The organism is Gaiella sp. (genome assembly GCF_057140465.1).
This window is the reverse complement of the sequence record NZ_DBNHWK010000011.1, coordinates 1-55,936: the sequence shown is the minus strand read 5'-3', so window position 1 is coordinate 55,936 and position 55,936 is coordinate 1. Positions and strand designations below refer to the sequence as shown.

General features: G+C 72.8%; 58 protein-coding genes and 1 pseudogene (1 of these 59 cut by a window edge). 36 read left to right on the top strand and 23 right to left on the bottom strand.

Features of this window, described 5'->3' with window-relative positions; genetic code table 11:
* The 3 genes from AC162C_RS01225 to greA all read right to left on the bottom strand — a co-directional run.
* Window positions 1–543: the 5' portion of an aspartate aminotransferase family protein gene (locus tag AC162C_RS01225; protein WP_484095957.1), read on the bottom strand. The gene continues 810 nt to the left of window position 1, outside the view; only the first 543 of its 1,353 coding nucleotides appear in the window; the start codon lies at window positions 541–543; the stop codon falls past the left edge of the window.
* Window positions 540–1,319, bottom strand: coding sequence for an SDR family NAD(P)-dependent oxidoreductase (locus AC162C_RS01220; protein ID WP_484095956.1), 780 nt, complete (start codon window positions 1,317–1,319; stop codon window positions 540–542). The genes AC162C_RS01225 and AC162C_RS01220 overlap by 4 nt, the downstream gene beginning before the upstream one ends.
* A gap of 74 nt (window positions 1,320–1,393) precedes the next feature.
* Entirely contained in the window at window positions 1,394–1,846 is a 453-nt protein-coding gene (greA, locus tag AC162C_RS01215; protein WP_484095955.1) for a transcription elongation factor GreA, read from the bottom strand.
* An 80-nt stretch (window positions 1,847–1,926) separates the two neighbouring features.
* Here greA and AC162C_RS01210 point away from each other — a divergent pair, with 80 nt between their 5' ends.
* The 7 genes from AC162C_RS01210 to AC162C_RS01180 all read left to right on the top strand — a co-directional run bounded on the left by AC162C_RS01210 (window position 1,927) and on the right by AC162C_RS01180 (window position 5,198).
* Window positions 1,927–2,148: a hypothetical protein gene (locus AC162C_RS01210; RefSeq protein WP_484095954.1), complete on the top strand. Its 222-nt coding sequence runs from the start codon at window positions 1,927–1,929 to the stop codon at window positions 2,146–2,148.
* 19 nt (window positions 2,149–2,167) lie between these two features.
* On the top strand, window positions 2,168–2,458 hold the full coding sequence (locus AC162C_RS01205) for a hypothetical protein (protein ID WP_462972897.1): 291 nt from the start codon (window positions 2,168–2,170) through the stop codon (window positions 2,456–2,458).
* Between the two features lie 113 nt (window positions 2,459–2,571).
* Entirely contained in the window at window positions 2,572–4,044 is a 1,473-nt protein-coding gene (locus tag AC162C_RS01200) for an ammonium transporter (protein WP_484095953.1), read from the top strand.
* A 15-nt stretch (window positions 4,045–4,059) separates the two neighbouring features.
* A complete protein-coding gene (locus AC162C_RS01195; RefSeq protein ID WP_484095952.1) occupies window positions 4,060–4,299 on the top strand; it encodes a hypothetical protein in 240 nt (79 codons plus the stop codon).
* 9 nt (window positions 4,300–4,308) lie between these two features.
* A complete protein-coding gene (locus AC162C_RS01190) occupies window positions 4,309–4,461 on the top strand; it encodes a hypothetical protein (RefSeq protein ID WP_484095951.1) in 153 nt (50 codons plus the stop codon).
* An 8-nt stretch (window positions 4,462–4,469) separates the two neighbouring features.
* Window positions 4,470–4,706 (top strand): hypothetical protein, encoded by a 237-nt coding sequence (locus AC162C_RS01185; RefSeq protein ID WP_462972893.1) that lies wholly within the window; start codon window positions 4,470–4,472, stop codon window positions 4,704–4,706.
* Window positions 4,707–4,796: 90 nt separating this feature from the next.
* On the top strand, window positions 4,797–5,198 hold the full coding sequence (locus AC162C_RS01180) for a universal stress protein (protein ID WP_484095950.1): 402 nt from the start codon (window positions 4,797–4,799) through the stop codon (window positions 5,196–5,198).
* 95 nt (window positions 5,199–5,293) lie between these two features.
* On the opposite strand, the gene AC162C_RS01175 is transcribed toward AC162C_RS01180, so the two are convergent.
* From AC162C_RS01175 to AC162C_RS01155, 5 genes are all read right to left on the bottom strand, one after another.
* Window positions 5,294–6,961 (bottom strand): formate--tetrahydrofolate ligase, encoded by a 1,668-nt coding sequence (locus AC162C_RS01175; protein WP_484095949.1) that lies wholly within the window; start codon window positions 6,959–6,961, stop codon window positions 5,294–5,296.
* Between the two features lie 63 nt (window positions 6,962–7,024).
* Entirely contained in the window at window positions 7,025–8,212 is a 1,188-nt protein-coding gene (locus AC162C_RS01170; protein WP_484095961.1) for an FAD-dependent oxidoreductase, read from the bottom strand.
* Window positions 8,213–8,235: 23 nt separating this feature from the next.
* On the bottom strand, window positions 8,236–8,847 hold the full coding sequence (locus AC162C_RS01165) for a hypothetical protein (RefSeq protein ID WP_484095948.1): 612 nt from the start codon (window positions 8,845–8,847) through the stop codon (window positions 8,236–8,238).
* 70 nt (window positions 8,848–8,917) lie between these two features.
* A complete protein-coding gene (locus AC162C_RS01160) occupies window positions 8,918–11,575 on the bottom strand; it encodes a 2Fe-2S iron-sulfur cluster-binding protein (RefSeq protein ID WP_484095947.1) in 2,658 nt (885 codons plus the stop codon).
* On the bottom strand, window positions 11,572–11,838 hold the full coding sequence (locus tag AC162C_RS01155) for a sarcosine oxidase subunit delta (protein ID WP_462972888.1): 267 nt from the start codon (window positions 11,836–11,838) through the stop codon (window positions 11,572–11,574). Before AC162C_RS01155 ends, AC162C_RS01160 begins: the two co-directional genes overlap by 4 nt.
* A 49-nt stretch (window positions 11,839–11,887) precedes the next feature.
* Here AC162C_RS01155 and AC162C_RS01150 point away from each other — a divergent pair, with 49 nt between their 5' ends.
* Window positions 11,888–12,670 carry an IclR family transcriptional regulator gene (locus AC162C_RS01150; RefSeq protein WP_484095946.1) on the top strand — a complete coding sequence of 261 codons (783 nt, stop codon included), beginning with the start codon at window positions 11,888–11,890 and terminating at the stop codon, window positions 12,668–12,670.
* 122 nt (window positions 12,671–12,792) lie between these two features.
* Here the strand turns inward: AC162C_RS01150 and AC162C_RS01145 are convergent, their stop codons facing one another.
* Complete coding sequence (locus AC162C_RS01145; RefSeq protein WP_484095945.1) at window positions 12,793–13,461, bottom strand: GntR family transcriptional regulator; 669 nt, start codon at window positions 13,459–13,461, stop codon at window positions 12,793–12,795.
* Window positions 13,462–13,519: 58 nt separating this feature from the next.
* Between AC162C_RS01145 and AC162C_RS01140 the strand changes: the two genes are divergently transcribed.
* The 6 genes and pseudogenes from AC162C_RS01140 (at window position 13,520) to AC162C_RS01115 (ending at window position 22,687) form a co-directional block, all read left to right on the top strand.
* On the top strand, window positions 13,520–16,036 hold the full coding sequence (locus AC162C_RS01140; protein ID WP_484095944.1) for a GcvT family protein: 2,517 nt from the start codon (window positions 13,520–13,522) through the stop codon (window positions 16,034–16,036).
* Entirely contained in the window at window positions 16,036–16,803 is a 768-nt protein-coding gene (locus tag AC162C_RS01135) for an electron transfer flavoprotein subunit beta/FixA family protein (RefSeq protein WP_484095943.1), read from the top strand. The genes AC162C_RS01140 and AC162C_RS01135 overlap by 1 nt, the downstream gene beginning before the upstream one ends.
* 61 nt (window positions 16,804–16,864) lie before the next feature.
* Complete coding sequence (locus AC162C_RS01130) at window positions 16,865–17,833, top strand: electron transfer flavoprotein subunit alpha/FixB family protein (RefSeq protein WP_484095942.1); 969 nt, start codon at window positions 16,865–16,867, stop codon at window positions 17,831–17,833.
* A 28-nt stretch (window positions 17,834–17,861) separates the two neighbouring features.
* A complete protein-coding gene (locus tag AC162C_RS01125) occupies window positions 17,862–19,838 on the top strand; it encodes a (Fe-S)-binding protein (protein ID WP_484095941.1) in 1,977 nt (658 codons plus the stop codon).
* 79 nt (window positions 19,839–19,917) lie between these two features.
* Complete coding sequence (locus tag AC162C_RS01120; RefSeq protein ID WP_484095940.1) at window positions 19,918–21,162, top strand: NAD(P)/FAD-dependent oxidoreductase; 1,245 nt, start codon at window positions 19,918–19,920, stop codon at window positions 21,160–21,162.
* A gap of 14 nt (window positions 21,163–21,176) precedes the next feature.
* Window positions 21,177–22,687, top strand: a pseudogene (locus AC162C_RS01115) (trimethylamine methyltransferase family protein).
* A gap of 17 nt (window positions 22,688–22,704) precedes the next feature.
* On the opposite strand, the gene AC162C_RS01110 reads toward AC162C_RS01115, so the two are convergent.
* Window positions 22,705–23,448, bottom strand: a complete 744-nt coding sequence (locus AC162C_RS01110) for an IclR family transcriptional regulator (RefSeq protein ID WP_484095939.1) — start codon at window positions 23,446–23,448, stop codon at window positions 22,705–22,707.
* A 70-nt stretch (window positions 23,449–23,518) separates the two neighbouring features.
* On the opposite strand from AC162C_RS01110, the gene AC162C_RS01105 reads away from it, so the two are divergent.
* The 9 genes from AC162C_RS01105 to AC162C_RS01065 all read left to right on the top strand — a co-directional run bounded on the left by AC162C_RS01105 (window position 23,519) and on the right by AC162C_RS01065 (window position 32,805).
* Complete coding sequence (locus tag AC162C_RS01105) at window positions 23,519–24,217, top strand: corrinoid protein (RefSeq protein WP_484095938.1); 699 nt, start codon at window positions 23,519–23,521, stop codon at window positions 24,215–24,217.
* A complete protein-coding gene (locus AC162C_RS01100) occupies window positions 24,195–24,845 on the top strand; it encodes a DUF1638 domain-containing protein (RefSeq protein ID WP_484095937.1) in 651 nt (216 codons plus the stop codon). The genes AC162C_RS01105 and AC162C_RS01100 overlap by 23 nt, the downstream gene beginning before the upstream one ends.
* The gene (locus tag AC162C_RS01095) at window positions 24,838–25,137 is read left to right on the top strand and encodes a virulence factor (protein WP_484095936.1); all 300 of its coding nucleotides are present in this window, start codon (window positions 24,838–24,840) and stop codon (window positions 25,135–25,137) included. Before AC162C_RS01100 ends, AC162C_RS01095 begins: the two co-directional genes overlap by 8 nt.
* Before the next feature lie 154 nt (window positions 25,138–25,291).
* A complete protein-coding gene (locus AC162C_RS01090; RefSeq protein WP_484095935.1) occupies window positions 25,292–26,200 on the top strand; it encodes a methyltetrahydrofolate cobalamin methyltransferase in 909 nt (302 codons plus the stop codon).
* Between the two features lie 23 nt (window positions 26,201–26,223).
* Window positions 26,224–28,203, top strand: a complete 1,980-nt coding sequence (locus AC162C_RS01085) for an ASKHA domain-containing protein (RefSeq protein ID WP_484095960.1) — start codon at window positions 26,224–26,226, stop codon at window positions 28,201–28,203.
* Window positions 28,200–29,741 (top strand): trimethylamine methyltransferase family protein, encoded by a 1,542-nt coding sequence (locus AC162C_RS01080; protein WP_484095934.1) that lies wholly within the window; start codon window positions 28,200–28,202, stop codon window positions 29,739–29,741. Before AC162C_RS01085 ends, AC162C_RS01080 begins: the two co-directional genes overlap by 4 nt.
* Window positions 29,696–30,598, top strand: coding sequence for a methylenetetrahydrofolate reductase (locus AC162C_RS01075; protein WP_484095933.1), 903 nt, complete (start codon window positions 29,696–29,698; stop codon window positions 30,596–30,598). Before AC162C_RS01080 ends, AC162C_RS01075 begins: the two co-directional genes overlap by 46 nt.
* Entirely contained in the window at window positions 30,595–32,280 is a 1,686-nt protein-coding gene (betA, locus tag AC162C_RS01070; RefSeq protein ID WP_484095932.1) for a choline dehydrogenase, read from the top strand. Before AC162C_RS01075 ends, betA begins: the two co-directional genes overlap by 4 nt.
* A gap of 162 nt (window positions 32,281–32,442) precedes the next feature.
* Complete coding sequence (locus tag AC162C_RS01065) at window positions 32,443–32,805, top strand: DsrE family protein (RefSeq protein ID WP_484095931.1); 363 nt, start codon at window positions 32,443–32,445, stop codon at window positions 32,803–32,805.
* Between the two features lie 21 nt (window positions 32,806–32,826).
* Here AC162C_RS01065 and AC162C_RS01060 read toward each other — a convergent pair whose 3' ends face one another.
* The 6 genes from AC162C_RS01060 to AC162C_RS01035 all read right to left on the bottom strand — a co-directional run bounded on the left by AC162C_RS01060 (window position 32,827) and on the right by AC162C_RS01035 (window position 40,003).
* A complete protein-coding gene (locus AC162C_RS01060) occupies window positions 32,827–33,618 on the bottom strand; it encodes a xanthine dehydrogenase family protein molybdopterin-binding subunit (RefSeq protein WP_484095959.1) in 792 nt (263 codons plus the stop codon).
* A gap of 21 nt (window positions 33,619–33,639) precedes the next feature.
* Complete coding sequence (locus AC162C_RS01055; protein ID WP_484095930.1) at window positions 33,640–35,016, bottom strand: FMN-binding glutamate synthase family protein; 1,377 nt, start codon at window positions 35,014–35,016, stop codon at window positions 33,640–33,642.
* Window positions 35,016–35,735: a hypothetical protein gene (locus AC162C_RS01050; RefSeq protein WP_484095929.1), complete on the bottom strand. Its 720-nt coding sequence runs from the start codon at window positions 35,733–35,735 to the stop codon at window positions 35,016–35,018. The genes AC162C_RS01055 and AC162C_RS01050 overlap by 1 nt, the downstream gene beginning before the upstream one ends.
* Window positions 35,732–36,640 (bottom strand): class II glutamine amidotransferase domain-containing protein, encoded by a 909-nt coding sequence (locus AC162C_RS01045; protein ID WP_484095928.1) that lies wholly within the window; start codon window positions 36,638–36,640, stop codon window positions 35,732–35,734. The genes AC162C_RS01050 and AC162C_RS01045 overlap by 4 nt, the downstream gene beginning before the upstream one ends.
* 170 nt (window positions 36,641–36,810) lie before the next feature.
* Entirely contained in the window at window positions 36,811–38,190 is a 1,380-nt protein-coding gene (gene glnT, locus AC162C_RS01040) for a type III glutamate--ammonia ligase (protein WP_484095927.1), read from the bottom strand.
* Window positions 38,191–38,326: 136 nt separating this feature from the next.
* Window positions 38,327–40,003 carry a GAF domain-containing protein gene (locus AC162C_RS01035; protein ID WP_484095926.1) on the bottom strand — a complete coding sequence of 559 codons (1,677 nt, stop codon included), beginning with the start codon at window positions 40,001–40,003 and terminating at the stop codon, window positions 38,327–38,329.
* Between the two features lie 60 nt (window positions 40,004–40,063).
* On the opposite strand from AC162C_RS01035, the gene AC162C_RS01030 reads away from it, so the two are divergent.
* Genes AC162C_RS01030 through AC162C_RS01020 form a run of 3 tightly spaced genes read left to right on the top strand, consistent with a single transcriptional unit; the run spans window position 40,064 to window position 41,640 of the window.
* Window positions 40,064–41,047: a zinc-dependent alcohol dehydrogenase family protein gene (locus AC162C_RS01030; protein WP_484095925.1), complete on the top strand. Its 984-nt coding sequence runs from the start codon at window positions 40,064–40,066 to the stop codon at window positions 41,045–41,047.
* A 43-nt stretch (window positions 41,048–41,090) separates the two neighbouring features.
* The gene (locus AC162C_RS01025; RefSeq protein ID WP_462972861.1) at window positions 41,091–41,441 is read left to right on the top strand and encodes an ArsR/SmtB family transcription factor; all 351 of its coding nucleotides are present in this window, start codon (window positions 41,091–41,093) and stop codon (window positions 41,439–41,441) included.
* Window positions 41,442–41,493: 52 nt separating this feature from the next.
* A complete protein-coding gene (locus AC162C_RS01020; RefSeq protein ID WP_484095924.1) occupies window positions 41,494–41,640 on the top strand; it encodes an aquaporin in 147 nt (48 codons plus the stop codon).
* A 159-nt stretch (window positions 41,641–41,799) separates the two neighbouring features.
* Here AC162C_RS01020 and AC162C_RS01015 read toward each other — a convergent pair whose 3' ends face one another.
* Genes AC162C_RS01015 through AC162C_RS01005 form a run of 3 tightly spaced genes read right to left on the bottom strand, consistent with a single transcriptional unit; the run spans window position 41,800 to window position 43,977 of the window.
* Window positions 41,800–43,116, bottom strand: coding sequence for a copper resistance CopC/CopD family protein (locus AC162C_RS01015; RefSeq protein WP_484095923.1), 1,317 nt, complete (start codon window positions 43,114–43,116; stop codon window positions 41,800–41,802).
* On the bottom strand, window positions 43,113–43,700 hold the full coding sequence (locus AC162C_RS01010; RefSeq protein ID WP_484095922.1) for a hypothetical protein: 588 nt from the start codon (window positions 43,698–43,700) through the stop codon (window positions 43,113–43,115). The genes AC162C_RS01015 and AC162C_RS01010 overlap by 4 nt, the downstream gene beginning before the upstream one ends.
* Window positions 43,681–43,977 (bottom strand): hypothetical protein, encoded by a 297-nt coding sequence (locus tag AC162C_RS01005; RefSeq protein ID WP_462972857.1) that lies wholly within the window; start codon window positions 43,975–43,977, stop codon window positions 43,681–43,683. The genes AC162C_RS01010 and AC162C_RS01005 overlap by 20 nt, the downstream gene beginning before the upstream one ends.
* Before the next feature lie 155 nt (window positions 43,978–44,132).
* On the opposite strand from AC162C_RS01005, the gene AC162C_RS01000 reads away from it, so the two are divergent.
* On the top strand, window positions 44,133–44,561 hold the full coding sequence (locus tag AC162C_RS01000) for a cytochrome P460 family protein (RefSeq protein WP_484095921.1): 429 nt from the start codon (window positions 44,133–44,135) through the stop codon (window positions 44,559–44,561).
* Between the two features lie 49 nt (window positions 44,562–44,610).
* Here AC162C_RS01000 and AC162C_RS00995 read toward each other — a convergent pair whose 3' ends face one another.
* Both AC162C_RS00995 and AC162C_RS00990 read right to left on the bottom strand, forming a co-directional pair.
* Window positions 44,611–45,741, bottom strand: coding sequence for a CapA family protein (locus AC162C_RS00995; RefSeq protein ID WP_484095920.1), 1,131 nt, complete (start codon window positions 45,739–45,741; stop codon window positions 44,611–44,613).
* A gap of 5 nt (window positions 45,742–45,746) precedes the next feature.
* On the bottom strand, window positions 45,747–46,433 hold the full coding sequence (locus AC162C_RS00990) for a zinc metallopeptidase (RefSeq protein WP_462972854.1): 687 nt from the start codon (window positions 46,431–46,433) through the stop codon (window positions 45,747–45,749).
* A 66-nt stretch (window positions 46,434–46,499) separates the two neighbouring features.
* Between AC162C_RS00990 and kynU the strand changes: the two genes are divergently transcribed.
* The 7 genes from kynU (at window position 46,500) to AC162C_RS00955 (ending at window position 54,325) form a co-directional block, all read left to right on the top strand.
* Window positions 46,500–47,780: a kynureninase gene (gene kynU, locus AC162C_RS00985; protein WP_484095919.1), complete on the top strand. Its 1,281-nt coding sequence runs from the start codon at window positions 46,500–46,502 to the stop codon at window positions 47,778–47,780.
* Between the two features lie 4 nt (window positions 47,781–47,784).
* Window positions 47,785–49,161 (top strand): glycogen synthase, encoded by a 1,377-nt coding sequence (locus AC162C_RS00980; RefSeq protein WP_484095918.1) that lies wholly within the window; start codon window positions 47,785–47,787, stop codon window positions 49,159–49,161.
* Between the two features lie 65 nt (window positions 49,162–49,226).
* Window positions 49,227–50,462, top strand: a complete 1,236-nt coding sequence (gene glgC / locus AC162C_RS00975) for a glucose-1-phosphate adenylyltransferase (RefSeq protein ID WP_484095917.1) — start codon at window positions 49,227–49,229, stop codon at window positions 50,460–50,462.
* Between the two features lie 11 nt (window positions 50,463–50,473).
* Window positions 50,474–50,833, top strand: a complete 360-nt coding sequence (locus tag AC162C_RS00970; RefSeq protein WP_462972850.1) for a cupin domain-containing protein — start codon at window positions 50,474–50,476, stop codon at window positions 50,831–50,833.
* The gene (locus AC162C_RS00965) at window positions 50,823–52,463 is read left to right on the top strand and encodes an amidohydrolase (protein WP_484095916.1); all 1,641 of its coding nucleotides are present in this window, start codon (window positions 50,823–50,825) and stop codon (window positions 52,461–52,463) included. Before AC162C_RS00970 ends, AC162C_RS00965 begins: the two co-directional genes overlap by 11 nt.
* A 130-nt stretch (window positions 52,464–52,593) precedes the next feature.
* A complete protein-coding gene (locus tag AC162C_RS00960; protein WP_484095915.1) occupies window positions 52,594–53,904 on the top strand; it encodes an MFS transporter in 1,311 nt (436 codons plus the stop codon).
* 10 nt (window positions 53,905–53,914) lie between these two features.
* Window positions 53,915–54,325, top strand: coding sequence for a cyclic nucleotide-binding domain-containing protein (locus tag AC162C_RS00955; RefSeq protein ID WP_484095914.1), 411 nt, complete (start codon window positions 53,915–53,917; stop codon window positions 54,323–54,325).
* A gap of 99 nt (window positions 54,326–54,424) precedes the next feature.
* On the opposite strand, the gene AC162C_RS00950 is transcribed toward AC162C_RS00955, so the two are convergent.
* The gene (locus tag AC162C_RS00950) at window positions 54,425–54,724 is read right to left on the bottom strand and encodes a hypothetical protein (RefSeq protein WP_484095913.1); all 300 of its coding nucleotides are present in this window, start codon (window positions 54,722–54,724) and stop codon (window positions 54,425–54,427) included.
* A 363-nt stretch (window positions 54,725–55,087) separates the two neighbouring features.
* Here AC162C_RS00950 and AC162C_RS00945 point away from each other — a divergent pair, with 363 nt between their 5' ends.
* Window positions 55,088–55,210: a hypothetical protein gene (locus AC162C_RS00945; protein WP_484095912.1), complete on the top strand. Its 123-nt coding sequence runs from the start codon at window positions 55,088–55,090 to the stop codon at window positions 55,208–55,210.
* 69 nt (window positions 55,211–55,279) lie between these two features.
* A complete protein-coding gene (locus AC162C_RS00940) occupies window positions 55,280–55,633 on the top strand; it encodes a hypothetical protein (RefSeq protein WP_484095911.1) in 354 nt (117 codons plus the stop codon).
* Window positions 55,634–55,741: 108 nt separating this feature from the next.
* Here AC162C_RS00940 and AC162C_RS00935 read toward each other — a convergent pair.
* Window positions 55,742–55,936 (bottom strand): hypothetical protein (locus AC162C_RS00935; protein WP_484095910.1); only part of this gene is annotated, 195 nt, incomplete at its 5' end.

Below are 55,936 nucleotides of genomic sequence, written 5' to 3'. Positions count from 1 at the left end.
GCGTCGCGGCACGACCTCGCCCTCGACGAGCGTGGCGAACGTCTCGTCGACCGTGCCGTGGTAGCACCAGTTGAAGACGAGCACCTTCGGGCGCCCCGTCACGTGGCGCGCGAGGCGGATCACGAACCGGTTGGCGTCGGTGGCGGTGAGCGCGAACTGCCACTGCGGGAGGCCGAACCTGCGGGCGAGCTCCTCGCCGACCCACACGGCGTCCTCGGACGGGAGCATCAGCGTGATCCCTCGGGTCGCCTGCTCGGCGAGGGCGCGGAGCGTCGGCGACGGGCCGTGCCCGGTCATCGAGCCGGTGTCCCCGAGGCAGAAGTCGACGTACTCGTGGCCGTCGACGTCGACGAAGCGGCTCCCGTACGCCTCGGCGACGAAGACCGGGAAGCCTCCCGGCCACTTCGACATCCACTGCATCGGCACGCCGCCGACGAGGTGGCTGCGGGCCTGCTCGGCGAGGTCCCGCGAGCGGGGGTGCTCGTCGCGGAAGCGGGCCTCCTCGCGTGCCTGGAGGTCGCCGAGGCGCTCGTGCAGGGTCATGTGTCCTCCCATGCGGTGGAGCTCGGGTCGACGACGGCGGCGCCGCCGTCGACGAGGAGGGCGGCCCCGGTGACGTAGCTGGCGGCCTCGCCGAGCAGGAACGCGACGACGGCCGCGACCTCCTCCGGCTCCGCGGGCCGGCGCAGCGGCACGTGCGCGTGCGTGAGCGCGTACGCGTCGTCGCGGGAGACGCCGCGAAGCGCCGCGAGGGCGTCCATGTCCTCGTCCCCCATCGGCGTGCGCACCCATCCGGGGCAGACCGCGTTGGCACGCACGCCGCGCGGGCCGTAGTCGTGCGCGATCGACTGCATCAGCATCACGAGACCGGCCTTCGAGGAGCAGTAGGCGGCCCATCCCGGCCCGGCGCGCATCGCGTTGATCGACGCGATCCCGACGATCGAGCCCTGTCGGTCGACGAGGTGCGGCAGCGCCGAGCGCGCGACGAGGAAGGCGCCGGTGAGGTTCGTGCGGAGCACCCGCTCCCAGCCCTCCGGCGTCTCGTCGCCCACCGGCAGGGACTCGCCGATGGCGGCGTTGAGGACGACTGCGTCGAGCCCGCCCCATCGCTCGCACGCGGCGTCGACGAGGGCGTCCGCGGTCGCCGGCTCGCCGACGTCGCCGACCACGACGGCGACGTCGGGCAACTCGTCCGCGAGGGCCGCGAGGGGCTCGCGTCGCCGACCCGAGAGCACGACGCCGTACCCCGCGTCGGCGAGCGCCCGCGCGACCGCAGCACCGATCCCGGTGCCGCCGCCGGTGACGACCGCTGCCCGCACGGGTCGATCCTACGCTGGCCGCGGCGCCACCGGGAGCGCACCGGCGTCGCCCGGCGGCTGCGGAGGGTGGCCGGTCAGCGCCGGATGCTGCGGATCGTCGCCGCCCACGAGCCGCGAGGCGCCTCGACCTCGACGACGTCCCCGACGGCGGCGCCGATCAGCGCGATGCCGAGCGGCGAGGTCGGCGAGACGCCCCCGCCGACCGCGGAGATCGTCACCTCCATCCGCTCGCCGTGCTCGTCCTCGATCTCGACGATCGACCCCGGGCCGACGTGCTCGTCGGTGTCGTGGTCGACGACGACGGCGTGCTGAAGCCGGTGGCGCAGCTTCCGGATCCGCGCCTCGAGCAGGCCCTGCTCGTTCTTCGCGGCGTGGTACTCGAAGTTCTCGGAGAGGTCGCCGAAGGAGCGGGCGGTCTTGATCGCCTCGATCGCCGCCGCACGCTTTGGGCCCTCGAGCTCCGCGAGCTCGTCCTCGAGCGCGGCCTTCTGCTCGGGCGTCAGGTGCTCGATCCGGTCGTCCGCCACGGATCAACCCTACCGACCGCGCGTCGACGAGACGGTGCCGGCCCTTCCTCTCGACCCCACCCCGGCACTAGCATGTCCGCGTGCTCATCCTCCTCCTGCTGCAGCAGGCGCCGCTGATCCTGCTCCTGACGCTCGCGATCGCCATGTACCTGACGGTGATCGAGCTGCGGGAGATGCGGCCGCGCCCGCACTTCCTGTGGTGGTTCTGGTGGCTCGGGCTCGTCTTCCTCACCCACTTCATCGGCTACCTCATACTCCGGGTCTATGCCATCATCCGACGCCGACAGCAGGCGCGGGCTTAGGGACCACCCGCTCGGGCGGGTGGCGATCCTCCTGGTCGTGCTCGTGCTCGCCGCCGTCGTCGCCCGAAGCTGCTCCGGCGGCGAGGCGGACATCTCGAAGGAGCGGGCGGTCGAGATCGCACGCGAGGTGCTGATCTTCGACGCGGAGAGCGTGCAGGTGCGCTTCCTCCGCCAGGGCGTGAACAGCACCGCGTACTGGCTGGTCTCCTTCTACGACGGTGATCCGCGCAACCCGACGCGCTACCAGCTCGTGCGCGTCAACGCGGAGACCGGCGAGATCACCGACGACGGCCTGCGGGACGATGTGTAGCGACGCAACACAGTCCGTTCGCCAAGCTGTGACGATTCCTACATAGAACGCGGCCTCGACACCTCGTACGGTCTTCGCGTCGGTCCACGGGAGGCCAGGTGGAGGTTGCTGGAATGTCGATGCCCCTGATTGGCTCGCTGCTCGCACAGTCCGCTGAGGACCTGCAGGCAGTCCAGGACGCGCTCGCGCTCGACTCGGCGGTCCTCGCAGAGCAGTACTACTTCTACACCGTCGTCGTCATGTGGCTCATCCACGTGGGCTTCATGGCCTACGAGGGTGGCGCCGTGAGGCGCAAGAACATCATGTCGACGGCGATGAAGAACATCCTGACGATCGCCGTCGTCACACCGACCTTCTACTACTTCGGCTGGTACATCTACGGCTGCTTCGAGGAGGGCTGGCCCAAGGCGGGGCACGACAGCCCCGAGGCGCTCGAGGGGTTCTGCGGCCTGACCGCGCCCTGGAGCATCGGCCTCGGCCCGAACCTCGGCGACCACATCAGCCTCATCTTCTGGCTCGCATTCCTCCTCTTCTCGTGGACGACGGGCTCGATCATGTCGGGCGCCGTCGTCGAGCGGATCCGCCTCTCTGCGTACCTGATCCTGACCGCGATCCTCGGCTCGGCGGTGTGGATCATGGACGCGGCCTGGGGCTGGAGCTCGGGCGGCTGGCTCGTGACGCGCTTCGGCTTCCACGACGCGATCGCGTCGGGCGTCGTGCACGGCGTCGCCGGCGCGTTCGCCTTCGGCGTGCTCCTCAACCTCGGCCCACGGATCGGCAAGTACGACCGGCAGGGCAGAGCCCGAAGCTTCCGCGGTCACAACACCCACCTCACGTTGATGGGGCTGATGCTGATCTTCACCGGCTTCTACGGGTTCTACGCGGCGTGCCTCGTGATCACGTCCACCGCGTTCCCCGGCTGGCTCAACATCTACCTGTCGCCGTCGACGCTCGGCACGATCACGATGGTGATCACGATCGGCTTCGCGGGCGGGTTCACGGGCGGCTGGTTCGGGTCGAAGGGAGACCCGTTCTGGACCCTGTCGGGCGGCCTCGCCGGGGTGATCTCCGTCTCGGCGGGCGCCGACGTGTACCACCCGTCGCTCGCGTACCTGCTGTCCTTCTCGGGCGCGCTCGTGGCCGTCTGGTCGGGCAACTTCATCGAGAAGAAGCTGCGCGTCGACGACGCGGTCGGCGCGGTCGCCGTCCACGGCGTCGCCGGCTTCTACGGCGTCCTGCTCGTCGGGATCTTCGCCGGCGGCTACCCGACCGGGATCAACAACATCGAGTCCTCGATGGGCGGACAGCTCATGGGGGTCATGGCGTTCCTCCCGCTCGCGTTCCTGCCCGGGTTCATCGTCAGCTGGCTCCTGAAGAAGGCGAACCTGCTGCGCGTGCCGCCCGAGGTGGAGCTCGAAGGCCTCGACATGGCCGAGTTCGGGCAGGACTTCTACCCCGAGTTCGAGCGTGTGCCCGAGATCGTCGTCGAGCCGGACGGGCGCGAGGTCGACGGCGCCCCGGTGCTCCTCGATGCGTACTGGCAAACACAAGGTAGGGTGCCCGCAGGCACCTCGTCCGAGAGCTGAGGAAGGAGGAACCCGATGTTCGATGCCTTTGCCTGGGACGAATGGGGTGACACCGTCACCCAGTTCTGGACGTTCTCCGGCCAGGAGGGGACGTCGGCGGGGACGGTGATCCTCACCATCCTCGGCGTCGCGCTGATGCTCGTCTCCTTCTTCGGCTTCGTGCTCCTCGAGGAAGGCAAGCTGGCCAAGCAGGCGGCGAAGCTGCGCGCCACCGGTGCGCTCGATCGTCCCCCCGACACACCTGCAGGGGGATAAGGAGGACCGATGGCAGGCAAGCAGATCGACTTCCCCCCCGAGCAGAAGGAAGACGCACGCGTCACGCCGTTCATGCTGGGCCTCTGCCTGGTGTGCATCGTGATCGTGGTCGTGATCCTGCTCACCGACCTCGACGGCCCGTTCATCGGGCCCTGGGGGTAACCCAGAGGGTGTCACGGCTCTACCTGCGCTGCGCGATCTGCGATCGGCAGCAGGCGGAGGGGCTCATCTCCGGCGCCGCATGGGGTCGACTCGAACTCGCGAACGGGGTTCAGGTCGAGCACCCTGCGCTCAAGGGGCTGACGCTCCGTGCCTGCCCGACGTGCGTCGGGCGTCACCCTGACTGGAAGGACCAGGCGCTCGCCGCGCTCGGCCTCGACGCGTCTGCGCTCGGCGCGCCTCCGTAGATCTCTCCCTACAGACCCGGGTGCCCCCCGATGCGGCGGGGGCGCGCCCGGCCTACCCTGACCGACCCCGACCGAAACGAAGGAGCGGCAATGCGCACGATCGTCGCCGGATACGACGGCTCCCCTTCCTCACAGCGAGCGCTGGAGCGCGCGGTCTGGCTCGCGAACGTCGCCGACGCGAAGCTCGTCGTGACGAGCGTCGTGCCCGTGCTGATCGGCGGGGCGCCGCCCGACAGCCCCGGCGAGGAGCTGCAGGAGGCCGCGGCCGCCGCGCGCGCCCACGGCGTCGAGCCCGAGCTCGTCGAGGCGATCGGTGACCCCGCCCAGGCGATCGCGGAGGTCGCCGAGCTCCACGAGGCGGACCTGATCGTCGTCGGCACGCGGGAGCCCAGCCTCGTCGAGCGGGCCCTCGGCTGGAGCGTGAGCGAGAAGGTGCAGCGGCGCGCGCACTGCGACGTGCTGATCGTGCACGCCGGCCGCGACGAGACGTAGCGGCACCTGCGCGGCCCACGCGGCCTCGAGAGCGACCGCCGGCAGTCGCCGGCGGTCGGGAGCCCGCTCGGCGGACTCCCGACCCGTGGGGCCGATCAGAACAGCCCGACGGTCTCGCCGGCCGCGTCGACGTCGATCCCGTACGCGGCGGGTGTCTTCCCGAGGCCCGGCATCGTCATCATGTCGCCGCAGAGGGCGACGATCCAGCCGGCCCCGGTGTACGGCCGGAGGTCGCGCACCGTCACCGTGAAGCCGGTCGGCGCGTTGCGGAGCGCCGGGTCGTGCGACAGCGACAGGTGCGTCTTCGCCATGCAGATCGGGAGGCTCCCGAGGCCGGCGCGCTCGAACGCGGCCGCCTTCTCCCGCGCCGCGGGCAGCAGCTCGACGTCGTCGCCCCCGTAGACCTTCTGCACGATCGCCCGGATCTTCTCCTCGATCGGGGCGTCGATCGGGTAGGCGAAGTCGAAGTCGTTCGGCTGCTCGGCTGCCCCGACGACCGCCTCCGCGAGGGCGGTCGCACCGTCGCCGCCACGGAGGAAGCCCTCGTTGAGCTCGGCGGCGTAGGCGCCGTGCTCGAGCGCGAGCCGGCGGACGAGCTCCAGCTCCTCGTCGGTGTCGTTCGGGAAGCGGTTGACGCCGACGACGGCCTGCAGGCCGAACCCGTTGACGATCCCGATGTGGCGCGCGAGGTTCGCCGACCCCGCCTCGATCTCCGCGAGCCCGCCGTCGATGTCCCCGCCGTGGTGCTTGAGGGCCTTCACGGAGGCGACGAGCACGACGGCGCTCGGCCGCAGATCGCCCATCCGGCAGGTGATGTCGAAGAACTTCTCCATGCCGAGGTCGGACGCGAACCCGGACTCGGTGATCATGTAGTCGCCGAGCTTGAGCCCCACGCGGTCGGCGACGAGGGAGTTGTTGCCGTGGGCGATGTTCGCGAACGGCCCGCAGTGGACGAACGCCGGTTGCCCCTCGAGCGTCTGCACGAGGTTCGGCTTGATCGCCTCCTTGAGCAGCACCGCCATCGACCCGGCGGCGCGGATCTGCTCCCCCGTCACCGGCTCGCCCTCGTACGTCTGGCCGACCGTGATCGCGCCCAGCCGGTCGCGCAGGTCGGCGAGGTCGCGGGCGACGGCGACCAGCGCCATGATCTCGCTCGCCGCGGTGATGTCGAAGCCGGTCTGGCGGGGGTAGCCGTTCGTGCGGCCGCCGAGGCCGGTGACGACGTCGCGGAGGGAGCGGTCGTTCATGTCCATGCAGCGCCGCCACGAGATCGTGAGCGGGTCGATGCCGAGCGCGTTCCCGTGCAACAGGTGCGCGTCGATCATCGCCGCGAGGAGGTTGTTCGCCGCGGTGATCGCGTGCAGGTCACCGGTGAAGTGGAGGTTCAGGTCCTCCATGGGCACCACCTGGGCATACCCGCCCCCGGCCGCACCGCCCTTCACGCCGAACACCGGCCCGAGCGAGGCCTCGCGCAGACAGAGGATCGGCGCATGGCCGATCTTCCCGAGCCCCTGGGTGAGCGCGACCGACGTCGTCGTCTTCCCCTCGCCGGCGGGCGTCGGCGTGATCGCCGTGACGTTGATGAGCTTCGCGTCGGGCCGGTCGGCGAGGCGGTCGAGCAGCGACAGGTCGACCTTCGCCTTGTAGCGGCCGTACTGCTCGAGCTCGTCGGGCTCGATCCCGGCGTCGGCGGCGACGTCGACGATCGGGCGGAGCGTCGCCCGCTGGGCGATCTCGAGGCTGGAGGGCATCTTCTCGGTCATGGGGCTCCTTCGGGCGTACCGCGCGCGACCGGGACGCGAGCGTCCCGGGCCGCGTCGATTCTGTCAGTGGCTCACCGCGGCGGCTGCGAGCTCGGAGACGAGCGTATCCGTGTAGAAGCGCTCGAGCTTGAAGGGCTCGATCAGGGCGGGCGTCTCGCCCGTCGCGATCAGCTCCGCGAGCGTGACCCCGGTGATGGGGGCCGCCTTGAAGCCGTACGTGCCCCACCCGCAGTCGACGAGGAAGCCGTCGAGCTCGGTCACGCCCATGATCGGGCTGTAGTCGGGGCTCATGTCGCAGAGGCCGGTCCAGTGGCGGAGGATGCGCGTCGCGTGGAGCTGCGGGAACAGCTCGAGGACGTGCCGCGCCGCGTACTCGACGAACGGGAACGTGCCCTTGCTCGAGTACGTCGGGTACGGCTCGACCTCGGCGCCGATCAGGAACTCCCCGCGGTCGGTCTGCGACACGTAGATGTGCATCTGCGCGGAGACGATGATCTTGTCGAGGAACGGCTTCACCGGCTCGGTGACGAAGGCCTGCAGGATGCTCGTCGTGATCGGCAACGGCAGCCCGGCGAGCTCCGCGACGATGCTCGACCAGCCGGCGGTGGCGCTGAGCACGACCCCGGCGGACACGTCGCCCGCGGTCGTCTTGACCTTCGTCAAGCTCGACCCCTTGCGCTCGAACCCGGTCACCTCGACGCCCTGGTGGATCTCGACCCCGGCTTCGTCGACCTTGCGCGCGTACCCCCAGACGACGGCGTCGTGACGGATGATCCCTCCCGGCGGATGGTAGAGCGCACCGAGGATCGGCCACGTCACGTCGCGGGAGATCGAGATCTGCGGGCAGAGGTCCTTGACCTCCTCCGCGGTGATCACCCGGCTGTCGATCCCGAGCAGCGTGTTCACCTCGGCGCGCTCCTGCTGCACGACGAGCGAGCGGTCGGAGTGCGCGAGCGTGAAGTGCCCGTGCTGCGAGAACATGAGGTTGAAGTCCAGGTCCTGCGAGAGCTTCTCGTAGAGCTCGACGCTCGACTGGTAGAAGGCCGCCCCTTCCGGCGTGCGGTAGTTGGAGCGGATGATCGTCGTGTTGCGGCCGGCGGCGCCGGCGCCGATGTAGCTCTTCTCGAGGATCGCGACGTCCGTGATGCCGTGGTTCTTGGCGAGGTAGTAGGCGGTGGCGAGGCCGTGCGAGCCGCCGCCGATGATGACGACGTCGTAGTGGCGCTTGAGCTCCCCCGGGTGGTGGAACATCCGCTTGGGGAAGAAGATCTCCTTCACGAGGCGCCTCCGATCGCGTCGACGCCGACGGGCCCGCCGCCGAGCGGCTGCGCACGGTCGACGACGACCTCCCACAGGTAGTCGCCGAACTCCTGTGGGAAGGCGAGCAGCACGCCGCCTCCGGGCCGGGGGAGCAGGTGCACCGTGTTCACGTGCGCCACCTCGCCGCTGGACGGGACCTCGTGCAGGTGCGTGAGCCGACGCACGAGGGTCTCCGTGGACGGGCCGACGAGCGCGAGGACGCCGAGCGCGGCGGTGACGTCGAGCACGGGGCCGCCCTCGGCGAGGCGCTCCCGCACGGCGCCCGTCTGCGGCCCCTCGCACAGCACGAGCGTGCGCCGGGGCGAGATCCGGTGGACGGCCACGAGGTCGGCACCCTCGACGGGTGTCGCCGCCTCGAGCTTGCCGAGGTGCGAGAGGTCGGCGATCCCGACCGTCCCGAGGTGGTCCGACTCCCCGGGGATCGCGACCGGCACGAGCCAGCCGTCACGCTCGACGAACGTCGCGCCGAGGTCTCGCTGACGCCGATCCATCGACGAGCGGGCGAGCGGCCGGAACGAGCCGTTCGCCACCGCGGCCGACGGGGACAGGAAGTCGAGGACGGTCACCCACGCCCTCCCGTGCCGGCGGCCGCGCCGGCCCCCGGCCTCGCCACCGCCGTGTGTCGCCGCCTGCCGCTCATGCCTTGAGCCGCTCTCCCGCCGGGTCGAAGAACGGCCCGAGGTGCACCCGCATCGGCTCGAGCTCGCCGTCGATCGCGACGTGGAAGGTGCCGCCCTCGACGGCGAGGTCGTGCCGGAGGATCGCGAGGCCGATCACCTTGTCGAGCTCCTTCGAGTAGCGGACGCTCGTCACGCGGCCGGCCGAGGCGCCGCCGACGACGACCTGGCCGCCCTCGAGCGGCATCGCCCGCCTGGGGCTCTCGAATCCGACGAGCATCCAGCGGAGCCCGCGCTCTGCGGCCTGCTCGGTCGCCCACTTGCCGACGAAGTCGGGCTTGTCGGCCTTGAAGATCCACGGCATCCCCGCCTCGAGCACGTTCGACTCGGAGTCGGTGTCCTGGCTGACGATCACGTGCCCCTTCTCGAGCCGCAGGATCCGCTGCGGCTCGAGGCCGAAGGGGGCGACGCCGAGGTCGGCTCCCTGCTCGAGGAGCGCGTCCCACACGTGCTCGGCGTGCGAGCTGGGCAGGTGCAGCTCGTAGCCGAGCTCGCCGACGAACCCGATGCGGAGCCCGAGCGTGGGCACGCCCGCGACCGTGACGTGCCGGGCGTCGAGGTAGGCGAAGCCCTCGTTCGAGAAGTCGTCCGGCGACACGCGCCGCATCAGCTCGCGCGCCCTCGGCCCCGCGACGTTGACCGCGGCGACCCCGCCCGTGACGTTCTGGAACGAGACGTCCATGTGCCAGACCGCGTTCCACCACGTGAACCACTGGTAGACGGCATCCGCCCCGGTCGACGTCGTCGTCACGTAGAACGTCTCGTCGTCGAGCCGCGCCACGGTGCCGTCGTCCATGATCCGGCCTGCGTCCGAGGTGAGGACGCCGTACCGGATGCGACCGATCTTGAGGTCGCTGAACCGGTTCGGGTAGACGCGATCGAGGAAGGCTCCGGCCTCCGGGCCCGTGACGAGGAGCTTGCCGAGCGTGGAGACGTCGATCAGGCCGACGGCGTGGTGGACGTTCTGTGCCTCCGCGTCCACGTCGTCGCCGTAGGAGTGCGGCCGCCGCCACGCGCCGGTCCACATCATCCGCCCCCCGAGGTCCTTGTGCCGGTGGTGGAGCGACGTGCGCTTCGCGGGCTCGTGCGGTCGCCCGGCGATCAGCCCGAGCGTGACGGGCGTCGACGGCGGCCGCGCCGTCGTCGTGCCGATCGTGTTCTCGTCGAGCTGCCGCGCCTTGGCGTACACGCGGATCGAGTTGACGTGGCACAGCCGGCCCTGACACGGGCCCATCGTCACCGTCGTGTAGCGCTTCGAGAGCTCGATCGAGTCGAATCCCTCCCTGATCGCGTACTTCAGGTCCTTCGTCGTCTGGTCCTCGCAGAAGCAGACGAAGCACTTGTCGTGACGGTCACCGAGCTCGGGGGGTGGGACGGCCGGGTCGCCGACGTCGCCGGCGACGGCACCGGCCGCGTGCAGGTGCGAGGGCAGGTCGGTCGGGACGAAGACACCGCGCGCGTCGTCGTACTCGACGCGTGCACCGGCCTGGGCGAGGAGCTTGTAGTTGGGCTGCGGGCTCCCGCCCATGACCACGAGGTCGCAGTCGATCCGCTTCCCGTCGACCACGACGCGCCGCACCCGGCCTCGGGAGCCGATCGCCTCGACCTCGCGCGGCGTCCGCTCGCGGAAGTCGACGAGCTCGGCGACGTCGACACCGGCCGCCCGCAGGTCCTCCGCCGCCCGCACGCCGCGGTCGTCGACGGTGAGCACGACCGCGCGCTCCCCGGGACGGATCGAGAAGGCGTTCACGAGGCGCCGCACGCCGTCCGGGAGGAAGGTCCCGATCAGGTCGTTGCCCGGGAAGACGAGCGGCTGCTCCATCAGGCCGCTCGCGACGACGACGTCGTGGGCGCGGATCTTGAGGAGCATGTTCCCCGAGGCGACCGGGACGAACCCGTGCTCGAAGACCCCGATCGCGATCGCCGGCGCGACGATCTCGACGCCGGCCTCCCGGGCGCGCGCGGCGAGCTCCCGCGCCGCCGCGACCCCGTCGCGCTCGGCGAGGAGGGCGCCGCCCGCCTCGGGCCCCTCGTCGACGACGATCACGCTCCGGCCCCGGCTCGCGGCGTCGATCGCCGCCTCGAGGCCGGAACGACCGCCGCCGACGACGCACACGTCGACGTGCCGATACTCGGCGTCGTACCGCTCCGTACGCGCCCCGGCGGGATCGAGGGCGCCGAGCCCGGCCGCCTGCCGGAGCACCTTCTCGTACAGGGGCCACAGCCGCCGCGGGCGGATGAAGGTCTTGTAGTAGAAGCCCGGCGGTGTGAAGGGCCCGCCGAGCTTGTCGGTGACCGCCATCAGGTCGTGGTCGAGCGAGCCGATCACGTTCTGCTGGTCGACCGTCACCCCGTCCGTCAGCGGCGTCGTGCAGACGCGGACGTTCGGGATCCCGTCGACCGTCATCTGGCAGTTCGCGCAGTGCCCGGAGCAGCACACGAGGCCCCGCGGCCGGTGGTACTTGAAGCTCCGCGAGAAGATGCGCTGGCCGCTCGCGTAGAGCGCCGAGCCGATCGTGTCGCCGGCGAAGCCCTCGAGGCTCTTCCCGCGGAACGTGAAGGGGACCGTCCGCGAGCGGTCGATCCGCTCGTGCGACTGGGGCGACAGGCGCGTCATGCGGCCCCCGCCGGTCGCTCCGGGTGCCAGGTCCGGTGCACCGTGTTCGTCACCGTGTCGCGCTCGGCGAGGAACCAGTCCTCGCAGGCACGGCAGAACCACCACTCGCGCTGCACGCCGGCCGTGTTGTCGCGGAAGTAGATGTACTCGTTGAGCTCGCGGACGGACGGCGACGATGCCGGCCGGCGTGTCACCTCCCCCGCGCAGCGCAACTCCGCGACCTCTCTCGGGCCGCACGTGGGGCACGTGACGAGAATCGACATTATTGCCAGTAACGAAATGGCGTGCTACTAGTGGCGATACACTAGCGCGATGCCCCGCACCGGTCAACCATCCGCACGCGACGTCGAGGCCACGGTCCGCGCCGTCTCGCTCCTCGATGCGCTCGCCGACGGCGGCGAGCTCGGGACGACGGAGCTGGCGCGCCTGACCGGGATCAGCGCGAGCACGGTCTCGCGCCAGCTGGGGACGTTGAGCCGACTCGGGCTCGTCGAGCACGTGCGCCCCACGGGTCGCTACCGCCTCGGGGTGCGCGTGCTCTCGCTCGCGAACGCGGTGCTCGCGCGCCTCGACGTCCGCGACCTCGCGCGGCCGCACCTCGAGCGGCTCGTCGACGACGTCGGGGAGACGGCCACGCTCTCCGTCCCGGGCGACCGCGACGCGATCACGGTCGACTTCGTGCCCACGGACCGCTACGTCCAGGGCGTGACCCGCCTCGGCCGGCCGAGCGTCGGCCACGCCTCGTCGGCTGGGAAGGTGCTGCTCGCGTTCGGCGAGGTACCCCTTCCCCGGGGGCGACTGCGGGCCTTCACACCGCGGACGATCGTCGACGCCGCCTCGCTGGCGGCGGAGATCGAGCACGTGCGCGCTGCCGGCTACGCCGAGGCGATCGAGGAGCGCGAGGAAGGGCTGAACGCGATCGCGGCCCCCGTGTTCGGTGCGGACGACCGGTTGACCGCGGTCGTCGCGCTCCAGGGGCCGTCGAACCGGTTCGACCGGGTGGCGATCGACGCCGCGCGACCGCTCCTGCTCGCGTGCGCCGGGCGCATCTCGCGCGCGCTCGGGTGGCCGGGCGGGGCCGCGACGGCCGCCTGAGCCGGAGGCGCCGTCCGGAGCCGACCGCCGGCGCACGTGCGGCCGGACGGATCGAGGCAGGGAGCGTCCTCGCGACGCGCACGGCTGCCGACGGGCGCCGCCCCTCCTCCGTGGGGCCCGGGTCAGAGGACGGCCCGGATCGCCTGCTCGAACCCGCGGACGTGGCGCAGCATCGCGTCGGCGGCCGCATCCGCGTCACCGTCGCGGATCGCCTCGAGCAGGTCGCGGTGCTCCTGCACCGCCCGGTCGAGGCGCGACACACGGTCGATCGCGAGCAGCCAGATCCGCAGCGTGAGCACGAAGTACGCGTCGAGCGTCTCCTCGAGGAACGCGTTGTGCGCGCAGCGCCAGACGTGCCGGTGGAGGCGCTGGTCGAGCTCGAAGAGCGCCCGCTCGTCGAGGCTCCCGCCCCCGGCGAGCTCGTCGAGGAGCTCCACCGTCCGTGCCTCGTCCTCCGCGGTGCGCCGCTCGGCTGCGAGCCGCGCGGCGAGGCTCTCGAGGGCGGCCCGCACCTCGGAGAGCGCGGCCAGGTCGCCGGCCTCCACCCTCGACACGAACACGCCCCGGCGCGGGTGGATCTCGACGAGGCCCTCTCGCGCGAGCAGGCGCACGGCCTCGCGCACCGGCGTGCGTCCGATCCCGAGCCGCGCCATCAGCGCGCGCTCGTCGACGATCGAGCCCGGCTGCAGCTCGAGCGAGACGATGAGCTCGCGGATGCGGTAGTACGCCTGGACGGACAGCGACCGGGCCTCACCGGCCGCAGGCTGCAGGAGTGGGAGCGACGGCGTCACGCGACTCGATATATATTACGAGTCCCGTAACTGATATATCAAGACTACTGGAGAGCCCATGAGCACGCTTCCCGCACGGGCCCGTGCCGTCGTCATCGGGTGCGGCATCGTCGGCAACGCGGTCGCCTACCACCTCGCCGACCAGGGCTGGTCGGACATCGTGCTCCTCGACAAGGGCCCCCTGCCGAACCCCGGCGGCTCCACCGGCCACGCCTCGAACTTCATCTTCCTCGTCGACCACTCGAAGGAGATGACCCAGCTCACGGTCGAGAGCACGCGCCAGTACCAGGAGCTCGGCGTGTTCACGGAGTGCGGCGGCATCGAGGTCGCGCGCACCGAGGAGCGGATGGAGGAGCTGCGGCGGCGCATGGCCTCGGCCAAGTCGTGGGGCGTGGAGCCGGTGTCCCTCGTGACGCCGGCCGAGATCAAGGAGCTCGTCCCCTACATCGACGAGTCGATCCTGCTCGGGGGCTTCTACACCCCCGGGGTGGGGGTCGTCGACTCGCTGCGCGCCGGCACGATCATGCGCGAGCGGGCGGTCGAGGCCGGCGCCGTCGAGGTCTCCCCGAACACCGAGGTCGGCGGCATGGACGTCGAGCGCGGACGGATCCGGCGGGTGCACACCTCCCGCGGCACGATCGAGGCGGAGGTCGTGGTCATCGCGTGCGGCGTCTGGAGCCCGCTGCTCGCGCGCATGGCCGGCGCCCGCATCCCCCTCGTGCCGATGGTGCACCAGATGATCGACATCGGCCCCGTCCCGCGGTTCGAGGGGAGCGCGAGCGCGATCGAGTACCCGATCGTGCGCGACATGGACGTGTTCATGTACGAGCGTCAGGACGGGACGAGCCTGGAGATCGGGTCGTACGCGCATCGCTCGATCCAGCACGAGCCCGAGGAGATCCCGTCGATCGAGGAGGCGGCGCTGTCGCCGACGGAGTTCCCGTTCACACAGGCCGACTTCGACCCCCAGCTCGCCGACGCGCTCGAGCTGATGCCCGAGATCGTCGGCGACGAGTCGGTCGGCGTGAAGTACGCGATCAACGGGCTGATCTCGCTCACCCCCGACGGGATGCCGATCCTCGGCGAGACGCCGGAGGTGGCGGGCTTGTGGTCGGCCGCGGCCGTCTGGGTCAAGGAGGGGCCCGCGGTCGGCAAGTCGCTCGCGGAGTGGATGGTGCACGGGGAGTCGCACATCGACCTCCACTCGTCGGACGCGAGCCGCTTCCACGATCACCAGAAGACGCGCGCGCACGTGCGGGCGCGCACCTTCGAGGCCTTCCCCAAGACGTACGGGATCGTCCACCCGGCAGAGCAGTGGTCGTCGGATCGCGGCCTCCGCATCTCGCCGCTGCACGACCGCACCGAGGCCCTCGGCGCGGTCTTCCACGAGGCTGCGGGGTGGGAGCGCCCCCAGTGGTACGAGGCGAACGCGCCGCTCGTCGAGCGCTACGGCATCGCGCCCAGGGAGGCGGAGTGGGACGCACGCTGGTGGTCGCCGATCGTCAACGCCGAGCACCTCGCGATGCGGGAGCACGCGGGCGTCTTCGACCTCTCCGCGTTCGCGATCTTCGACGTCCAGGGCTCCAGCGCGCTCGACACGCTCCAGCGCGCGGTGCTCGCCCAGATGGACGTCCCGGTCGGCCGCGTCGTCTACACGCCCGTGCTCGGGCCCGGCGGCGGCTTCCGGTCCGACCTCACGATCATGCGGCTCGCCGACGACGCGTTCCGGATCGTCACGGGCGGGGCACACGGCATGGCGGACCGCAAGCTCTTCGCCGACCTCCTCCCCGGGGACGGCTCCGCGAGCCTCGTCGACGTGACCACCGCGTGGACGACGATCGGCCTCTGGGGCCCACGCGCCCGCGACGTCCTCTCGTCCGTCACCTCGGACGACGTCTCCCACGAGGGCTTCCCGTTCGCGACCTGCAGGACGATCGAGGTCGGCTCGCAGCTCGTGCTCGCGTCGCGGATCTCGTACGTCGGCGACCTCGGCTGGGAGCTGTACGTCCCGATCGAGCAGGGAGCCCGCCTGTGGGACGTGCTGTGGGAGGCGGGCGCGCCCCACGGTCTCACGGCCTGCGGGATCGGGGTCTACGGCACGACCGGGCGCCTCGAGAAGTGCTACCGCGCGTACGGTGCGGAGCTCGAGTCCGAGTTCACGGTCGTCGAGGCCGGGATGACGCGACCGACCGTCAAGGAGCAGGACTTCGTCGGCAAGGAGGCGCACCTGCGCCAGCGCGACGAGGAGCCGGCGGCCCTCCTCTGCACGCTGACCGTGGACGACCACGGGTCCGCGAGCGGCGTCGCGCGCTACCCGCTCGGCCGCGAGCCGGTCACGCTGCGCGACGGGACGCCGCTCACCGACCGCAAGGGACGGCGGTCGTACGTGACGAGCGCGGGTGCGGGCCCCTCGCTCGACCGGTACCTCCTGCTCGCCTACCTCCCGCCCGAGCACGCCGTGGAGGGCTCGACGGAGCTCGCGGTCGAGTACATGAACGAGCGCTTCCCGGTCACGGTGGCGGTCGCCGGGTCACGGCCCCTGTTCGATCCCGACAACGCGAGGATCCGCTCCTGATGCGCGTGCTCGCCTGCGTGAAGCGGGTGCCGATGACGGGCGGCCGGATCGTCCTCACGGAGGACGCGCAGGCGATCGACACGCGCCACCTCGGGTTCGCGGTGAGCCCGCACGAGGAGTGCGGCGTCGAGGAGGCGGTACGGCTCGTCGAGGAGGCGGGCGGCGAGTCCGTGGTGCTCACGCTCGGGCCGAGCGAGGCGGAGGAGCAACTGCGCGATGCGATGGCGATCGGGATCGACCGCGCGATCCACCTCGTCGGCGACGGTGACGAGTGGGATCCGCAGGCGACGGCGGGGGCGGTCGTGGACGCGATCCGCGCCGACGAGGCCGAGCACGGGCCGTTCGACCTCGTCGTCTTCGGCAACGAGTCCGCCGACAGCGGCGGCTACCAGGTCGGGGTCCGCGTGGCGCACGCGCTCGGCCGACCGGTCGCGACGGGCCTCAAGCGGATCGACATCGACGACGGAGCCGCGCGCTGCGAGCAGGAGGTGACCGGCGGTCGCGACGTGTACGTCCTGCCGCTGCCCGCGGTCGTGACCGTGAAGGAGGGGCTGAACTTCCCGCGGTACCCGTCCGTGCCGGGCCGACTGCGCGCGCAGAAGAAGCCCGTCTCGACCGCGGCTCCCGCGCGCCCTGCGTCGAGGCTCCAGAAGCTGGCCCTGCGGGTGCCCGAGGGCGGGGGCACGACGGCCGAGGTCCTCGGCCACGGGCCGGGCGCGGCGCCGGCGGTGACGCAGCTGCTCGCCGACCTCGGGGTCCTCGAGTGACCACGCCGCCCACTGCACGCGCTGACACGGGCGGCAGAGCGACGCGCGCCGGGGGCGTTCCGTGACCGCGCTCGTGCTCGTCGAGCACGAGGCGGGCACACCCGCCGAGAGCTCGCTGCAGGCGGTGGCGCTCGCCCGCGGGCTCGGGCCGGGCCCCGGCCTCGACGCGCTCGTGATCGGCGCCGACGGCGGAGGCGCGGCCGCGCTGCTCGGGGCGCACGGCGTGACGACGGTGCACGTCGCCGAGCACGACGGGCTCGGCGCGTTCGCCCCGGATGCCTGGGCCCGCGTCGTCGTCGACCTCGCCGAGCGCATCGGGGCGAGCAGCGTCGTCGCCGCCGCCACCGAACGCGGCAACGACGTGATCGCACGCGCAGCCGCCCGCGTCGACGAGCCGTTCGCCGCCAACGTCGTCGCCGTCGCCGGCGGCGGCCCGTGGACGCTCACGCGCGTCCGCTGGGGCGGCAGCCTCCTCGAGGAGGCGCGGCTCGACGCCGGCCGCGCGCTCCTGACGGTCCAGCCGCACGCCGTGGCCGTGGCGGACGCCGGCGGCCCGGCGGCGGCCGTGGAGCCCTTCACGCCGCCGCTCGACGCCGCCGACCTCGCCGTCCACGTCACGGAGCGCGTCGGCACGCCGGCCGGCGGCGTCTCGCTGGCCGATGCGAAGGTCGTCGTGTCCGCCGGCCGCGGCGCAGGGTCGGCAGAGGGCTTCGCGGGGGTCGAGGAGCTGGCGGCGCTGCTCGGCGGCGCGGTCGGGTGCTCACGCGCGGTGACGATCGCCGGCTGGCGGCCGCACACCGACCAGGTCGGACAGACCGGGACGAAGATCGCCCCCGACCTGTACGTCGCCTGCGGGATCTCCGGGGCGACGCAGCACATGGCGGGCTGCAGGGGCGCGAAGGCGATCCTCGCGATCAACACGGATCCCGAGGCGCCGATCCTCTCGGGCGCCGACTACGCGGTGATCGGCGACCTGCACGAGGTCGTGCCGGCGATCTGCGCGGAGATCAGGAAGGCGCGTCCGACGTGACCGACGGGGCGCCGGCCGCTCACCGGCGATGAGCACCGTCGCCTCGGCACTGGCGCTCGCGGCGGTGCTCGCCGTCGCCGGCCTGGTCTTCGGACGGCGCGTCCTGGCGCTCGTCCGGCTCGTGCGGGCCGGGAAGCCCGTGGCCCGCACCGCCGACGTCCCGGCACGCCTCCGGAGCGAGCTCACGGTCGTCCTCGGCCAGCGCAAGCTCCTCCAGCGCCTCGTCCCGGGGCTCGCGCACGCCGTCGTGTTCTGGGGGTTCCTCGTCCTCTTCCCCACGATCGTCATCGCGCTCGTCGCGATCGTCGACCGCGAGCCGCCGGCCGCCGCCGGCTCGCCGATCGGCTGGCTCGAGCGCCAGGGGTGGTACGCGCTCGCGGTGGACGTCTTCGTCCTGCTCGTCCTCGCGGGGGTGGCGGTGGCGACGTGGATCCGCAAGGTGCGAAGGCCCGAGCGCTTCCGGGGGAGCCACCTCCGCGAAGCCGACCTCATCCTCGCGCTGATCGCGGTGATCGTGACGACGCTGCTCCTCTGGCACGGGACGCTGATCGCGCTCGAGCTCGCACCCTGGCCGTCCGGCTGGTCACCCGTGTCCGACGCGGTCGGGTCGCTGTTCGCCGACGACACCACGACCGAAGCGCTGGAGCGCGTCTTCGTGTGGGCGCACGTGCTCCTCATCCTCGGGTTCCTCGCCTACCTCCCCCACTCCAAGCACCTCCACATCGGCACCGCCGCGGTCAACGTCTTCTTCGGCCGGACGCGGGCCCGAGGCCGCCTCGAGCCGCTCGACTTCGACGTGGACGACGAGGCGGAGCTGCGGTTCGGCGCGGGCACGGTCGCCGACCTGACCTGGAAGCAGATGCTCGACGCGATGTCGTGCACCGAGTGCGGCCGCTGCCAGGACGCCTGCCCGGCCTCGGCGACCGGGAAGGAGCTGTCACCGAAGCTCCTGATCATGGGGATCCGCGACCAGCTGTTCCGCGAGGGCCCGGCGCTCCGTGCCGGCGGCGACCTCGCACCGCTCGTGCCGAGCGCGGTCAGCGACGACGTCGTGTGGGACTGCGTCACGTGCGGGGCATGTGTGCGCGAGTGCCCCGTCGGGATCGAGCACGTCGACCACATCGTCGACCTCCGGCGCCAGCTCGTGATGGTCGATGCGCGCTTCCCGGCGGACGGGGCGACGATGCTCCGCGACGTCGAGCGCGGCGGGAACCCGTGGGGGAAGCCGCAGACCGAGCGTGCGGCATGGGCGGAGACGGTCGGCGTCCGCGTGCTGCAGCCGGGCGACCCGGCCCCGGAGGTGCTGTACTGGGTGGGATGCGCGGCGGCGTTCGACGAGCGCGCGCGCGCGTCGGCGGTCGCGACCGCGCGGCTCCTGCTCGCGGCCGGCGTCGACGTCGCGATCCTCGGGCCGCGCGAGTCCTGCACCGGGGACCCGGCGCGACGCATGGGCAACGAGTACGTCTTCCAGTCGCTGGCCCGCGCGAACGTCGACACCCTCGACGAGGCGGGCGTGACGACGGTCGTCGCCAGCTGCCCCCACTGCTTCAACACGCTCGCGAACGAGTACCCGGACTTCGGCGGTCACTACCGGGTGCTCCACCACACGGAGCTGCTCGCCGAGCTCGTGCGCGACGGACGCCTCGCCCCCGCCGCCGGGGAGGGCACGATCACGTACCACGACTCGTGCTACCTCGCGCGCCACAACGACGTGCTCCGAGCGCCACGGGAGCTCGTGTCGCGGATCGGGAAGCCGCTCGAGATGGCCCGCTCCGGGCGACGCACCTTCTGCTGCGGTGCCGGGGGCGCACACCTCTGGATGGAGGAGCGCGGCTCGCAGATCAACGAGGAGCGGGTGCGGGAGGCGGCCGCCACGGGGGCCGACACGCTCGCCGTCGCGTGCCCGTTCTGCACCGTGATGCTCGACGACGGCGTTCGGCAGACCGGCGGCGACCTGCGCGTGGCGGACGTGGCGACCCTGCTCGCCGAGGCGCTGCCCGACTGAGGCCGACCCGCCGCCGCCGTGGACGAGCTCCATGGTCGGCCGGCCGGGATCGCGGCGGACGCTGCACTATCGTCCACGCATGCGCGTGGTCGTCGTCGGCGGCGGAGTGGTGGGCCTGGCGTGCGCCTTCGCGCTCGTCGAGGACGGGCAGGACGTCGTCGTGCTCGAGCAGGGTGCGATCGGCGGCGGCGCGTCGTCCGGCAACGCCGGGTGGGTGACCCCGAGCCTCGCGACCCCGCTGGCGGCGCCCGGGATCCTCCGTCAGGGCCTCCGCCACGCCCTCGACCCGACGGGGGCGCTCGTCATCCGACCCCGGCTCGATGCCGCCTGGTTGGGCTGGCTCGTGCGCTTCGCGCGGGCGAGCCGCCGCAGGCGCTTCGCCCACGGCGTCGAGGCGCTCCATCGCCTGTCGCGCACGACGATCGCGGAGCTCGACCGCATGGCGGCGGCCGGCGTCGAGTTCGAGGAGCACCGCGCCGGGCTGCTCGCGGTCGCGCGATCGCCCGCGGCGCTCGCCTGGTTCGAGAGCGTGTTCACCGAGCTGCGCCGGGTCGGCTTCGAGGGGCGGCTCGACGCGATGTCCGCAGACGAGGCGCGCGAGGCCGAGCCCGTGCTCTCGCCCGCGGTCGCCGGCGCCCTCTACGCGTCGGTCGATCGTCACGTCGCCCCGGTCTCCCTGCTCGAGGGGCTCGGGACACACCTCGCCCGCCGCGGTGTCGAGCTCCACACCGACTCCCGGGCGACACGGCTCGCGCGCATGCCGGACGGCTGGCACGTGGAGACGGCCGGCGGGGGCGAGGAGCGCGCCGACGCCGTGGTCGTGGCGGCGGCGCTCGGCTCCGTCGAGCTCGTGCAGCCCTTCGGCCTGCGACTCCCGCTCGTCGCCGCGAAGGGCTACTCCGTCACCGTCCCCCATGCCGATCCGACGCCGACCCGCCCGCTCTACCTCTGCGAGGCGAAGCTCGGCCTCACGCCGCTCCGGGCGGGGCTGCGGATCGCCGGCTTCTTCGAGCTCGGAGCGAGGGACGCCGCGCCCAGCGCAGAGCGCTGCCGCCAGCTCGTCGCCGAGACGCGCGCGTACCTGACGACGGTCGAGGGCCCGCTCGAGCCGGACGAGGTCGGCTGGGCGGGGATGCGGCCGGCGACGCCGGACAGCCTGCCGCTCCTCGGGAGGGTGCCCGCAGCGCCCGGTCTCGTGCTCGCAACGGGCCACGGGATGCTCGGCGTGACGCTCGCCCCTGCCACCGGAGCCGCCGTCGCCTCTCTGCTCCGCGGCGAGGACGACGCGTGGCTCGCCCCCTTCGCGCCCGCGCGGTTCGCGTGACGTTCGTCAACCGCATGCAGCGCTACGAGGCCCTCTCCGAGGAGGCCCTCGACGTCATCGACGGCGGCTGGCGCCGGCTGGCGCGGGACGTCGGGGTCGAGTTCCTGCACCCGAGGGCGCTCGCGCTGTTCGCGGCCGCGGGTCAGCTGGTCGAGGGCGAGCGGGTGCGCTTCGACCCGGACTTCCTCGTTGAGCAGGCCGCGAAGGCCCCTCGAGCTTCACGCTGCACGCGCGAAACCCCGAGCGGAGCGTCGTGCTCGGCGGCGAGCACATGGTGTTCGTCCCGGTCCAGGGGCCGCCGAACGTGATCCACGGCGGTGTCCGGCGTCCGTCGACGCTCGCCGACTTCGACGAGCTCTGCCGCTTCGCCCAGGCCGTCGACGAGCTCGACTCCGCGGGCGGGCTCCCCGTCGAGACGAACGACGTCCCCGTCGAGGTGCGGCACCTCGAGCACGTCCGCTCCCTCGTCCGCCTCACCGACAAGCTGTTCCAGGGCTCACAGATCTCGGGCGCCGCGGCTCGGGACTCCCTCGAGCTGGGGACGCTCGTCTTCGGCGAGGAGGCGATGGCGACCCGGGCGTGCATGTACACGAACGTCAACGTCAACTCGCCGCTGCGCTGGGACGAGCGCATGCTCGACCCCCTCCTCGTCTACGCGGAGGCCGGGCAGGCGATCGTCGTCGTGCCCTTCCTGCTGATGGGGGCGATGGCGCCCGTGAGCATTCCGGCCGCCCTCGTGCAGCAGACGGTCGAGGCGCTCGCCGGGATCGCGCTCGCCCAGCTCGTGCGCCCCGGCTGCCCCGTGGTGATCGGCGGGTTCCTCTCGAACGTGGACATGCAGTCGGGTGCCCCCGCGTTCGGCGGACCGGAGTCGGCTCTCGGCCTCCTCTGCTCCGGGCAGATCGCGCGCAGCCTCGGGCTCCCCTGGCGGGCGGGCGGAGGGGCGCTCACCTCGAGCCCCGCGCCCGACGCGCAGGCGGCGTACGAGGGGCTGACGACGATGACCGCGGCGTTCCTCGCCGGCGCCAACCTCGTGATGCACACGGCGGGCTGGCTCGAGGCGGGGCTGGCGACGAGCGTCGAGAAGGCCGTGATCGACCTCGAGCTCGTGCGCGTGCTGCGCGAGGAGTTCACACCGCTCGAGGTGGACGAGGCGAGCCTCGCGCTCGACGCCCACGTCGAGGTCGGGCCGGGCGGTCACTTCTTCGGCGCCGCCCACACGATGGCGCGCTTCCGCGACTGCTTCTACCGGCCGCTCCTGTCCACGACCGCGAGCGCGGAGCGCTGGCTCGAGGAGGGTGCGCGTGACGCCGCCGCACGCGCCTCCGACGTGTGGGAGGAGATCCTCGCCGGCTACGAGCAGCCGCCACTCGACGGCGACGTCGCCGACGCCGTCGAGGCGTTCGTCACCCGCCGCGCCGCGGAGCTCGGGCACACGGCGTTCCCCTGGCGCGTCGACCCGCCGGAGCGCGCCCGGCCGACCCGGCCGGTGCGACGCGCACGGGAAGGGCGTCGGCGGCGATGACCGTCCGCCCCGTCCGGTCAGGCGCCGAGGCCGAGCTCACGCCCGGTGGCGGCGGCCGCGGCGCGGACGACGTCCGCGATCCGTGCCTCCTCGCCGTCCGGCGGGAAGCGGTACGCAGGGCCGTGCACGTGGATCGCCGCCAGCGCCTTCCCGCGCCCGTCACGCACCGCGGCGGCGACCGAGTTGATCCCCTCCGCGAACTCCTCGCGCCCCCAGGCAACGCCGTCCTCCCGCACCGCGGCCAGTCGCCGTCGGAGCGCGGCCGCGGTGGTGACCGTCCGCGGCGTGAACGCGCGCAGCTCGCGCGACGCGTACGCATCGATCGCAGCGCGGGGCCACTCGGCGAGCAGCACCAGGCCGGACGGGACGACGTGCATCGGCGCGCGCGTCCCCGTCCAGTCGCGCACCTGCACCGGGTTGTCCGACTCGACGTGGTCGACGTAGTGCACGTCGTACCCGTCGGGGAGCGCGAGCCCCGCGTCCTCGGAGAGCTCCTGAACGACCTGGGCGAGGTGCGGACGGGCCAGCGTCACGAGGCTCCGCTCCGGCGAGGCGGCGCCGGCGAGGGCGGCGATGCCGGGCCCCACGCGCCACCGGGGCCCGTCGAGGCGCTCGACCGCATCGAGCTCCTCCAGGGTCGCGAGGAGCCGCGCGACGGTGCTCTTCGGGAGGCGGACACGCTCGGCGATCGCCGTCACCCCGGCCGGTCGGGCCGAGACGGCGTCGAGGATCGCGAACGCCCTGTCGACCGATTGCACCATCGTCTGGCAGCCCTCTACAATGTTCCATGGTACAGGACAGTTCCACGATACGGAACACGGTGGCCCGGCGATGAGTGACGACGACCTCGACCTCCGCTCCCTCGGCGACGACGAGCTGGTCACGCAGATGCACGACGACCTGTACGACGGGCTCGCCGCCGAGATCGTGGAGGGCACCTCGATCCTGCTCGAGCGCGGCTGGGCTGCCGACAAGGTGCTGAACGACGCGCTCGTCGAGGGCATGCGCATCGTCGGGATCGACTTCCGCGACGGCATCCTCTTCGTCCCCGAGGTGCTGCTCGCCGCCAACGCGATGAAGGGCGGAATGGAGGTGCTGCGCCCGCTCCTCGCCGAGACCGGTGCCGACCGCATGGGCACGGTCGTGATCGGGACCGTCAAGGGCGACATCCACGACATCGGCAAGAACCTCGTCGCGATGATGCTCGAGGGTGCCGGGTTCGAGGTCGTCGACCTGGGGATCAACAACCCGGTCGAGAGCTACCTCGAGGCGCTCGAGGAGCACAAGCCGGACATCCTCGGCATGTCCGCGCTGCTCACGACGACGATGCCCTACATGAAGGTCGTGATCGACGAGATGGTCGAGCAGGGCGTCCGGGACGACACGATCGTGCTCGTGGGCGGCGCCCCCCTGAACGAGGAGTTCGGCAAGGCGGTGGGGGCGGACGCGTACTGCCGCGACGCGGCGACCGCCGCGGAGACGGCCCAGGCCCTGGTGCTCGCACGCCGTGCAGCAGCTGCTTCATCCTGACGAGGAGCGGACCTTCGAGGCCGCCCGGCCGGAGGTGCTCGTCCTCGCCTGCGGCGCTGTCGCCCGCGAGGTGCTCGCGGTGATCGCGATGAACGGCTGGGAGCACGTCACCGTGCGCTGCCTGCCGGCCAGGCTGCACTCGACCCCGCAGCACATCCCGGCGGCCGTCGACGCGAAGCTGACCGCGCTCCACGGCCGCTACGCCCGCGTCTTCGTCGCCTACGCCGACTGCGGCACGGGCGGGGCGCTCGACCCCGTGCTCGAGCGCCACGGCGTCGAGCGGCTCCCCGGGGCCCACTGCTACGGCTTCCTCGCCGGCAACGACGTCTGGGACGCGATCCACGAGGACGACCCGGCCACCTTCTACCTCACGGACTTCCTCGCCCGGCACTTCGACGCGCTCGTCTGGCGCGGCCTCGGCCTCGACCGGCATCCACAGCTCCTCCCCGACCTGTTCGGGAACTACCGGCGGCTCGTCTACCTGGCGCAGACCGACGACAGCGACCTCCTCGCCCGGGCGCGCGCGGCCGCGGACCGCCTCGGGCTCCGGTTCGAGCATGTCCGGACGGGCTACGGGGAGCTCGTCCCCTCGCTCACGCGCTTCGCGGAGGCCGCGCCCGGTGCCTGAGCTGACCGTGATCCGGTGGCGCGACATCCCCGCGCAGGTGACCGCGGGCGCGGGTCGCGGCGCCGCGCGCCGACAGCTCCCCGATCGCTTTCAGGAGGCGATCGACGCGGCCGCGATGCGCGCCGGGCTCTTCGGGACCGACGACTACCTCACCGCGTGGCGCCGTGACACGCGGGCCTGCGGCGCCGACCTCGAGGCGGAGGTCGCCGCCGCCGCGGACGGGCTCGACGCCGAGTACCCGGCGGAGCGGCTCGAGCGCCTCGTGCGCGCCGGCGGCCGGGAGAGCACGTGAGCACGAGCTTCCTCCGCAGCGGGGGGATCCGCAGACGCGGATCCCCGACCGCGACAACCGCCCTCCCCCCGCAGATCGGGAATCCGCCAAGCAGACCCCCGACCGCGACAACCGCTGAAGCGGCCGCTCCGCGGCCGGTCGCACCGAGACCCCGATGAGCGAGACGCGCCTCTCCTCCGCCACCACCGAGGTCGTGATCGGCTTCGACCGCCCGTTCGTGATCATCGGCGAGCGGATCAACCCCACGGGACGGAAGACGCTCGCCGAGGAGATGGCGGCGGGGAACTTCGAGACGGTCGTCGCCGACGCGGTCGCGCAGGTGGAGGCCGGCGCGCACATGCTCGACGTGAACGCCGGCATCCCGTTGGCCGACGAGCCCGCGATCCTCGCGCAGACGGTGCAGGTCGTGCAGTCGGTCACCGACGTGCCGCTCTGCATCGACTCGTCGATCGTCGAGGCGCTCGAGGCCGGGCTCTCCGTGTACCGCGGGAAGGCGCTCGTCAACTCGGTCACCGGCGAGGAGGAGCAGATGGAGCGCGTGCTCCCGCTCGTCGCGCGGCACGGCGCCGCCGTGGTCGCGATCTCGAACGACGAGACCGGCATCTCCGAGGACCCCGACGTCCGCTTCGACGTCGCGCGGACGATCGTGGCGCGCGCCGCCGACCACGGCATCCCGAAGGAGGACGTCGTCGTCGACCCCCTGGTGATGCCGATCGGGGCGATGGGCACCGCGGGGAGGCAGGTCTTCCGCCTCGTCCGCCGCCTCCGCGAGGAGCTCGGAGTGAACACGACGTGCGGCGCCTCGAACGTCAGCTTCGGGCTGCCGAACCGTCCCGGGCTCAACGCCGCGTTCCTGCCGATGGCGATCGCCTCCGGCCTCACGTCCGCGATCACCAGCCCCCTCCACGCGGAGACGCGCACGGCCGTGTGGGCGGCAGACGTGATGATGGGCAACGATCCGCACTGCGCCACGTGGATCGCACGGCACGGCGACGCGCCGGGCGTCGGGCCCGCGGGGAGGCGGCGCGGCCGTGAGGGCAGGCGGAGGAGCCCGGAGGCGTGAGCGAGGAGCCGCTCGTCGTCTTCATGCCGTCCGGACGGCGCGGGCGGGTCGCCGCGGGGACGACCGTGCTCGACGCCGCCCGCCGCCTCGGCGTCGACCTCGACTCCGTCTGCGGGGGCCGGGGCATCTGCGGCCGCTGCCAGGTCGAGGTCGCGGAGGGGGCGCACGCCAAGCACGGGATCTCGTCCTCGGCGACGCACCTCTCGTCGGCGGGAGCCGCCGAGCGGGCGTACGCCGACGATCGTGGCCTTGCCCGGGGACGTCGGCTCGGGTGCACGGCGGCGGTCACCGGCGACGTCGTGATCGACGTCCCGCCCGAGAGCCAGGTCTACCGCCAGGTGGTGCGCAAGGACGCCGACGCCCACCCGATCGAGGTCGACCCCGTCGTCCGGCTGTACCTCGTCGACGTCGAGCCACCCGACCTCGCCTCGCCGACGAGCGACCTCACCAGGCTGCGGCAGGCGCTCGCGCGCGAGTGGGCACTGACCGATCTCGCCTGCGACGCCGGCGTCGCCGGGTCGCTGCAGTCCACGCTGCGGGAGGGGTCGTGGCGCGTGACCGTGTCGGTGCACGACGGGGACACGATCACCGCCCTCTGGCCCGGCTTCCACGACGCCGCCTACGGGATCGCGTTCGACGTCGGCTCCACGACCGTCGCCGGCCACCTCTGCGACCTGCACACCGGGGCGGTGCTCGCGTCGGCGGGGGCGATGAACCCCCAGATCCGGTTCGGCGAGGATCTGATGAGCCGCGTCTCGTACGTGATGCTGCACCCCGGCTCGGAGAAGGAGCTGACCCGCGCCGTCCGGGGGTGCCTGGCGAAGCTGACCGCCGAGCTCGCGACGGCGGCAGGCGTCGAGCGCACGGACGTGCTCGAGGTGACGGTCGTCGGCAACCCGGTGATGCACCACCTCCTCCTCGGCCTCGACCCCCGGGAGCTCGGCGGGGCGCCGTTCGCGCTCGCCGTCGACGAGTCGGTGCGGCTCCGCGCCGGCGAGCTCGGCCTGCCCGTGCACCCGGGCGCGCGCGCCTACGTCCTGCCCTGCATCGCCGGCCACGTCGGCGCGGACACGGCCGGCGTGATCCTCTCCGAGGGGCCGCACCTGCTGGACGAGGTGAACCTGATCGTCGACGTCGGCACGAACGCCGAGATCGTGCTCGGAAACCGCGAGCGCCTGCTCGCCGCCTCCAGCCCGACCGGGCCCGCGTTCGAGGGCGCCCAGATCAGCTGCGGGCAGCGCGCCGCCCCCGGCGCGATCGAGCGCGTGCGCATCGACCCGGAGACGCTCGAGCCACGGGTGCGCGTGATCGGCTGCGACGCCTGGTCCGACGAGCCCGGCTTCGCGGGCACGACGGTCACCGGCGTCTGCGGCTCGGGCATCGTCGAGGCGGTCGCCGAGATGCTGCTCGCGGGCATCCTCACGACCGACGGCACGATCGACGGCGCGCTCGCCGACCGCACCACGCGGATCACGGCGGACGGGCGTACGTTCTCCTACGTGCTCTGGACGGGAGAGCCGGAGCTCGCGATCACCCAGAACGACGTGCGCCAGATCCAGCTCGCGAAGGCCGCGCTCCACGCGGGCTGCCGCCTGCTGATGGACCGCTACGGCCTCGAGCGCGCCGACCGGATCCGGCTCGCCGGGGCGTTCGGGAGCCAGCTCGACCCGGTGCACGTGCTCGTGCTCGGCCTCGTGCCCGACTGCGATCCCTCCGGTGTCACCGCGGCGGGCAACGCGGCCGGCACCGGCGCGCGCATCGCGCTCCTCGACCGGCGGGCCCGCGCCGAGATCGAGCGCGTCGTGCGCACCGTCGAGAAGGTGGAGACGGCGGTCGAGCCGCGCTTCCAGGAGCACTTCGTCCAGGCGATGGCGATCCCGCACGAGACGGACCCGTACGCACGCCTCGGCGCCACCGTCACCATGCCGCCGCGCCGCGCGGCCCGGGCGGGCAGCGGCGCCGCACCGACGCGCCGCCGCATGCGTGGCGAGAGGAAGACGTGACCGGCGGCCGGGCCGGGCGCCGCGGCGGCGGCCGGGCGGCGAGGCAGGCCGCACGTCTCGCGGCGCACGTCGAGGGCGTGCCCTACCTGACGCGCACGCTGACGCCCTTCGAGGTGCTCTCCGAGGAGGGCCTGTCGCTGATCGAGGACACCGCGGACACGATCCTGGAGCGCGTCGGCATCGACTTCCGCGAGGCGCCGGACGCGCTCGACCTGCTGCGCGCCGCGGGAGCCGACGTCGACGGAGAGCGGGTCCGCTTCCCGCGCGGGCTGGCACGGCACCTCGTCCGGGCAACGGCGCCGGCGGCGTTCACGCAGGTGGCGCGCAATCCCGACCGGAGCGTCCTGTTCGGGGGCGCGGCGACGATCTTCGCCCCCGCGTACGGGTCGCCGTTCGTGCACGACCTCGACCGCGGCCGGCGGTACGGGACGATCGAGGACTTCCGCAACTTCGTCAAGCTCGCGTACGCATCGCCGTGGATCCACCACTCCGGGGGCACCGTCTGCGAGCCCGTCGACCTCCCCGTGCACACGCGGCACTACGACATGGTCTACGCGCACCTGCGCTGGTCCGACAAGCCGTTCATGGGCTCGGTCACCCATCCGCAGCGGGCGCGCGACACCGTCGAGATGGCGCGGATCGTGTTCGGCGCCGAGTTCCTGGAGCAGAACACCGTCCTCTTCAGCCTGATCAACGCCAACTCGCCGCTCGTCTGGGACGCGACGATGCTGGGCGCCGCCCGCGCCTATGCGGAGGCGAACCAGGCGGTGATGATGACCCCCTTCGTCCTCGCCGGAGCGATGAGCCCAGCGACGGTCGCCGGCACCTGCGCGCAGACGCTGGCCGAGGCGCTCGCGGGCATGGCGTACGTCCAGCTCGTCCGACCCGGTGCCCCGGTGGCGCTCGGCTCGTTCGCGTCGTCGATCTCGATGCAGTCGGGCGCACCGACCTTCGGCACGCCCGAGCCCGCGCTCGTCCTGTACACGATGGCTGCGCTCGCACGCCGCGTCGGCGTGCCGTTCCGCTCCGGGGGCGCGCTCACCGCGTCGAAGATCCCCGACGCCCAGGCCGCGTACGAGTCCGCCAACACCATGCAGCCGACGATGCTCGCCGGGGTCAACTTCGTGCTCCACGCCGCCGGCTGGCTCGAGGGCGGCCTCGCGATGGGGTACGAGAAGCTCGTCCTCGACGCCGACCAGCTCGGCATGTGGCACGCATTCGCGAAGGGGGTCGACCTGAGCCCCGACGGCCGGGCGCTCGACGCGTTCCTCACGAGCGAGCCGGGCACGCACTTCCTCGGCCACCCGCACACGCTCGCGAACGTCGAGACCGCCTTCTACCGGTCGCCGCTGGCGGACGACTCGAGCTTCGAGCAGTGGCAGGAGGAGGGGTCGCTCGACGCCGCGCAGCGCGCCAACGCGCACTGGAAGCGCATGCTGTCCGAGTACGAGCCGCCGCCGCTCGACGACGCGCTCGACGAGGAGCTCCGCGAGTGGATCGAGCGGCAGAAGGCGTCTTTCCCGGGCGCGGACGGGTGATGGCGACGGTCGAGAGCCCCCACGCCGACCGCGTGGCCATGCTCCTGCGGCGCGCCCGGTACGAGGTGCTGCCGGCCGAGGGCATCGAGGAGCTGGCCCTCGCCCACGTGCCCCGCGAGACGGTGCTCACCGTGACCGTGTCGCCGACGAAGGGGCTCGAGCCGACGCTCGATCTCACGGCGAGGCTCTCCGCCCACGGCTACGGCGTCGTGCCGCACCTCGCGGCGCGGCTCGTCGTCGACCGACGACACCTCGAAGAGGTCGTCTCGCGCCTCGCCGGGATCGGTGTCACCGACGTCTTCGTCGTCGCCGGCGACGCGCCCGAGCCCGCCGGCGTCTACGCCGGAGCGGCCGAGATGCTCGAGGCGATGAGCGAGCTCGGGCATCCGTTCCGGGAGATCGGCATCGCGGGCTACCCCGAGCGCCACCCGCTGGTCGACGACGAGACGACGATCGCCGCGATGTCCTCGAAGGCGCGCTTCGCGACGTACGTCGTGAGCCAGATCTGCTTCGACCCGGCTGTCACCGCGGCGTGGGTCGAGGCGGTCTGGGCCCGCGGGACGCGCCTGCCGATCCACGTCGGCATCCCCGGCGCCGTGTCCCGTGCGAAGCTGCTGCGCCTCTCGTCGCGCATCGGGATCGGCGACTCGCTCCGCTTCCTGCGGAAGAACACGCGCGTCGTCTCGCGCGTCCTCTCGGGCGGGTTCGACCCGGACGCCCTCGTCGACGGGCTCGCCCCCGCCCTCGCCGACCCCGAGGGGAAGGTCGCCGGCTTTCACGTGTTCACGCTCAACGAGGTCGCCGAGACGGAGCAGTGGCGCCGCGGCCGGCTGGCGCGGGCGCAGGCGCAGGCATGAGCGGGCGACGCTGGGACGTCGTGATCGTCGGCGGCGGCTCGGCCGGGTGCGCCCTCGCGAACCGGCTCTCGGCGGACCCCTCCACGCGCGTGCTCGTGCTCGAGGCAGGCCGGCCCGACTGGCGCTTCGACGTCTTCGTCCACATGCCGGCGGCGCTCTCGTACCCCATCGGCAGCCGCTTCTACGACTGGTGCTACGAGTCCGAGCCCGAGCCGCACCTGCACGGCCGGCGCATCGTCCACGCGCGGGGCAAGGTGCTCGGCGGGTCGTCGTCGATCAACGGCATGATCTTCCAGCGGGGCAACCCGATGGACTACGAGCGGTGGGCGTCCGACCCGGGGATGGAGACCTGGGACCACGCGCACTGCCTGCCGTACTTCAAGCGGATGGAGGACTGCCTGGCGGCGGACGCCGACGACCCCGTGCGCGGCCGCGGTGGGCCCCTCGGCCTCGAGCGGGGACCGGCGACGGGCCCCCTGTTCGGGGCGTTCTTCGAGGCCTGCCGCCAGGCCGGGCACGTGGTGCACGACGACGTCAACGGGATCCGCCAGGAGGGCTTCTCGGCGTTCGACCGCACCATCCGCCGCGGGCGGCGCCTGAGCGCGGCGCGCGCCTACCTCCACCCGGTGCTCGGCCGGCCGAACCTGGACGTGCGCACGCGCGTGCAGGTCGCGCGCGTCGTGATCGAGGGGACGCGCGCGGTCGGCGTCGAGACCGTGACGGGCGAGCGGATCCTCGCCGGCGAGGTGATCCTCTGCGGCGGCGCGATCAACTCGCCGCAGCTGCTGCAGCTCTCCGGCATCGGCGACCCCGCGGTGCTCGAGGCGGCCGGGGTGCCGACGGTGCACGCGCTCCCGGGCGTCGGCGAGAACCTCCAGGATCACCTCGAGGTGTACGTGCAGCACGCCTGCACGCAGCCGGTGACGATGCAGCCCGCCCTGCAGCGGTGGCGCGCGCCCTGGATCGGCTTCCAGTGGCTGTTCCTGCGCCGCGGCCCCGGAGCGTCGAACCACTTCGAGGCCGGCGGGTTCATCCGCTCGAACGACGACGCCGCCTACCCGAACCTGATGATCCACTTCCTCCCGCTCGCGATCCGCTACGACGGCTCGCGACCCGAGGGCGGCCACGGCTACCAGGTGCACGTCGGGCCGATGACCTCGGACGCGCGCGGGCACGTGCGGATCCGCACCGCCGACCCCACCGCGAAGCCCGCGCTGCGGTTCGACTACCTCTCGACCGACCGGGACCGGCACGAGTGGGTGGAGGCGATCCGACGGACACGGGAGCTCCTCGAGCAGCCCGCGCTCGCACCGTTCGACGGCGGCGAGACGTCGCCGGGACCGTCCGTGGAGAGCGACGAGGAGATCCTCGACTGGGTGCGCCGGGACGCCGAGACGGCGCTCCACCCGTCGTGCACGTGCCGCATGGGAGTGGACGAGCGGTCGGTCGTCGACCCGGCGACGATGCGCGTGCACGGCCTCGACGGCCTGCGCGTCGTCGACGCCTCCGTATTCCCCTACGTGACGAACGGGAACATCTACGCGCCCACGATGATGGTGGCCGAGAAGGCCGCCGACGCGATTCTCGGCGCGACCCCGCTCGCACCCGAGCCGGTCGACTTCTACCGCCACGGCGGCGGTGCGGGGCTCGGCGCCGGAGCCGGCGCGCACCTCGCCCGCTGATCGTGCGGGCGGTGGCGACCGGCCGGGCCTAGCCGGCGACCGACAGCACCGCCTTCTCCCCCCGATGCCCCAACCGGCCCGGTGCGGCTTGCTTCCACGCCGCTCCATGCCCATGCTCTCCATCTGGCACAGTCCGTACCGGGAAACGACCAGGAGAGTGGAATGGGCGACAAGGTTCTCGTCAACCTCTCAACGGGCATGGAAGACGGGGAACGTGTCCTCGTTGCCTTCCTCGTGGCCACGGCGGCGCTCGCCCAGGGCAAGCAGGTCGTCGTCTGGGCGACGAAGGAAGCCGTGCGCCTTGGCCTGCCCGGCCAGACGACCGGTGTCGTGTGTGAGGGCTGTCCGCCGCTGGAGCGCCTGTGGGAGCAGTTCGTCGACGGCGGCGGCGAGCTGTGGCTGTGCCCGATCTGCCTCGATGCCCGTGGGCTCCAGGAGGCGGAGAAGGCCGCGAGCACGAAGGTCGCGGGAGCATCGCCGATGCTGGAGTGGGTCGGCAGCGACGCGACGGTCTTCAGCTACTGACGGGGCACCGGCCGGTCGGCGTCACCACGACGTCGAGAACGCCTCGAGCCGACTGCCCGGCTCGTGTGCAGGCAGGACGCGGACAGCCGCGTGCCGTCGGGCGACGTCTCCGCACGCATCGTCGCCCGCCCACGACGTCGGTTCCCCTCGCTCACGCGGCAAGTTCGGGTCGACGTGCTGCGTCGATCGAGGGGTGAGTCGGCGACGTGGCGATGACTTCGTCGGCCCGTCGCCGACGAGCTCCACCGCCCGCTCGAACGTCTCCCGGATCCCGACGTGGTCGAAGACCTGGCGCGTCGGCCCCTCGGCGCCGTCCTCGATCAGCGTGCGGCAGCGCAGGTCGACGGGATCGATCGCGAGCGCCTCCGCGAGCTCGTCCATGTGCTGTTCCAGCGCCCAGCACACCTGCGGCGCCGTCGGCGCCCGGATCGACGACGACGGCTGGGTGTTCGAGTAGTTGAGGTACGACTCGATCTTCACGTTCTCGATCACGTACGGGCCGGCGGCGTGCATCGCGGCCATCTGCGCGAAGAAGCCCCCCTCGCCGCAGTAGGCACCGCGGTCGAGAACGAGGCGGGCACGACGGGCGACGAGCGTTCCGTCGGCGCGGGCTCCGGTCTCGAGCTCGATCACCATCCCCTCACGGCGGTGGCCGACGGCGACGAACTCCTCCTGCCGCGAGAAGACGAGCTTCACGGGCCGTCCGGCGGCGCGTGCGAGCGCGGCGACGTGACCCTCGAAGTGGAAGTCGCACTTGGCGCCGAACCCGCCGCCGAGGAGCGGGACGATCACCCGCACGTGCGACTCGGGGATCGCCAGCGTCCGCGGGACGCCTCAGCGCGCTCCGGTCCAGCCCGGGATCCAGTCGGTGCCGGCGAGCGGCACGCGCGCCATCGCCGCCGCCTCGAGCGTGAGCGCCACGAGGTCCTCCGGCTCGAGGTTGTGCACGTGCGACTTCCCGCAGGCGCGGGCGAGCGTCTGCGCCTCGAGGGTCAGCACGCGCAGGTAGTTGGCGATCTTGCGGCCTCCCACGACGGGGTCGAAGCGGGCCGCGAGCTCGTCGTCCTGCGTCGAGATCCCCGCCGGGTCGAGGCCCGCCTGCCAGTCGTCGTAGTAGCCCGCCGAGCTGCCGATCCGCCGGTAGGCCTCCTCGTACTCGGGGCTGTTGTCGCCCATCGCGACGAGCGCCGCGGTGCCGATCGCGACCGCGTCCGCGCCGAGCGCGAGCGCCTTCGCGACGTCGGCCCCGCTGCGGATGCCACCCGACACGATCAGCTGCACCTCGCGGTGGAGCCCGAGCTCCTGGAGCGCGTCGACCGCGAGGCGAACGGCCGGCAGCGTGGGAATGCCGACGTGCTCGATGAAGACGTCCTGGGTGGCGGCGGTGCCGCCCTGCATCCCGTCGACGACGATCACGTCGGCGCCGGCCTTGACGGCGAGCTGGACGTCGTAGTACGTCCGTGTCGCCCCGACCTTGACGAAGACCGGCTTCTCCCAGTCGGTGATCTCGCGCAGCTCGTGGATCTTGATCTCGAGGTCGTCCGGCCCCGTCCAGTCGGGATGGCGGCAGGCGCTCCGCTGGTCGATCCCCTTCGGCAGGTCCCGCATCTCGGCGACGCGGTCGGAGATCTTGTGCCCGAGCAGCATGCCGCCCCCGCCCGGCTTCGCCCCCTGGCCGACGACGACCTCGATCGCGTCGGCGCGTCGCAGGTCGTCCGGGTTCATCCCGTACCGCGACGGCAGCAGCTGGTACACGAGGACGTCGGAGTGCTCGCGCTCCTCCGGGGTCATGCCGCCGTCGCCCGTCGTCGTCGACGTCCCCACCTCGGACGCCCCGCGGCCGAGCGCCTCCTTCGCCGGCGCCGAGAGCGCGCCGAAGCTCATGCCGGCGATCGTGATCGGGATCTTCAGCTCGAGCGGCCGCTTCGCGAAGCGCGTCCCGAGCGTGACGTCGGTGTCGCAGCGCTCCCGGTAGCCCTCGAGGGGGTAGCGGGAGACGCTCGCGCCGAGCATGAGCAGGTCGTCGAAGTGCGGCAGCCGCCGCTTCGCCCCGAACCCGCGGATGTCGTAGATCCCCTCGCGCGCCGCGCGCTGGATGTCGGCGATCACGTTGCGGTCGAAGAGGTAGGACTCGCGGAGCCCCGGGTGCCATCCCGCGGCGACGGGCGCGGCGCCGCCGTTCCCCGAGACGCGGTCGTCGGTGGTGCTCATCAGTACGCTCCGACGTTGTCGACCTTGAAGGTGTAGAGCTGACGCGCCGAGCCGAAGCGGCGGAACGACCCGGGGTCGACGTCGTCGCAGCCGGCGCGCGCCAACAGGTCGCGCAGCTCGGCGACGTGCTCGTCCCGGAGCTCCTTCTCGACGCAGTCGGCTCCGAGCCCGCGGACGGAGCCCGCGACGTACAGGTGCGCCTCGTAGATCGAGTCGCCGAGCGCGTCACCGGCGTCGCCGCAGACGACGAGCGCGCCCTTCTGGGCCATGAACGCGCTCATGTGCCCGACCGAGCCGCGGACGACGATGTCGATCCCCTTCATCGAGATCCCGCAGCGGGCGGCGGCGTCGCCCTTGACGACGAGCAGCCCGCCGCGGCCGGTCGCCCCGGCCGACTGGCTGACGTTGCCGTCGACGAGGACGAGGCCGGACATCATGTTCTCCGCGACCCCGGTGCCGGCGTTTCCGTGCACGCGAACGGTCGCCCGCTTGTTCATGCCGGCGCAGTAGTAGCCGGCATGCCCTTCGATCTCGACCTCGACGTCGGCGTCGAGGCCGCAGGCGATCGCGTGCTCGCCGTTCGGGTTGAGGACGCGCCAGCGCCGCGGGCCCGACGGGTCGACGGCGAGGTCGTGGAGCCGCTGGTTGAGCTCACGGAGCGGCGTGGCCGCGAGGTCGACGACCTCGACCGCCGTCGTCTCGCCCGTGGCCGCGGTCATGCGACCACCTCCCGCTCCCACGCGTAGACGACCTCCGGCTCCGGCTCCCACATGCGCGCGTCGGAGGCGCCCGGCAGGACTGCGATCGCGCGCCACTCGGAGCCCATGGCCACCCAGTCGTCCGTCTCGGCGAGGACCGCCGGCTTGCAGGCGATCGGGTCGCGGAGGACTGCGAAGCCGTCTGCCGTGCCGACGAGGAACGTGTAGAAGCCGTCGAGATCGCGGAGACAGCCCTCGAGCCCCTGCTCCAGCGTCGCGCCCTCACGAAGGCGCCAGGCGAGATAGCCCGCAGCGACCTCCGTGTCGTTCTCCGTCCAGAACTCGATGCCCTCGCGCCGTAGCTCCCGCCGCAGCCGGTTGTGGTTCGACAGCGACCCGTTGTGGACGAGGCAGAGATCGAGGCCCGTCGAGAACGGGTGGGAGCCTTCGGTCGTGACCCGGCTCTCGGTGGCCATCCGCGTGTGCCCGAGCGCGTGCGTCCCCGTGAGCTCGGCGAGCCGGAACCGCTCCGCGAACGCCTCGGGACGTCCCGTCTCCTTGTAGATCTCGATCACCCGACCCGCACTCATCACCCGGAGCGCCGGATGCTCCCTCCGCACCAGCGCCTCGGCGTCGGCGGGCTCCGCCTCGACGGTGAGGACGGCGTGGTTGGCACGGACCTCGAGGGCCGGCGAGCCGCCGAACGCCTCCTCGAGCTCCGCGGCGACGGCGTCCCAGGCCACGGAGGGGTCGGCCGACTGCAGCGTCAGCTTCGACCAGCCGGACGGCACCGGGTCACGGTAGACCGCGACGCCCGCGCTGTCCGGACCGCGGTCCGACATCTGCACCAGCATGGCCTGGAGGTGCTCCCCGAGCCGCGCCTCGACCGCCGCAGACTTCGCGAACAGCCCCACGATCCCGCACATCCTGTTGTCCTCCTCGAGCCCGACGGATTGTGTGCGACCTCTCCATAGTGAGCCGCGTCCACGCGTGCAGTCTACGGCTATCTCATGCGGTTTCGGTGACACACTTCGATCGCCCCATATGTCGATAGTGAACATATGGAGCGACGTGGGGCGTCGACCGCTGAGCGGCCCTAGAACCGCGTCAGGTACTCGCGGACCTCCCAGGGCGTGACCTGCTCGTGGTAGGCGAACCACTCGTCGCGCTTGACCTTCACGTAGTAGTCGACGTAGTCCTCCCGCGCCGTCCTGCCCAGGGCCGCCCGGAGCACCTCGTTCGCCTCGAGCTCCTGTGTCGCGTCGAGGAGGTTCGCGGGCAGCGAGCGGAGCCCGCGCGCGGTCAGCTCGTCGTAGCTGAACGAGTAGAGGTTCTCGCTGTTCGGGTCCCCGGCGTCGAGGCCCTTCTCCATCCCGTCGAGGCCGGCCGCGAGCACGACGGCGGCGGCGAGGTACGGGTTGCAGGAGCCGTCGATCGTGCGGTCCTCGATCCTCCCGGGGCCCGGGATCCGGAGCATCTGCGTGCGGTTGTTGTAGCCGTACGAGATCCAGACCGGCGACCAGGTGGCGCCGCTCGCGGTCGTCCCCGGCTTCAGCCGCTTGTACGAGTTGACGGTCGGGGCCGTGATCGCGCTGCACGCGCGGGCGTGCGCCTTGAGGCCGCCGATGAAGCGGTACGCGGTCTCGGAGAGCCCGAGGCCCCGCGGGTCGGCGTCGTCGAGGAACACGTTCTCGCCGTCCCGCCAGAGCGACATGTGGAAGTGCGCCCCGTTGCCGGTGAGGTGCGTGAAGGGCTTCGGCATGAACGTCGCCAGGATCGTCCGCCCCTCCGCCTGGCCGAGCTGCTCCGCGAGCGTGTGCACCATGTAGCGGAAGAAGATCGCGCGGTCGCACGTGGCGAGCGCCTCGTCGAACGAGAAGTTCTGCTCGAACTGCCCGTTCGCGTCCTCGTGGTCGTTGGCGTAGTTGCCCCAGCCGAGCTCGTTGCAGTAGCGCGAGACGGTGGTGAGGAAGTCGTAGCGTCGTGTCAGCCCCGCGATGTCGTAGCAGGGCTTCTCGAGCGTGTCGAGCCGGTCGGCGATCGCGATCGTCCCGTCCTCGTCGAGCTCCACGAGGAAGTACTCGAGCTCGATCCCGATCTTGAACTCGTACCCCTGGTCGCGCGCCCGGGCGAGCACGGAGCGCAGGATCGTGCGCGGACAGTAGGGCCACGGCTCGCCCTCGACCGTGACGTCGCACGCGAAGCGCGCGAGGTTCGGCTGCCACGGCACCGGGGTGAAGCTGTCGAGGTCCGGGATCGCCGCGATGTCCGGGTCGCTCGGCTGCTGCCCGATCTCGCCCGCCGCGAACCCGGCGAAGCCGGCGCCCTCGGTGGCGAGGTCGTCGAGGTTCCCGGCCGGCACGAGCTTCGCGCTCGGCCGCGCGTACAGGTCGACGAACTGGGCGAAGAAGAACTCGATGCCGCGCTTCTCCGTCTCCTTCCTGATCTGCTCGAGCTTGGCCGCGTCGGGGCCCATCGGTCGTCCTCCCTGGTCGGATCGGCGTTGACTACCACGCGTCGCGTCGATCTGCGACGGAGCAATCCTCCACCATTCCGGCCCGTCGTATGGCGGGGATGGCGCGACCGGCGCGCGCGACGGCCGGCCCAGGACGTCAGGACGAACGGGCGGGGCGCTCGACCCGCTCGGCGAGCACGTCTCGCAGGCGCACGAGCTTGACCGCGATCTCGACCATCAGCCAGTCGTCCTCCCGGAGGTCGAGCCCGGAGATCTCGGCGATCCGGCGGAGCCGCTGGCGGAGGGTGTTCGGATGCACGTAGAGCGCCTCCGACGACGCGCTGACGCTGCCGTGCCGGGCGAGGAACTCCTCGAGCGTCGTGAGCAACTGGGCGCTCCGCTCGCGGTCGTACTCCGCCAGTCGCGCGACTGCCTCGATCGTCGCGTCGCGCGGGATGCCGTCGTCCGCCAGCCGCAGCAGGTACTTGAAGGCGCCGAGCTCCTCGTAGCCGACGACGGCGGGCTCGCCCCGGAGCACGACGGTGCCGAGCAGCGCCTGCCGCGCCTGGACGAAGGCGCCGGCACAGCGCTCAGGCCCCGAGCAGCCGCTCGAGATGCCGATCCTCGCCCGTGACGCCCGCCGCCCCTGCACCTGTCGGATCGAGGCGACGAGCCGGTCGGCGCCCGTCGGGGGAACCGGGAGCACGGCGGTCAGCGACCGCTCGCGGCGATCCCACAGGGCGCCCGGGGCGAGGCCCGCGAGCGCGCGCCCGAGATGCTCGTTCGCACCTTCCGCGACCACGACGACGTGCTCGCTCTCGAGGTCGAGCCCGAGGCCGGCGCTGCGCCGCCTCAGGTCCGCGGGGGCACCGCCGCCCGCGAGCGTGCTGAAGAAGTCGCGGATCGCGTTCTCCTCCGTGAGGCGCTCGATCAGCTGCACCTTCTTGATCCCGACCGCCGCCTGGCTCGCCACCCCCCGCGCCAGGTTCAGCGCCACGCTCTCCTCGGCGACGAGCAGGCCGAGCAGCTCGTCCTCGGCGACGAGGGGCACCGAGACGCGCGACCCCCGGCCGCCGCGGGCGAGCTCCGGGCCCAGCTCGGCCAGTCCGATGCGCTCACGCGCCTCCACGTCCGGCGGGTGGGACGCCCGGACGACGAGCTCCTCCAGGCCGCCGTCCAAGAGGTACAGGTGACACACGCTCGCGCCGAGGATCTCGCGGCCGCGGGCCGCGACGAGGGGCAGGAGCTCCTCGAGGGAGCGCGAGCCGGCGATCTCCTCCGCGAGCGTCGTCAGCTCCTCGAGCTCGCGCACCTGTCGCCGGGTCTCCTCGTACAGGCGGGCGTTCTCGATCGCCCCCGCGACGAGCGAGGCCGCGCTGACGACCACGTCGACCTCCTCCTGCGTGAACTCCCGCGGCGCCTCGGTGTGCGCGACGATCACGCCGACGACCGAGTGGTCCTTCCCCACCATCGGCACCGTGAGGAGCGACTGGAACTTGTCCTCGTCGAGCTCCGGCACGTACTTCACCCGCGGGTCGTCGAGCAGCTTGTCGGGCACGAACGCCGGCTCCCGACGCTCCGCGCTCCACCATGCGAGCCCCTCGCCCCGGTCGAGGACGATGTCGCCGGCCAGGTGGGCGTACGGCTCGCTGGCGGAGGAGAGCACGAGCCGATCGCCGGTGCCGTCGACGAGGTACACGAAGCAGGCGTGCACCGCGCTGGCGTCGGACAGGAGCTCGACGACGGCTGCGAGCACCTTGTCGAGCTCGAGCGACGAGCCGACGGTGGAGATGATCCGCGAGAGGAACGCGCCTTCGCGTGCGCCCATGGCCATCCCGGGAGACTAGGACGCCGGGCGGCCCGCGTCTACCGCCCGCACGATACGGTGATCGCCATGGAGGCGATGGTGCTGGACGCGCCGGGTCGTCCGCTGCGCCGCGCGACGCTCCCGGACCCCGAGCCCGGCCCCGGCGACGTCGTGCTCGCGGTGCGGGCCTGCGGGGTGTGCCGCACCGACCTGCACATCGTGGACGGCGAGCTCACGCGTCCTGCGCTGCCGCTCGTCCCAGGGCACCAGATCGTCGGCGACGTGCTCGCCGTGGGTCGCGACGCCGGCCGCCGCCTCGAGCCCGGGACACGCGTCGGCGTGCCCTGGCTGGGCTGGACGTGCGGGACGTGCCGCTACTGCCGGAGCGGCGCCGAGAACCTCTGCGACGACGCCCGCTTCACCGGCTACGACCGCGACGGGGGCTTCGCCGAGCGCGCCGTGGCGGACGCCCGCTACTGCTTCCCGCTCGACGACGCCGCGCCTCCCGAGACGGTGGCTCCCCTGCTCTGCGCCGGGATGATCGGCTACCGGTCGCTGCGGCTCGCCGGCGACCCCGCCGTCGTCGGCCTCTACGGGTTCGGCGCCGCCGCCCACATCGTCTGCCAGGTCGCCGTGCACGAGGGTCGCCGCGTCGTCGCGCTCACACGGGCGGGCGATGCAGACGCGCAGCGGCTGGCGCGCGACCTCGGCGCGAGCTTCGCAGGGGCCGTCGGCGACGAGCCCGAGCCGCTCGACGCTGCGATCGTCTTCGCCCCCGCCGGGGAGCTCGTCCCGGCTGCGCTCGCCGCGGTGCGCAAGGGTGGCACCGTCGTCTGTGCCGGGATCCACATGAGCGACATCCCGTCGTTCCCGTACGAGCTCTTGTGGGGAGAGCGGGTGGTTCGCTCGGTGGCGAACCTCACACGGCACGACGGGGAGGAGTTCCTCGCCCTGGCCCCGCGGATCCCGGTGCGCACGACGGTGACCACGTTCCCGCTCGTCGAGGCGAACGAGGCGCTCGACCGCCTGCGCACGGGCAGGCTCGCCGGCGCCGCGGTGCTCGTCGTCTGAGGCGGCCGCCGACGTCATCGATCTCGATCGATATGCTCACGGCATGCGCGACCTGCCGCTCGTCGAGTGCTGTGCCCCGCTCGCCGGCGCGGCGCTCTCGACGGACGACGCGGCCGAGCTGGAACGGCTGCTCAAGGCACTCGCCGACCGCCACCGGCTCCGGATCCTCAACATCCTCATGCGCGCCGACGGCGATCCCGTGTGCGTCTGCGAGTTCCAGCCCGCACTCGGCATCTCGCAGCCGACGGTCAGCCACCACCTCAAGCAGCTGACCGAGGCCGGCCTGCTGGAGCGCGAGAAGCGCGGCCCATACGCCTACTACGCGCTCGCACCCGGCGCTCTCGACCGGGTCGGCTCGCTCCTGTCGGAGACCGCCGCGGCCGCACCCCGGTGAGCGCCCTGCTCGCCCGCGCGCTCGCACCCGAGGCAACCGGGCGTTCGCGCTCGTGTTCGCCGGCCGCGCGGCGGGGATGTTCGATGCCGACAGGGGCGCCCCGGGGACGCTCGGCGTTGCGCTCGCGTTCGGGCTCGTGATCACGGCGACGATCTCCACCGTCGGGCGCGTCTCCGGCGCCCACCTGGGCCCGGCCTGACGGCCCCTTCGCACTCACACGCCGCGTCCCGGCGCGCCGGGCGCTGGCCTCGGGGGCGGCGCAGGTGAGATCGGGGATCTCGGCGCGACCACGCCCTCGGGATCCGACGGTCAGTCGTTCGTGTGGGAGGCGGGCGCGGCCCGCCGGTCGCTCACCGGACTATCCGGAGGCAGCGGGCACCGTCGACGTGGACTCCCCGCTGTCGACGGGCGGCGGCGAGCCGTTCACGAGCACGGCCGCCACGAGCAGCACGGCCATCGCCACCGCGCTCTCGCCGACGAGGCTGCGCCCGATCCCGGCCGGGATCCGCCCCCGCTCCAGACGGGGACGGACGACGGCGTGGTGCACGGCACCCCAGGCGAGCGCCAGGGAGACGACGCCGATCTTGAGGAGCAGGAGCCGGCCGTAGGACGTCGTCCAGAGGTCGGAGATCTCCGGCAGGCGCACGATCGACAGGTACGTCCCCGCGAGCACGAGGACGGCGACGAGGACGACCGCGATCCGCGAGAAGCCGAGGAAGGCGATCCTGCGGAGCGACGGCGCGAGCGGCCAGACGATCAGCGCGAGCGCGACGACGCCGCCGGCCCAGACGGCGGCCGCAACGAGATGGAGCCAGTCGGCCGACTGCGTGAGCCAGCTCGAGTTGGGCTCGGTCGCCTGATGGCCGGACAGCGAGAAGCCGGAGGCGAGCACCAGCGAGAGCGCGAGGCATCCCCAGAGCAGCCGTCGGATGTCGAACGCCCAGGCGAGGATCGCGAGCGCCGCGACCGCACCGAAGCCGACGAGCGAGACGATGAAGGCGATGCCGAACCGCGTCTTCTCCGAGAACGGGGTGAGGTCGGCGTAGAGGAGGTCCGCGAACGAGGCCTGGAGGGCGTTGTCGGCCCGGAGCACGAAGCCGATGATCCCGACGTTGAGCACGGCGAAGGTACCGACGGCCGCACACAGGTAGAACGCGCGCTGCGCCCGGGGCCCGGGATCGAGCCCACGGAGCACGACGAGGAGGACCACGAGCGGGCCGAGCAGGATCGAGAGCGCTGCGAACGAGCCCCAGCGTGCGACGTCGTCCCGCACCGTGAGCCCGCTCGCCCCGACGGCCTCGGTGGGCGAGGGCGCCGGGACGCCGACGCCGAGCGTGAACACGCCGGAGACGACGTGACCGTCGGCGGACAGCGCACGCCACCGCACCGTGTACGCGCCGCGCGGGAGGTCGTCGCGGACCGGCGCGCGAACCTCGCGCCCGCCGTCGGCCGACGCCGCAGGCCCCGAGACGACCGACCCGTCGGTCGCGAGCACGACGATCGCGTCCGGGACGGCCGTCACCGACTGGTCGAAGCGGAGCACGATCTCCGGCGGCGGCGACTCGAGCGACGACTGCACCTCGGGCGTGGACGACGCGAGCGTGGCGTGAGCGGACGCGGACGCGGGCAGGAGGAGCGCCGCTGCCGCGGCGACGAGCGCGACCCGCGGCCTCACGGCGTCTCACCGCCCGCGAACTCCGAGAGATGGCCGAAGATCGGCGCGACGTCGCGGTCGGCGAACAGGAGCACGGCGACCACCACGAACGTGAGGGCGAACCCGGCGCTCCAGACGACGCGTCGTGGCCGCAGCGCCTGTCCGATCGGGAAGATCGCCGACACCACGAGCACCCAGCCGACCGCGTGGTGGAGGAACGCGGAGCGCGAGAACAGCCATCCGTTCTGCTCGTGGATCAGGAACGAGGCGCCGGTGGCGAAGAGCGCGGCAGCCGTCACGAGCGACCAGCGGGGGCTCGTGAGCGTGCCGCGGACGACGGCGATCTGCACGCCTCCCGCGATCATCGCCGCCTGGGCCCAGATCGAGTGGGCGACGAGATGGAGCGTCGAGAACGTCGACAGGGCCGCGATCAGCCAGAGGAGGACGCCGCCGACGACCGCGGCGAGCGGCCACGCGTACGCACGCCACGCCCGGCGTCGAAAGACCTGTGGACCGACGATCACCTCCGCGAGGAGCACGAGCCCGACGAAGAGGACGACCGCACCGGTTGCCCAGTGGGCGATCTCAGCCCTCGGAGCGCTCATCCACCTCGAGGAGGTCGCGAACGAGCGACGGCGCAACGAAGAGCCCGAACACGACCCCGACGACCACGACGAGGAGCGGGGGCTGGAACAGGTAGTCGTAGATCCCCTTGCCGTCGCGATAGATGAACGCCACGCGGTACGGCTGCGCGATCGCCCACACGACGCCGGCGACGATCGTCAGCGGGCCGATCGCCTCGACCGCGAGCGCGCGAGGGCCCATGGACGCACGACGGCGCTCGGTCGAGCGGCTCAGCGGGCGTGCAAGCTCCGAGCTCACGACATCACTCCCAACTCCCAGCGTTCGAAACGGGTCCCCCGCGCAGTGTGCATCGTGGCGCCCGTCGTCGCAAACCGGCCCTCGCGCCCGCCTCGACCTCGATTTAAGGAATGCGTGCTTCCCGCGGCGCACCCGATCGGCCATCATGCCCGTACGTGCGCGCGAAGATCGCGATCCTGGTGATGACGCTCGGCCTCGCCGGAGCGGTCGCCGTGCTCGCCTCCGCCCAGCCCTCGGCGAAGGGCCTCCCGCGGTACACGAACGGCTACGCGAAGTGGACGAAGCTCAACCGCAAGCCGATCACGACGCCCGGCGCCCACACCGGGATCAAGAACGTCTACGCGAGCAAGCGCAAGAAGGGGCGGAAGTACCCGAACGGCACGGTCGTGCTCAAGACGATCGCGAGGCCCGGCGAGAAGGGGCTGCCGTTCCAGGTGGCGGTGATGCGGAAGGTGAAGGGGGTCTGGCGCTGGGTGGAGTACGAGCGGTCGGGCTCCCGCTACCGCGTGTTCGCCAAGGGACAGGTCTGCGTCAGCTGCCACATGCAGGCGAAGGCGAACGACTGGGTCTTCACGAAGCGCTGAGGCCGGGGGCCTCCCGCTGACGACCGCACTGCCGGCGGCCGAGGCTCTGTCAGCGGCCGATCACGCCGGAGCGCGAGACCGTCGCCGCGCGGGAGCCGAAGTCGGCCCGCGAGAGGCTCCGGACGATGCCGTGCGCCTGTTCCGCCGGGTCGAGCTGCGGGACGCCCTCGCCGTTCATCCGGGTCGGGACGAGGATCCCCGCCTCGAACGCGCCGTCGCCGCGGAGCGTCACCCGGAGGATCCCGCTCACGGAGAGCGGCCCGCCGAGCGCGAACACCTTGTACCCCCCGAAGTTCCCGAGCGAGTACGCGATCAGGCGCCCCTTGTACCACTCCATGCCGCGGAGCACGTGGGGGCCGTGGCCGACGACGAGATCGGCCCCCGCGTCGATCGCGGCGCGCGCGAAGCGTACGGGATCGCCGCGGTTCTCCCCCAGGTACTGCTCGGCCCCCGGCCGCACGTGCTGGTGGTCGACGCCCTCGGCGCCCATGTGCGCGGTGACGATCACGACGTCCGCCTTCCGGGCCGCCTGGGTGACGAGCTTCCGCACCTGGCGGAGGTCGGTCAGCGGGTTGGCCCACGGATAGCTCGCGAAGCCGAGCGTGGCGACGCGGATCTTGCCGACCTTCGTCACCGCGACCTCGCCGGGGCGACCGGTGTGCTGCAGCCCGTACCGGTCGAGCGACTTCACGGTCTCCGCGAGGCCTGCCGCCCCGAAGTCGTAGGCGTGGTTGTTGGCGAGGTTGAGCACCGTGAACCCGGCCCGCTTGAGCCAGCGCGCGTACCCGGGCGGCGTGCGGAAGGCGAAGCAGTTCGTGCTCGACGGGCCGCACTTGGACCCGCTCGCGTTCGTGAGCGTGCCCTCGAGGTTGCCGAGGACGACGTCGGCGGGGAGGTCCGCCGCGACGGCCGAGAAGAAGCCGCGCCCGCCGTCGGGCGGCAACGTCGGGGTGGAGCCCATGACGATGTCCCCGACGGCCGCGATCGTGACGACGCCGGGCGGATAGGGAGGCTTCTTCGGAGCGGGCTTCGCCTTCTCCGCCGTCGTCTCCTCGGCTCTCGCGACCGTCTCGGGCTGCGCCACGGCGGGCGTCGGGGCGCCGTCGACGAGCAGCGACACGACGACCGCGATCAGACCGACGACGAGCCCCGCCCGCAGGGCGAGCAGTGCTCCCCGCACGGGGCCTAGCTCCGGTTGCCGAGGAAGATCATCGCGTAGTACGCGAGCTGCGAGAGCGCAGCGAGCGCGGCGGCCACGTACGTCATCGCGGCGGCCGTGAGGACCTTCTTCGCACCCTGACGCTCGCCCTCGCTCACGAGGCCGAGCTCACGGATCTGCACGAGTGCGCGCTTCGACGCGTCGAACTCGACCGGGAGCGTGACGAGCTGGAAGAGGACGACCACCGCGAACAGGACGATCGCCAGCTGCACGAGCCCGAACGCGCCCATGAAGGCGCCGATCAGCAGGAGGAACAGCCACGCCTGCGAGGCGATCGAGACCGCCGGCCACATCGCGGAGCGCACACGGAAGAACGAGTACTCCTTGGCGTGCTGGAGCGCATGCCCCACCTCGTGCGCGGCGATCGCCGTCGAGGCGACCGCGGCCCCGTCGTAGACGGGTGCGGAGAGGTGCACGGAGCGCTTGCGCGGGTCGTAGTGGTCGGAGAGGGGGCCTCCCTGCGCACGCTCGATCGGGACGTCGGTGAGGCCGTTCTGGTCGAGGATCTGGCGTGCGACCTGCGCGCCGGTGAGGCCGGTGAACACCGAGACCTGCATCTGCTGCGCCACGGTCTTGCGCAGCCAGCCCTGGATGACGAACCCGAGGACGAGCGGCGGGATGAGGAAGGCGAGGTAGAGCGCGAACCCGTTCACGGCGCCAAGCGTAGCAACGGCGGCGGTCCTCCCCCGGGGCTGCTCCGGCTCCGTAATCATTCCGCAATGAGCGCGATCGCCGACCGCGACGAGGCCCTCCGGCTCGACGAGGGCGACCCGCTCACGGCGTTGCGCCGCGCGTTCGCCGTCCCGCCGTGGCCCGGCGGCGGCCATCCCGAGTGGGCGTACTTCGCCGGCAACTCGCTCGGGCTGATGCCGAGAGCGGCCCGGGCCGCCGTCGAGGCGGAGCTGGACGAGTGGGCCCGCCTCGCCGTCGAGGGCTGGTTCGAGGCCCGCGAGCCGTGGCTCGAGTACGCCGGGTCGCTGCGCCCGTCGGTCGCGGCGCTGGTGGGCGCCTCGCCGGAGGAGGTCGCGGTGATGGGAACCCTCACCGTCGACCTGCACCTGCTGCTCGCGACCTTCTACCGCCCCACGGGCGTCCGGCGGCGGATCCTGATCGAGGACACCGCGTTCCCCTCGGACTCCCACGCCGTCTCCAGCCAGGCCGCGTGGCACGGTCTCGACCCGGAGGAGGCGGTGATCCGCGTCGCGCCGCGGGAGGGTGAGTCGACGCTCCGCACCGCCGACGTCGTCGAGGCGATCGAGCGTGCCGGCGACACGCTCGCCGTCGTGCTGCTGGGAGCGGTCAACTACCTCACCGGCGAGGTGCTCGCGCTCCGCGAGATCACGGAGGCGGCGCACCGCGTCGGCGCCGCCTGCGGCTGGGACCTCGCCCACGCGATCGGCAACGTCCCCGTCTCGCTCCACGACGCCGACGCCGACTTCGCCGCCTGGTGCCACTACAAGTACGTCAACGGCGGGCCCGGCGCGCCCGCCGGGATCTTCGTCCACGAGCGGCACTGGCGCGACGAGGCGCCCTTCCGGCTCGCCGGCTGGTGGGCGACCGACCCCGCAGCGCGCTTCCTGATGGAGCCCGACTTCGTGGCCCGCGCGGGAGCGGAGGGCTGGGCGATCTCGACGCCGCCGATCGTGGCGTACGCCCCGCTGCGTGCCTCGCTGGCGCTCTTCGACGAGGTCGGCATGCCCGCGCTCCGCGAACGGTCGATCCGCCTCACCGGCTGGCTCGAGTCCCTCCTCGACGAGGTCGCGGCCGTGCGTCGGCTCGAGCTGATCACGCCGCGAGACGCAGAGCGGCGCGGGAGCCAGCTCTCGGTGACCGTCGCCGGGGCAGACGAGATCGCGAGACGTCTCCGCGACCGGCACGGCGTCGTCTGCGACGTGCGCCGCCCGGACGTGCTGCGGTTCGCGCCGGCGCCGCTGTACTCGTCGTTCGAGGACTGCCGTCGTGCAGCGGTCGGGCTGCTCGACGTGTGCGAGCCTCGCTGAGCAGATGCGGGCCCTCTTCGCGACCGCCGAGCTGACACCGATCGCCGCCGTCGGGGGGCTCGCCCAGGCTGCGGCCGGGCTCGCACGCGAGCTCGCCGCCCAGGGCGTCGAGATGGAGGTCGTCGTACCGGACTACGGCGGCGTCGAGCTCGCGGGGGAGGAGCTCGTCGCGCTCGACGTGCCCTCGTGGGCCGGGCCGGCTGCCGCCCGCAGCGGCGTGCACGCCGTGGCCGGCCCCGTCACCCTGATCAGGGCACCTGGGGTCGAGCGGCCGCACCCCTACCACGACGAGGAGGGCGCGGGCTGGCCCGACAACGACGCGCGGTTCCTCGCCTTCTCGGCAGCCGTCGCGGCACACGCACGGCGACGCCGGCCGGACGTCGTCCACCTCAACGACTGGCACACCTCCGCGGCGGCGTCCTGGATCGACGACATCCCCGTCGTGCTCTCCATCCACAACCTCGCCCACCAGGGGCAGACGGGCCTCGAGTGGCTCGAACGGCTCGGGCCGCGGAGCGCCCCGTACGCGTGGGACGGCGCCTGCAACCCTCTCGCCGGGGCGATCGCGCTCGCCGAGGCCGTCGTCGTCGTCAGCCCCACCTACCGGGACGAGGTCCTCCGGCCCGAGACGGGGAACGGCCTCGACGCGCTCCTGCGGGATCGCGCGAACCGCCTCGTCGGGATCCGCAACGGGATCGACACCGAGGCCTGGGACCCGCGACGCGACCCCTCCCTTCCCCAGCCCTTCGGGCCCGACGACCTGGAGCCGAAGCGCCGGGCGCGGGAGGCCGCGCGCGTCGCGCTGGGACTGCCCGAGCGGCACGGCGCGCTCGCGGTCGCCGTCACCCGTCTCGTCGAGCAGAAGGGCATCGACCTCCTGGCCCCGCTGTTCCCCCTGCTCGACGGGCTCTCGGTGCAGCTGGGGATCCTCGGCGCCGGCGACGCCGCGCTCGCGGCCGCCCTCCGCGAGGCGTCGCGACGCCATCCGCACGAGCTCGCGTTCGTCGAGGGGTACGACGACGAGCTCGCGCACCTCCTGCTCGGCGCCGGCGACCTGCTGCTGATGCCGAGCCGCTTCGAGCCGTGCGGCCTCACGCAGATGCAGGCGATGCGCTACGGGACGCTGCCGCTCGTCACCGACGTCGGCGGCCTGCGGGACACCGTGATCGATCTCGACGAGAGCCCCGATCGGGGGACCGGCTGGCGGGCGCCCGCGGCGACGAGCGCCGCGCTGCTCGACACGCTGCGCCGCGCCCTGCGCGACTGGGCCGATCCCGACGTCCGGCGGGAGGCCCAGGTGCGCGGCATGACGACCGACTGGTCGTGGCGGGAGCCGGCGGCCCGGCACGTCGCGCTCTACGCGCGTCTCGCCCGTCGGTAGCGGGCGAAGTCGGGCAGGGACGCACCCGCTTCGCGAGACGAGGCATCAGCGGTACGCTCGGCCCGATGGCGGTGGCACCTCGGATCCTCGTGATCATCCTCGCCGGCGGCGAGGGCAAGCGCCTGCTCCCGCTGACGAACGACCGCGCGAAGCCCGCCGTCCCGTTCGGCGGCTCGTACCGCCTCATCGACTTCGCCCTCTCGAACTTCGCCAACGCCGGGTACCTGAAGATCGTCGTGCTCACGCAGTACAAGAGCCACTCGCTCGACCGGCACATCTCGCAGACGTGGCGCTTCTCGACACTCCTCGGGAACTACGTCACCCCGGTCCCTGCGCAGATGCGGCGCGGCCCGTACTGGTTCCTCGGCTCGGCCGACGCGATCTACCAGAACCTCAACCTGATCGGCGACGAGCGCCCCGACCACGTCTGCGTGTTCGGTGCCGACCACATCTACCGGATGGACCCGCGGCAGATGGTCGAGGCACACGTCGAGTCCGGGGCGGGCGTGACGGTCGCGGCGATCCCCGTCCCGCGGGACGAGGCGAAGGCGTTCGGCGTGATCGAGTCCGACGCCGACGGCCGGATCATCGGCTTCCACGAGAAGGTCGACGAGCCGCCGTCGATGCCCGGCGACGAGACGCGCTGCCTCGCCTCGATGGGCAACTACGTGTTCGAGACGCAGACGCTGGTCGACGTCGTCACCCCGGCGGGCCTCGACCAGCAGCGCACCGACATCGGCGGGGACGTGATCCCCGCGCTCACCCGTGAGGGCGTCGCCCGCGTCTACGACTTCTCGACGAACGACGTCCCGGGGCAGGACGAGCGCGAGCGTGGCTACTGGCGCGACGTCGGGACGCTCGACGCCTACTACGCCGCGAACATGGACCTCGTCGCGCCGGTGCCCGAGTTCAACCTCTACAACGACGCGTGGCCGATGCTCACCGACCAGCCGCCGCTGCCGCCCGCGAAGATCTCCCGCGGGCCGGGCGGCGAGCCGGCGTCCGTCGGCGCGAGCCTGCTCTGCCAGGGCTCGATCGTCTCCGGGGCGCACGTCGAGCGGTCGATCGTCGGCCCCGGGAGCTACGTCGACCACGACGCCCACGTCGTCGACTCGATCCTCTTCCCGGGCGTCCGCGTCGCCCCCGGCGCCCGGCTGCACCGGTGCGTGATCGACAAGAACGTCGTCGTCCCGGCCGGCTACCGGATCGGGCTCGACCCGGAGCACGATGCGGAGCGGTTCACGATCAGCGATTGGGGGATCGCGGTCGTCGAGAAGGATCGAACGCTCGAGCACCCATAGAATCGCGCGTGATGCAGGTCCAGCGCTGGGAAGAGGAGCCGGTCGAGGAGCTGACCCCGGCGATCGCTCGCCAGGTCGTGCACACCGACCACCTGACCGTGGCGCGCATCCTGCTCGGCCGGGGCGCCGTCGTGCCCGAGCACGAGCACGTGCACGAGCAGGTCGCGACGGTGCTCGCGGGCCGGCTGCGCTTCCGGATCGGCGACGAGGAGCGCGTCGTCTCGGCCGTCGAGAGCGTCGTCGTCCCCTCCGGCGTCCGCCACAGCGTGGAGGCGCTCGAGGACACCGTCGTGCTCGACGTGTTCGCACCCCCGCGGGACGACTGGATCCGCGGCGACGACGCGTACCTTCGCGCTCCGCGTGACAGCTGACCTCGTCCTCACCGGGGGCACGGTGCTCACGGTCGACCGTCGGCGGCCGACGGCCGAGGCGGTCGCGGTGCAGTCCGGGCGCATCGCCTTCGTCGGCTCCACACGGGACGCCCGACGATGGGTCGGCCCGGGGACGGAGGTGATCGAGCTGGCCGGGAGGACCGTGCTGCCCGGGTTCCAGGACGCCCACGTCCACGTCGCGAGCGGCGGACTGGCGCGGCTGCAGTGCGACCTCCGGGCGGCGGAGTCGCCGGACGGATACGCGTCCGTCGTCCGCGCCTACGCCGCGGCCCACCCCGAGGCGGAGTGGATCGTCGGCGACGGGTGGTCGGCCGACGACTTCGGCGGGCCGATGCCGACCCGCGAGCAGCTCGACGCGATCCTGCCCGACCGGCCCGTGTACCTGGAGACGCGCGACGCGCACACCGCCTGGGTGAACACGAGAGGGCTCGAGCTGGCCGGCGTGACCTCGACGACGCGCGACCCGGCCGGCGGCGTGATCGACCGCGACGCGTCGGGCGCACCCTCGGGGACGCTCCACGAGAACGCGCGCCGGCTCGTACAGGCGCACCTCCCCGATCCGGCGGCGGCGGACTGGGAGGAGGCGATCCGCGGCGCCCAGCGTGAGCTCCACGGGCTCGGGATCACGACCTGCCAGGAGGCCGACCTCGGCGCCGACCTGTTCGAGCCGTACCGCAGGCTCGCCGAGCGCGGAGAGCTGACGATGCGTCTCGAGGGCAACCTCTCCTGGGACGACGCGCGGGGCGACGACCAGCTCGACGAGCTCCTCGACCGGCGCGCCCGGGGCACGGTCGGCCGCATGCGGATCCGCGGGGCCAAGCTCTTCCAGGACGGGGTGGCGGAGAACTTCACCGCCGCGATGCTCGAGCCCTACCGGGACGCGTCCGGAGCGACGACCACGAACACCGGTCTCAGCCTGTTCGACCCGCGCCGCCTGGCCCACGACGTGACGCTGCTCGATCGGCACGGGTTCCAGGTGCACGTCCACGCGATCGGCGACCGGGCCGTCCGCGAGTGCCTCGACGCGCTCGCGGCCGCCGCGGAGGCGAACGGCCGCCGCGATGCACGCCACCATCTCGCCCACCTCCAGTTCGTCCACGCCGACGACCTTCCGCGCTTCGCGGCGCTCGGGGTCGCTGCCAACGTCACGCCGCTCTGGGCGGTCCGCTCCGGATACGTCGAGGAGCTGACGGTCCCGTTCGTGAGCGAGCGCGCCGCGGCGGCGATGTACCCGTTCGGCAGCCTCGCCCGCGCGGGCGCGCGCCTCGCCTTCGGCAGCGACTGGTCCGTGTCCTCGCCGGACCCGTTCCTGCAGCTCGCGGTCGCGATCGAGCGGCGGCTCCCCGACGCCCCCGAGGACGAGCCGTTCCTCCCCGACGAGCGCCTCTCGCTGGAGGCGGCCCTCGAGGCGGCGACGCTCGGCTCCGCGTACGTGAACCACCTCGACGGCGAGACGGGATCGATCACGGTGGGCAAGCTCGCCGACCTCGTCGTCGTCGACCGCGACCTCACCGACCGCGGGGCGGGGTCGATCGCCGACGCCGGGGCGGCGCTCACGCTCGTCGAGGGCGAGCCCGTGCACGCCGCCGGCGTCGACGCGCCGTCCTGACGGCCGCGCCGGCCGGGGACGGCGACGGGGCCGAGCCGACGCGACCGCGCGTCGCGTCACGGAGTCCGGCACCTGCCTCCCGACGGCATCGCCCTTGACCGGGGGCCGGCCGCGGACGGACGATCTCCCGGTGCGCGGCCTCTCCGACAGCCTCGCGCCGCTCCGCCTGCGCGAGTTCCGGCTCCTCTTCACCGGCCAGCTGATCTCGTCGGTCGGCGACGCCCTGATTCCCGTCGCGCTGACGTTCGCCGTCCTCGACCTCACGGGCTCCGCGTCGGCGCTCGGCCTCGTCTTCGCGGCGTTCATGGGATCGCGTGTCGTCTTCATCGTCGCCGGCGGTGTCTGGTCCGACCGCCTGCCGCGGCAGCTCGTGATGATCGGCGCGGACCTGCTCCGCCTCGCGGTCCAGGCGCTCGTCGCCGTCGCGTTCTTCCTCGATGCGGCGCGCGTCTGGCACCTCGTCGTCGCGAGCGCCGTCGCCGGAGCGGCGACCGCGTTCTTCGGCCCCGCGTCCACCGGGCTCGTGAAGCAGCTCGTGCCCCCGGAACGGCTGCAGGAGGCGAACGCGCTCACCGGGCTCTCCCAGAGCGCGGTGTACGTGTTCGGCCCCGCGCTGTCCGGGCTCCTGGTCGCGACGCTCGACTTCGGCGTCGTGTTCGCGATCGACGCCGCCACCTACCTCGCGAGCGTCCTCTTCCTCGTTGCGATGCGCATGCCCACGGTCATCGCCCTCGCCGTCGGGCGATCGTTCCTCGGCGATGTCCGCCGCGGGCTCGGCGAGATCCGGTCCCGTCGCTGGCTGTGGTCGTCCTTCATCGCGTTCTCGGTCTCGAACGTCACGATCGCGACGTACTTCGTCCTCGGGCCGGTCGTCGTCTCCGAGGAGCTCGGCGGCGCGCGCGACTGGGGGCTGATGCTCACGGGCGGCGCGATCGGCGGCCTCGTCGGCGGAGCGGTCGCACTGCGCTGGAAGCCGCGCCGACCCCTCGTCCCCGGGTTCGCACTGATGGTGTTCGTCAGCCTGCAGCTGCTCGCCCTCGTGCCGCCGTTCCCACTGCCGGCCCTGATGGTCGCGTCCCTCGCGGCCGTCGCGGCGATCGCGATCGGCAACGCCTTCTGGGACACGATGCTGCAGCAGCACATCCCTGCCGACGCGATCTCGCGCGTGAGCTCGCTCGACTGGGCGATCTCGCTCGTCTTCATGCCGCTCGGATACCTGCTCGCCGGCCCGCTCGCCGATGCGGTCGGCGTGACGGCAGCGCTCCTGATCGCCGCCGGCGCGGGGCTCGCGGCCAACATCGGCCTGCTGCTCGTGCCCGACATCCGCCGGCTCGAGCGGGTCGACGACGCGCTCGACGAGCGCCGGGAGCCTGCGTCCCCACCGGTCGCCGCCGCGCCCGAGACCGCCCAGCCGCTTCCATTTCCGCGGCGGTCGCAGTAGCATCGCCTGCGTGCTGCGCAAGAACGCCAAGGTCGAGCTGATCTCCCGGGTCCCGCTGTTCGAGGGACTGTCGAAGAAGGAGCTCGGCGAGATCGCGATGATCGCCGACGAGATCGACCTGCCCGAGGGACGGGAGCTGATGACGCAGGGCGAGCGAGGCCGCGAGTTCTTCGTGATCGTCGACGGGTCCGTGAAGGTGACGAAGGACGGCCGCAAGGTGAACGAGCTCCACGGGGGCGACTTCGTCGGCGAGATCGCGCTGCTCACGGACGCCCGACGCAACGCCACGGTCACGGCGACGACGCAGGTGCGCGTGCTCGTGGTCACCGACACGGCGTTCCGCTCACTGCTGCGGCGGATGCCGTCGATCTCGCCGAAGCTGCTCGCGCCGCTCGCAGAGCGGCTCGACGACAACCGGTAGCCGACCCAGCCGGGCCGAGCACCGCCCCGCGCACGCGCCGTGCGCCGCCTGTGGGGGCGAGGGCGGAGCGTCCCGTCGCCCCGCCCCCGCGGAACGGCTCTACGGGTTCCAGATCGGCGTGAACCCCGCCGCGCCGGGGCTGTTCCCCGCGTCGGGGCCGCCGTTGGCGTTGTACGCGCTCGGGTTCGCGTTGGCCCCGGCCTGGTTCCTGCCCGGGAGCAGCGACGTCCCCGCGGGCGGGGTGATCGCCGCCACGCCGTGCTCGCCGTTGTGGGCATCGGCGTTCAGGACCCCGTCGCCGACGATCGGGCACAGGAACGCGTTGTCGGCGGCGGCGACACCGGCCGTGACGAGCCCGAGCGCCGACACGGCGACGGCGGTCACGAGCAGCTTCCTCATCGAACTCTCCTCTCGGTCGCTGGAAGGGACGCCCGCCATGCTCGCCGCTGTTTCCTGCGCCGCCGTTACGAGGGCCTTAGGAGTCCCTTACACCTGCCCGGGTGATCCCGTCGCCCCGTCCCGCGCTCACGCGCTCTGCGTTCCCGCGCACACGGGCCCTGGCGCCGGCAGTCCGGGCACGGGCCGGATGCCGCCGTCGGCGGCCTCATCCACGGTGCGCCGTCGCCGGCGCCGGATCGGCCGCCCGGCGCCGCGCACGGGCAGGGAGAGGAGCGGGGAGGCGAGGGCCACCGCGGCCACGAGGAACGCAGCCAGGGAGAGCCCTGACGTTGCGAGGAGACCCGCGCGGCGACGGCGGGCGAGGTGCTCGTCAGCGCGACGACCCGCGACCTCGTCGCCGGCTCGGGGCTCGAGTTCGTCGACCGCGGCGAGCACTCGCTGAAGGGCGTCGACGGGCCCCGCCGGCTGTTCGCGGCCCGCGCCTGAGCCACCCGCGACCGGGCGATCCGCGGCGACGGCGAGGGGCTCGCGCGATCGGCGTATCGTTCGGCTGCCATGAGATGGAAGACCGATCGGGCTCCTGCGAACCGCCTCGGCCGCCGCCGCATCGTCGGGCCCTCGCTCGTCCTCCTCGCCGCGGTGCTCGCGCTTGCGGGCTGCGGGGCGGGCGGGGAGGTCACGGTCGCGTCGAGCGGACCGGTCGCGAACGTGGACGTCGCGCAGACGGGGAGCCAGCTCGTCGTCCGCTGGGAGCAGACGGCGGACAGCAGCGGGTGCCGTCTCGACTACCGGCTCGATTCGGGCGACGCGGGGTCGCGCAGCTTCGGGGCGATCGCCGCCGTCCCCGTCGTCGAGCAGGTCTTCGACGTGGCGGGCGACGTGGTGTCCGCCACGCTCACGTGCGCGTGACGCCCTTCCCGGCACACGGAGGCGCTGCTCCACCATCGGGAGCAGCCCGGACCGCGCCTCAGTGAATGCCCCGATTGCGCTGATCGGCGGGTCGGTCATGCTTGAGGCCTAGGAGGTCGGAGCGCCGTGGAGGGTTCTCGAGACCGCGTAGCCGAGCTGGAACGTCGCATCGACGCGCTCGGGGAGGAACTGGCCGACGTCCGTGCTGCGCTCGCAGCACTGCGCGCCCAGGAGACGGGGGCGCGGGAGCCGATCGCCCGCGCCGCTCCGACCCCACCGCCGCCTCGGCCGGCGCCGACACCC

Coding starts and splice junctions, on each gene's coding strand:
- AC162C_RS01200 (WP_484095953.1), top strand. CDS start 2,572: ATGTCGATGCCCCTGATTGGCTCGCTGCTCGCACAGTCCGCTGAGGAC.
- glnT (WP_484095927.1), bottom strand. CDS start 38,190: ATGGGCCCCGACGCGGCCAAGCTCGAGCAGATCAGGAAGGAGACGGAG.
- AC162C_RS01140 (WP_484095944.1), top strand. CDS start 13,520: ATGAGCACGCTTCCCGCACGGGCCCGTGCCGTCGTCATCGGGTGCGGC.
- AC162C_RS01105 (WP_484095938.1), top strand. CDS start 23,519: ATGAGTGACGACGACCTCGACCTCCGCTCCCTCGGCGACGACGAGCTG.
- AC162C_RS01125 (WP_484095941.1), top strand. CDS start 17,862: ATGAGCACCGTCGCCTCGGCACTGGCGCTCGCGGCGGTGCTCGCCGTC.
- AC162C_RS01155 (WP_462972888.1), bottom strand. CDS start 11,838: ATGTCGATTCTCGTCACGTGCCCCACGTGCGGCCCGAGAGAGGTCGCG.
- AC162C_RS01030 (WP_484095925.1), top strand. CDS start 40,064: ATGGAGGCGATGGTGCTGGACGCGCCGGGTCGTCCGCTGCGCCGCGCG.
- AC162C_RS00950 (WP_484095913.1), bottom strand. CDS start 54,724: ATGAGGAAGCTGCTCGTGACCGCCGTCGCCGTGTCGGCGCTCGGGCTC.
- AC162C_RS01110 (WP_484095939.1), bottom strand. CDS start 23,448: ATGGTGCAATCGGTCGACAGGGCGTTCGCGATCCTCGACGCCGTCTCG.
- AC162C_RS01035 (WP_484095926.1), bottom strand. CDS start 40,003: ATGGCCATGGGCGCACGCGAAGGCGCGTTCCTCTCGCGGATCATCTCC.
- AC162C_RS01180 (WP_484095950.1), top strand. CDS start 4,797: ATGCGCACGATCGTCGCCGGATACGACGGCTCCCCTTCCTCACAGCGA.
- AC162C_RS01090 (WP_484095935.1), top strand. CDS start 25,292: ATGAGCGAGACGCGCCTCTCCTCCGCCACCACCGAGGTCGTGATCGGC.
- AC162C_RS01120 (WP_484095940.1), top strand. CDS start 19,918: ATGCGCGTGGTCGTCGTCGGCGGCGGAGTGGTGGGCCTGGCGTGCGCC.
- AC162C_RS01160 (WP_484095947.1), bottom strand. CDS start 11,575: ATGACGCGCCTGTCGCCCCAGTCGCACGAGCGGATCGACCGCTCGCGG.
- AC162C_RS01055 (WP_484095930.1), bottom strand. CDS start 35,016: ATGAGCACCACCGACGACCGCGTCTCGGGGAACGGCGGCGCCGCGCCC.
- AC162C_RS01065 (WP_484095931.1), top strand. CDS start 32,443: ATGGGCGACAAGGTTCTCGTCAACCTCTCAACGGGCATGGAAGACGGG.
- AC162C_RS01135 (WP_484095943.1), top strand. CDS start 16,036: ATGCGCGTGCTCGCCTGCGTGAAGCGGGTGCCGATGACGGGCGGCCGG.
- betA (WP_484095932.1), top strand. CDS start 30,595: ATGAGCGGGCGACGCTGGGACGTCGTGATCGTCGGCGGCGGCTCGGCC.
- AC162C_RS01170 (WP_484095961.1), bottom strand. CDS start 8,212: ATGTTCCACCACCCGGGGGAGCTCAAGCGCCACTACGACGTCGTCATC.
- AC162C_RS00940 (WP_484095911.1), top strand. CDS start 55,280: ATGAGATGGAAGACCGATCGGGCTCCTGCGAACCGCCTCGGCCGCCGC.
- AC162C_RS01010 (WP_484095922.1), bottom strand. CDS start 43,700: ATGAGCGCTCCGAGGGCTGAGATCGCCCACTGGGCAACCGGTGCGGTC.
- AC162C_RS01150 (WP_484095946.1), top strand. CDS start 11,888: ATGCCCCGCACCGGTCAACCATCCGCACGCGACGTCGAGGCCACGGTC.
- AC162C_RS01175 (WP_484095949.1), bottom strand. CDS start 6,961: ATGACCGAGAAGATGCCCTCCAGCCTCGAGATCGCCCAGCGGGCGACG.
- AC162C_RS01045 (WP_484095928.1), bottom strand. CDS start 36,640: ATGTGCGGGATCGTGGGGCTGTTCGCGAAGTCTGCGGCGGTCGAGGCG.
- AC162C_RS01190 (WP_484095951.1), top strand. CDS start 4,309: ATGGCAGGCAAGCAGATCGACTTCCCCCCCGAGCAGAAGGAAGACGCA.
- AC162C_RS01195 (WP_484095952.1), top strand. CDS start 4,060: ATGTTCGATGCCTTTGCCTGGGACGAATGGGGTGACACCGTCACCCAG.
- glgC (WP_484095917.1), top strand. CDS start 49,227: ATGGCGGTGGCACCTCGGATCCTCGTGATCATCCTCGCCGGCGGCGAG.
- AC162C_RS01025 (WP_462972861.1), top strand. CDS start 41,091: ATGCGCGACCTGCCGCTCGTCGAGTGCTGTGCCCCGCTCGCCGGCGCG.
- AC162C_RS01085 (WP_484095960.1), top strand. CDS start 26,224: ATGCCGTCCGGACGGCGCGGGCGGGTCGCCGCGGGGACGACCGTGCTC.
- AC162C_RS00970 (WP_462972850.1), top strand. CDS start 50,474: ATGCAGGTCCAGCGCTGGGAAGAGGAGCCGGTCGAGGAGCTGACCCCG.
- AC162C_RS01050 (WP_484095929.1), bottom strand. CDS start 35,735: ATGACCGCGGCCACGGGCGAGACGACGGCGGTCGAGGTCGTCGACCTC.
- AC162C_RS00980 (WP_484095918.1), top strand. CDS start 47,785: ATGCGGGCCCTCTTCGCGACCGCCGAGCTGACACCGATCGCCGCCGTC.
- kynU (WP_484095919.1), top strand. CDS start 46,500: ATGAGCGCGATCGCCGACCGCGACGAGGCCCTCCGGCTCGACGAGGGC.